General features: G+C 37.0%; 48 protein-coding genes (1 of these 48 running past the window's edge). 38 read left to right on the top strand and 10 right to left on the bottom strand.

Annotation, left to right across the window (positions count from 1 at the left end; genetic code table 11):
* From JZO69_RS10410 to JZO69_RS10370, 9 genes are all read left to right on the top strand, one after another.
* Window positions 1–1,275, top strand: partial view of a bacterial Ig-like domain-containing protein gene (locus JZO69_RS10410; RefSeq protein WP_207112811.1) — the end only. It extends 2,982 nt beyond the left edge of the window; 1,275 of the gene's 4,257 nt are visible here — the last part of the coding sequence; its start codon lies beyond the left edge, outside the window; the stop codon is at window positions 1,273–1,275.
* A 106-nt stretch (window positions 1,276–1,381) separates the two neighbouring features.
* On the top strand, window positions 1,382–1,987 hold the full coding sequence (locus tag JZO69_RS10405) for a bacterial Ig-like domain-containing protein (RefSeq protein ID WP_207112810.1): 606 nt from the start codon (window positions 1,382–1,384) through the stop codon (window positions 1,985–1,987).
* Window positions 1,988–3,415 (top strand): helix-turn-helix domain-containing protein, encoded by a 1,428-nt coding sequence (locus JZO69_RS10400; protein ID WP_207112809.1) that lies wholly within the window; start codon window positions 1,988–1,990, stop codon window positions 3,413–3,415.
* Window positions 3,416–3,889: 474 nt separating this feature from the next.
* Window positions 3,890–4,213, top strand: a complete 324-nt coding sequence (locus tag JZO69_RS10395) for a nitrous oxide-stimulated promoter family protein (RefSeq protein ID WP_207112808.1) — start codon at window positions 3,890–3,892, stop codon at window positions 4,211–4,213.
* Between the two features lie 524 nt (window positions 4,214–4,737).
* Window positions 4,738–6,285, top strand: coding sequence for an ABC-F family ATP-binding cassette domain-containing protein (locus JZO69_RS10390; protein WP_207112807.1), 1,548 nt, complete (start codon window positions 4,738–4,740; stop codon window positions 6,283–6,285).
* A gap of 11 nt (window positions 6,286–6,296) precedes the next feature.
* Complete coding sequence (locus JZO69_RS10385) at window positions 6,297–6,668, top strand: FAD-dependent oxidoreductase (protein WP_207112806.1); 372 nt, start codon at window positions 6,297–6,299, stop codon at window positions 6,666–6,668.
* 61 nt (window positions 6,669–6,729) lie between these two features.
* Window positions 6,730–7,554, top strand: a complete 825-nt coding sequence (locus JZO69_RS10380; protein ID WP_207112805.1) for a GNAT family N-acetyltransferase — start codon at window positions 6,730–6,732, stop codon at window positions 7,552–7,554.
* Between the two features lie 212 nt (window positions 7,555–7,766).
* Window positions 7,767–8,570, top strand: coding sequence for a helix-turn-helix domain-containing protein (locus JZO69_RS10375; protein ID WP_207112804.1), 804 nt, complete (start codon window positions 7,767–7,769; stop codon window positions 8,568–8,570).
* 231 nt (window positions 8,571–8,801) lie between these two features.
* On the top strand, window positions 8,802–9,881 hold the full coding sequence (locus JZO69_RS10370; RefSeq protein WP_207112803.1) for an acyltransferase family protein: 1,080 nt from the start codon (window positions 8,802–8,804) through the stop codon (window positions 9,879–9,881).
* A 64-nt stretch (window positions 9,882–9,945) separates the two neighbouring features.
* Here JZO69_RS10370 and fabI read toward each other — a convergent pair whose 3' ends face one another.
* Window positions 9,946–10,698, bottom strand: a complete 753-nt coding sequence (gene fabI, locus JZO69_RS10365) for an enoyl-ACP reductase FabI (protein WP_207112802.1) — start codon at window positions 10,696–10,698, stop codon at window positions 9,946–9,948.
* A 304-nt stretch (window positions 10,699–11,002) separates the two neighbouring features.
* Between fabI and fabF the strand changes: the two genes are divergently transcribed.
* Window positions 11,003–12,241: a beta-ketoacyl-ACP synthase II gene (gene fabF, locus JZO69_RS10360; protein WP_207112801.1), complete on the top strand. Its 1,239-nt coding sequence runs from the start codon at window positions 11,003–11,005 to the stop codon at window positions 12,239–12,241.
* Between the two features lie 2 nt (window positions 12,242–12,243).
* The gene (gene fabZ, locus JZO69_RS10355) at window positions 12,244–12,678 is read left to right on the top strand and encodes a 3-hydroxyacyl-ACP dehydratase FabZ (protein WP_010762460.1); all 435 of its coding nucleotides are present in this window, start codon (window positions 12,244–12,246) and stop codon (window positions 12,676–12,678) included.
* A gap of 54 nt (window positions 12,679–12,732) precedes the next feature.
* Here fabZ and JZO69_RS10350 read toward each other — a convergent pair whose 3' ends face one another.
* On the bottom strand, window positions 12,733–14,409 hold the full coding sequence (locus tag JZO69_RS10350) for a PucR family transcriptional regulator (protein ID WP_207112800.1): 1,677 nt from the start codon (window positions 14,407–14,409) through the stop codon (window positions 12,733–12,735).
* 171 nt (window positions 14,410–14,580) lie between these two features.
* On the opposite strand from JZO69_RS10350, the gene JZO69_RS10345 reads away from it, so the two are divergent.
* The 8 genes from JZO69_RS10345 (at window position 14,581) to JZO69_RS10310 (ending at window position 23,981) form a co-directional block, all read left to right on the top strand.
* On the top strand, window positions 14,581–15,468 hold the full coding sequence (locus JZO69_RS10345; protein WP_207112799.1) for an oxamate carbamoyltransferase subunit AllH family protein: 888 nt from the start codon (window positions 14,581–14,583) through the stop codon (window positions 15,466–15,468).
* A 296-nt stretch (window positions 15,469–15,764) separates the two neighbouring features.
* Complete coding sequence (fdrA, locus tag JZO69_RS10340) at window positions 15,765–17,315, top strand: acyl-CoA synthetase FdrA (protein ID WP_207112798.1); 1,551 nt, start codon at window positions 15,765–15,767, stop codon at window positions 17,313–17,315.
* Window positions 17,312–18,736, top strand: a complete 1,425-nt coding sequence (locus JZO69_RS10335) for a YlbE family protein (RefSeq protein WP_207112797.1) — start codon at window positions 17,312–17,314, stop codon at window positions 18,734–18,736. The genes fdrA and JZO69_RS10335 overlap by 4 nt, the downstream gene beginning before the upstream one ends.
* A gap of 22 nt (window positions 18,737–18,758) precedes the next feature.
* Window positions 18,759–19,901: an ankyrin repeat domain-containing protein gene (locus tag JZO69_RS10330; RefSeq protein ID WP_207112796.1), complete on the top strand. Its 1,143-nt coding sequence runs from the start codon at window positions 18,759–18,761 to the stop codon at window positions 19,899–19,901.
* 24 nt (window positions 19,902–19,925) lie between these two features.
* The gene (locus JZO69_RS10325; protein WP_207112795.1) at window positions 19,926–21,368 is read left to right on the top strand and encodes a cytosine permease; all 1,443 of its coding nucleotides are present in this window, start codon (window positions 19,926–19,928) and stop codon (window positions 21,366–21,368) included.
* The gene (locus tag JZO69_RS10320) at window positions 21,365–21,823 is read left to right on the top strand and encodes a nucleoside deaminase (protein ID WP_207112794.1); all 459 of its coding nucleotides are present in this window, start codon (window positions 21,365–21,367) and stop codon (window positions 21,821–21,823) included. The genes JZO69_RS10325 and JZO69_RS10320 overlap by 4 nt, the downstream gene beginning before the upstream one ends.
* A 286-nt stretch (window positions 21,824–22,109) precedes the next feature.
* Window positions 22,110–22,673: an elongation factor P gene (gene efp, locus JZO69_RS10315; protein ID WP_010762469.1), complete on the top strand. Its 564-nt coding sequence runs from the start codon at window positions 22,110–22,112 to the stop codon at window positions 22,671–22,673.
* Between the two features lie 144 nt (window positions 22,674–22,817).
* Entirely contained in the window at window positions 22,818–23,981 is a 1,164-nt protein-coding gene (locus JZO69_RS10310; RefSeq protein ID WP_207112793.1) for a cation:proton antiporter, read from the top strand.
* Window positions 23,982–24,041: 60 nt separating this feature from the next.
* Here the strand turns inward: JZO69_RS10310 and JZO69_RS10305 are convergent, their stop codons facing one another.
* Entirely contained in the window at window positions 24,042–25,511 is a 1,470-nt protein-coding gene (locus JZO69_RS10305) for a peptide MFS transporter (protein ID WP_207112792.1), read from the bottom strand.
* A gap of 222 nt (window positions 25,512–25,733) precedes the next feature.
* Here JZO69_RS10305 and JZO69_RS10300 point away from each other — a divergent pair, with 222 nt between their 5' ends.
* Entirely contained in the window at window positions 25,734–26,123 is a 390-nt protein-coding gene (locus JZO69_RS10300; RefSeq protein WP_207112791.1) for a YbgA family protein, read from the top strand.
* A gap of 67 nt (window positions 26,124–26,190) precedes the next feature.
* On the opposite strand, the gene JZO69_RS10295 is transcribed toward JZO69_RS10300, so the two are convergent.
* From JZO69_RS10295 to JZO69_RS10280, 4 genes are all read right to left on the bottom strand, one after another.
* Window positions 26,191–27,291, bottom strand: a complete 1,101-nt coding sequence (locus JZO69_RS10295) for an NAD(P)/FAD-dependent oxidoreductase (RefSeq protein ID WP_207112790.1) — start codon at window positions 27,289–27,291, stop codon at window positions 26,191–26,193.
* Window positions 27,292–27,369: 78 nt separating this feature from the next.
* The gene (locus tag JZO69_RS10290; protein ID WP_207112789.1) at window positions 27,370–29,544 is read right to left on the bottom strand and encodes a DUF4129 domain-containing transglutaminase family protein; all 2,175 of its coding nucleotides are present in this window, start codon (window positions 29,542–29,544) and stop codon (window positions 27,370–27,372) included.
* The gene (locus tag JZO69_RS10285) at window positions 29,534–30,610 is read right to left on the bottom strand and encodes a DUF58 domain-containing protein (RefSeq protein ID WP_207112788.1); all 1,077 of its coding nucleotides are present in this window, start codon (window positions 30,608–30,610) and stop codon (window positions 29,534–29,536) included. Before JZO69_RS10285 ends, JZO69_RS10290 begins: the two co-directional genes overlap by 11 nt.
* Window positions 30,611–30,612: 2 nt before the next feature.
* On the bottom strand, window positions 30,613–31,554 hold the full coding sequence (locus tag JZO69_RS10280; RefSeq protein WP_207112787.1) for an AAA family ATPase: 942 nt from the start codon (window positions 31,552–31,554) through the stop codon (window positions 30,613–30,615).
* A 315-nt stretch (window positions 31,555–31,869) separates the two neighbouring features.
* Here JZO69_RS10280 and JZO69_RS10275 point away from each other — a divergent pair, with 315 nt between their 5' ends.
* A complete protein-coding gene (locus JZO69_RS10275) occupies window positions 31,870–32,916 on the top strand; it encodes a zinc-binding alcohol dehydrogenase family protein (RefSeq protein WP_207112786.1) in 1,047 nt (348 codons plus the stop codon).
* Between the two features lie 107 nt (window positions 32,917–33,023).
* Here the strand turns inward: JZO69_RS10275 and JZO69_RS10270 are convergent, their stop codons facing one another.
* Window positions 33,024–34,964, bottom strand: coding sequence for a MucBP domain-containing protein (locus JZO69_RS10270; RefSeq protein WP_207112785.1), 1,941 nt, complete (start codon window positions 34,962–34,964; stop codon window positions 33,024–33,026).
* A gap of 343 nt (window positions 34,965–35,307) precedes the next feature.
* On the opposite strand from JZO69_RS10270, the gene queG reads away from it, so the two are divergent.
* The gene (gene queG / locus JZO69_RS10265; protein ID WP_207112784.1) at window positions 35,308–36,453 is read left to right on the top strand and encodes a tRNA epoxyqueuosine(34) reductase QueG; all 1,146 of its coding nucleotides are present in this window, start codon (window positions 35,308–35,310) and stop codon (window positions 36,451–36,453) included.
* A 52-nt stretch (window positions 36,454–36,505) separates the two neighbouring features.
* Here queG and JZO69_RS10260 read toward each other — a convergent pair whose 3' ends face one another.
* Window positions 36,506–36,805: a hypothetical protein gene (locus JZO69_RS10260; RefSeq protein ID WP_206846711.1), complete on the bottom strand. Its 300-nt coding sequence runs from the start codon at window positions 36,803–36,805 to the stop codon at window positions 36,506–36,508.
* 230 nt (window positions 36,806–37,035) lie between these two features.
* On the opposite strand from JZO69_RS10260, the gene JZO69_RS10255 reads away from it, so the two are divergent.
* The 4 genes from JZO69_RS10255 (at window position 37,036) to JZO69_RS10240 (ending at window position 39,621) form a co-directional block, all read left to right on the top strand.
* The gene (locus tag JZO69_RS10255) at window positions 37,036–37,752 is read left to right on the top strand and encodes an NAD-dependent protein deacylase (protein WP_207112783.1); all 717 of its coding nucleotides are present in this window, start codon (window positions 37,036–37,038) and stop codon (window positions 37,750–37,752) included.
* Window position 37,753: 1 nt separating this feature from the next.
* On the top strand, window positions 37,754–38,593 hold the full coding sequence (locus tag JZO69_RS10250) for a chorismate mutase (protein WP_207112782.1): 840 nt from the start codon (window positions 37,754–37,756) through the stop codon (window positions 38,591–38,593).
* Between the two features lie 19 nt (window positions 38,594–38,612).
* Entirely contained in the window at window positions 38,613–39,131 is a 519-nt protein-coding gene (locus JZO69_RS10245; protein ID WP_207112781.1) for a transcription repressor NadR, read from the top strand.
* Window positions 39,132–39,411: 280 nt separating this feature from the next.
* Window positions 39,412–39,621: a hypothetical protein gene (locus JZO69_RS10240; protein WP_207112780.1), complete on the top strand. Its 210-nt coding sequence runs from the start codon at window positions 39,412–39,414 to the stop codon at window positions 39,619–39,621.
* A gap of 259 nt (window positions 39,622–39,880) precedes the next feature.
* Here the strand turns inward: JZO69_RS10240 and JZO69_RS10235 are convergent, their stop codons facing one another.
* A complete protein-coding gene (locus JZO69_RS10235; RefSeq protein ID WP_207112779.1) occupies window positions 39,881–40,861 on the bottom strand; it encodes an L-lactate dehydrogenase in 981 nt (326 codons plus the stop codon).
* 326 nt (window positions 40,862–41,187) lie between these two features.
* On the opposite strand from JZO69_RS10235, the gene pth reads away from it, so the two are divergent.
* From pth to lysS, 12 genes are all read left to right on the top strand, one after another.
* On the top strand, window positions 41,188–41,754 hold the full coding sequence (gene pth / locus JZO69_RS10230; RefSeq protein WP_207112778.1) for an aminoacyl-tRNA hydrolase: 567 nt from the start codon (window positions 41,188–41,190) through the stop codon (window positions 41,752–41,754).
* Window positions 41,755–42,238: 484 nt separating this feature from the next.
* Window positions 42,239–45,772 carry a transcription-repair coupling factor gene (gene mfd / locus JZO69_RS10225; protein ID WP_207112777.1) on the top strand — a complete coding sequence of 1,178 codons (3,534 nt, stop codon included), beginning with the start codon at window positions 42,239–42,241 and terminating at the stop codon, window positions 45,770–45,772.
* 383 nt (window positions 45,773–46,155) lie between these two features.
* Window positions 46,156–47,739 carry a putative polysaccharide biosynthesis protein gene (locus tag JZO69_RS10220; protein ID WP_207112776.1) on the top strand — a complete coding sequence of 528 codons (1,584 nt, stop codon included), beginning with the start codon at window positions 46,156–46,158 and terminating at the stop codon, window positions 47,737–47,739.
* Window positions 47,740–47,744: 5 nt separating this feature from the next.
* Window positions 47,745–48,020, top strand: coding sequence for an RNA-binding S4 domain-containing protein (locus JZO69_RS10215; protein ID WP_207112775.1), 276 nt, complete (start codon window positions 47,745–47,747; stop codon window positions 48,018–48,020).
* 62 nt (window positions 48,021–48,082) lie between these two features.
* On the top strand, window positions 48,083–48,550 hold the full coding sequence (locus tag JZO69_RS10210) for an FtsB family cell division protein (RefSeq protein WP_207112774.1): 468 nt from the start codon (window positions 48,083–48,085) through the stop codon (window positions 48,548–48,550).
* Between the two features lie 43 nt (window positions 48,551–48,593).
* Window positions 48,594–49,067, top strand: coding sequence for a S1 domain-containing RNA-binding protein (locus tag JZO69_RS10205; protein WP_207112773.1), 474 nt, complete (start codon window positions 48,594–48,596; stop codon window positions 49,065–49,067).
* Between the two features lie 98 nt (window positions 49,068–49,165).
* On the top strand, window positions 49,166–50,548 hold the full coding sequence (tilS, locus tag JZO69_RS10200; RefSeq protein ID WP_207112772.1) for a tRNA lysidine(34) synthetase TilS: 1,383 nt from the start codon (window positions 49,166–49,168) through the stop codon (window positions 50,546–50,548).
* 89 nt (window positions 50,549–50,637) lie between these two features.
* On the top strand, window positions 50,638–51,183 hold the full coding sequence (hpt, locus tag JZO69_RS10195) for a hypoxanthine phosphoribosyltransferase (protein ID WP_207112771.1): 546 nt from the start codon (window positions 50,638–50,640) through the stop codon (window positions 51,181–51,183).
* A gap of 100 nt (window positions 51,184–51,283) precedes the next feature.
* Entirely contained in the window at window positions 51,284–53,446 is a 2,163-nt protein-coding gene (gene ftsH, locus JZO69_RS10190) for an ATP-dependent zinc metalloprotease FtsH (protein WP_207112770.1), read from the top strand.
* Between the two features lie 133 nt (window positions 53,447–53,579).
* On the top strand, window positions 53,580–54,476 hold the full coding sequence (hslO, locus tag JZO69_RS10185) for an Hsp33 family molecular chaperone HslO (RefSeq protein ID WP_207112769.1): 897 nt from the start codon (window positions 53,580–53,582) through the stop codon (window positions 54,474–54,476).
* A 12-nt stretch (window positions 54,477–54,488) separates the two neighbouring features.
* Window positions 54,489–55,493, top strand: a complete 1,005-nt coding sequence (gene dusB, locus JZO69_RS10180) for a tRNA dihydrouridine synthase DusB (protein ID WP_207112768.1) — start codon at window positions 54,489–54,491, stop codon at window positions 55,491–55,493.
* 94 nt (window positions 55,494–55,587) lie between these two features.
* On the top strand, window positions 55,588–57,084 hold the full coding sequence (lysS, locus tag JZO69_RS10175; protein WP_207112767.1) for a lysine--tRNA ligase: 1,497 nt from the start codon (window positions 55,588–55,590) through the stop codon (window positions 57,082–57,084).
* Window positions 57,085–57,671: the final 587 nt, after the last annotated feature.

The raw sequence follows: 57,671 nt of genomic DNA, 5'->3' as shown, positions 1-57,671 counted from the left end.
GGCGACTATAATTTTGATGCGATCATGTCTGGAGCCTACACACTAAGAGTAACGGATCTCCCAGCAGGTTATGCGATCGCTAAAGAATATATTAATGGAAAAAACATTCAATTGACCAAAGGTATGAATCAAATCGAGGTTCCTCTAGTAGAAAGCAAAGTAGACCGTACGAGTGTAACTGTCAAAGATTCTACGATATATGAAGGAGATTCGTGGCAAGCAGCTGATAATTTTGTATCAGCAACAGATGAAAGTGGAAAAATGGTACCATTTGAAGATGTAACTTTTTCTGGCGCTGTTGATACAACAAAAGTTGGTGACTATAAAGTGATTTATACTTTCCATGAACAAAGAGAAGTAGCTACAATCACTGTGTTACCAAATCAAACAGAGGTTAAAGGTAAAAATTCAACCATCTCAGTTGGTACGAATTGGAAACCAGAAGATAATTTTGTCTCAGCAACAGATAAAACAGGAAAACCTGTTGCCTTCGATCAAATCACTGTAACTGGTACAGTGGATTCATCCAAAATTGGAGAGAATAGAGTCACATATGAAAATCAAGGAAAAAAAGATGTCGTTATCATCAAGGTTGTAGACGAACAAGAAACGCTCGCTGTGAAAGACTCGACGATTTATGTTGGAGATTCATGGCAGGCAGCCGATAATTTTGTTTCAGCGACAGATAAAATTGGGCAAACTATTCCAATTCAACAAATCACTGTAACAGGTTCTGTCGATACAACCAAAGCTGGGATTTATGAAGTTGTTTACGGAAATGGAAAAATAAAAGAAACTGCTAAAATAACAGTGAAAGCAGATCAATCAACGTTAGTCGTAAAAGATTCTACCATTTATGTCGGCGATGATTGGAAGAGTGCAGATAACTTTGTGTCAGCGACTGATCGTGACGGTAATGCCATTTCATTTGAAGAAGTAGAAGTGACTGGCACTGTGGACACCAAGGAAAAAGGCGAGAATAAGGTATCTTACACCGTTCAAACCACTAGACAATCTGAGCCAAGTAAAGCTAAAAAAACTGTACAGTCTGAAAAACAGTTGACTGCGACAGCAAAAATCACAGTGCTGGAAAAAAATTCTCCAAAACCAAATGAAACCAATAAGAATCAAACGCATAGTGTAAAACCAGACAAACAAGGGATTTACCCTAAAACAGGTGAAAAGACCAATCATTATTTTAGTTTAATCGGACTAGCAGCCGTGTCGATCGCAATAGTTGGCAGGATTCGATTAAGAAAAAGACGAACAGATTAACTAAACGATACGGAGAAATGAGGCTGGGATAAAAGGCAGAGTTGACGCTGCCTTTTATTCAAGCCTTTATTCAATTGAAGCGAAATCTGGAAAGGCGGAAAAATAGGTGAAAAAAAAACCTTTGATACTAGGCACAGCCTTACTATTTTCATCAGCACTTTTTGTTCATTTTGACACTTTTTACGGAGAAGAAATGACAACTCCTGGAAAATATAAAATGACCTATGAAGTAGATGGAAAAGTAGAAACAGCGACAGTTGAAGTGAAAAAAAATCAGACGGAGCTTCTCTTAAAAGACATCATCATCAAACAAAACGAGCACTGGTCACCCTTAGACAATGTTGTTTCACTAAAAGATCGAGATGGCGAGCCGTTGGATTTAAACCAAGTGACGATCAAACATAATATAAATACACAAGAAACAGGGCTATATTTTGTGAAATTTTCATATAAAACTTATGTTTCTATAGCTAAAGTATCAGTGAACCAATTTACCAGTTCTGCTCACAAAAAAAGAGTACCAAAGCACTATTCCCAAAATGATTCTCAAACAAAAATCATGCTGAATGACGAACTGTTAAAAAATGATCCTGCTAAACAAAAGATCAACATCAACACTTCAGGAGGCGCCAATCCACTAGGGTCTGCGAGTTTTGGAAATATGTTGGGGTTTCTATCAGGGACACTTCTGTATGGAACAAGGAGAGTATAAATGGATTTCTTGTTATTAGACGATCGAGCAAATTTAAAATTATCAATTATTCGAAAATTAGAGCAGCAATACTCGTTTTCAGAGCGTAAGGATATGTTGTGTGAACAATTGAATATCTCCCAATATCTTTTGGAACGCAGTGTTCTGGAAATAAATGAGGACTTGAAAAGGTTTGAACTGATCGATGAGATGGAATTGATTGAACAAAACAATGAGATCATACTATTTCAAGGTTCTCAAATGTCATCTAGTATTGTTGAGGAAAGGTATTTAAAATATTCACTGGAATTCACATTATTGCAAACGATATTTTTCAACCAATTTACATCGATCAAAAAATACGGGGAAAAAGAAGGGATGAGTCGGACTGTTGTTTATAAAATCATTGATAGAATTCGTAAAGAGTTGGAGCAATATGATATAAAATTATCCAAAACGTTTCAATTAATCGGCAATGAAATGCAGATTCGCCAATATTTCAATATGCTCTATTATCGGATTTACAAAGATTCAGACGAGTTATACAACCAATCAGATATCTTAGCAGTCAATGAACTACTTTCTGCTATTAAGTTGCATTGTGAAGAAATCAACACTTTTTATCTGTTCAAGCATTATATGTTTGTTATGCTAGAAAGAGTAAAGAGAAAGCATAACTATTTTTTGTCTACTAATGCCGAGTCGACTAAGTTAGATGAAGAAAACGTACTGTATCAAACGATCAAACACTGGAGTAGCCGTACTTTACAAGGAACAAACCGGGAAATTGAAGTTGAAGTAAGAGGGATTGTTAGTCAGTTGTCAGTTTATCGAAGCGAATTTTGTGACTTTGAAGATGAGGCTGTTGAAGCATATAGTTTGCAGTTAAAGCAGCAAATTCTTAACTATCCACAATTAACGATGATGGGGCCTGAATTTAGTGATAGTGTGAATATGGCGATTTATCAGCACCGATATATTACTCCTTTAATCGACCTGACATTACGAGTGATGGATTTAGAATTTTTTCATGAGCGTTACCCGATTGTATTTGAGATCTGTTATACTTTCATTTATCAATTGAAAAAGGATGAATTTCAATTTAGTAAGAAGTCTCTTTTTTTTAATTTATTGATTATTCTTTCTCAACAATATGACCAGGAAAACGAGAAAAATACGATCAATATCCATGTGAATTTCACACAAGGGGAAAAATATAACCAATTTATCAAAACACAAATCAAGATTTTCGATTCTTTTAGCATAAATTTCCAGCCAGCTATACGTCCAGATACAGATTTGATTATCTCCGATTACATCCCAAAAACAACTTTTTCAGCTCGAAGCCTGATCTGGCTGGCACCTCCTAGAGCAAGCGACTGGCGTAATTTTGGAAATGAGATTATACAAATCAATAAGAATTTACAATTGAATAAGAATCGGATTTAGGGTGAGGTTGGGACCGAAGGGATTAGTCCCGAGAAATAAGAAGGAATTCACGAAAATTGTTTTTCAAATTTTTGTGAATTTCAGCTTATTTCCGAAGCCTTCAAATCTTAGTGCTTTAGCACTTAGAATTTGATGTGATCGAGGCGTAGCGTTGTGATTGCTTCTGCTCCCACCGTTTATGCGGATTCTATGTAAGCGGGCTATGACTCGAAGAGTTATGGCCCACTTACATAGAATCCGCTTTTTTATTACATAAATCAAGGAGAAAAATAAATAAAAATGCTACGGATAATCATCCTTAATTATTTTTCCATATGTTATACTGAACAAGATGTAACTAGGAACGATTAGCTAGTGTAATAGTATTATTTATCGGAAAAACATAAGGCTAGCATGAGACGAAATGTGTTACAGTTAATTTTTTATTGGAGACTGAATGAGCTCATTTGCTTTAATTTTGGGAGGGGATGTAAAGTGAGACAGAAAAATTCCGGACCGATCATTATGGAAGAGATTCGTTTAATGGAAGTCATGATTCAAGTTTATTACCATAAGCAAGAAGATAGCTTGATTCCAGAAGAGAGAATGTTGAACTATGCTAGAACTCGTTTAGAATTCTGTCAATTTGGAGAAGAAAAAACGACCTGCCAGAAATGTCCCGTTCATTGTTACCAGCCTAAGTATCGGGAACAAATGAAAAAAATCATGCGTTATTCAGGTCCGCGCATGTTATTTAAGCATCCTATTTTAACGTTTAAACATGCGTATCGTGGATTGACAAGAAATGTAGAAAAATGAAAAAATAGTTATTTATTTTATTAGGGTCAATCACATTTAATCGGGGAACAGTGGGGATTTTTCTGGTTAAGAAGTTTTAAAAAACTATATCAAAAAATTTGTCCAAGATGGCCTGAACAATAAAAAGCTTCGTTGCTTTTCTTAATGTATAGTGTTCTCAAATAAATAGCGACAATGATAATTCAGACTTATTTTATCTGGATTTGACTATTTATTTTCAAAATGATAAAGTAACACCTGAGGAAGGTGTTTCAAATGTACGTATTATATATTTCAACTCTTAGCTCCCTACAACTTATTTTTGATGAAGTGTTGTACGGAGCTTAATCGGAAAGCTTATGAGCTTTTCTTATTCATCAGTAAATTTAGTATAGTAAAAAAATAGCATCTGTTTGCTATGTTTTTGTTGTACTCATTTACTGAAGGATATATAGATTAAAAAGGCCCTAGACATTTTGTCTATGGGTCTTTTTTGTATGTTCTTTAGTAAAAATCAGGGAAACCACATGAAAGAGGAAAATAGAATGGAATTATTACAAGTCAAAGATTTAACCTATGCAGTACCAGATAAACAGCTTTACGAAGATAGCTCATTTACCTTAAGAAGTAAGGAACATATGGGAATCGTTGGTAAAAATGGTGCAGGGAAAAGTACCTTATTGAAAATACTTTTAGGGAATGTATTGCCAGATGACGGTGCGATCACTTGGAATCCAGCAGCTACTTTAGGCTATTTAGACCAATATGTAGACATGGATCAGTCACTTACGATCAATGAATTTTTAAGATCCGCTTACCAAGAATTATTTAACACAGAAAAAGAAATGCTTAAACTCTATGAAACATATGGCGAAACAGGCGACGACCAATTATTAACAAGAGCCGCAACGTATCAAGAACAATTAGAAATAAAAGGATTTTATCAAGTCGAAAATGACATCAGCAAAGCTGTCACAGGGCTTGGAATTAGCGATGGCGATGCCGAGCAAACCTTGAGTGCGTTAAACCGTGGCGATCAAATCAAAGTTATTTTAGCTAAGCTTTTATTAGAAAAACCGTCTGTCTTAATCTTAGATGAGCCGACGAACTACTTAGATCAAGAACATATCGAATGGTTGACTGATTATTTAAATGCCTTTGAAAATGCATTTATTATCGTTTCTCATGATACTACCTTTTTAAGCAACATTGCTACGTGTATCTGTGATATTGATTTTGGTTCAATTAAAAAATACCATAGCAACTACACAGATTTCTTAAAACAAAAAGCACATTTAGCCGAAGCTTATCAAAGCCAATTTGATGCTCAACAACGAAAAATCAAAGAAACAGAAGCTTTTATTCAAAAAAATATTGCTGGTATCAAAACGAAAATGGCTCAAGGTAGAAGAAAACATTTGGAAAAAATGGACAGACTGAAAGAACCTGAAAAGAACGTCAAATCGAATTTTTCATTTAAACTAATGCCACAAAGTTCACCTAACGTCATGACCATCGATACGCTGACTGTAGGCTACAAAGAGCCATTACTAACGGTGCGTGATCTACAAGTGAAAAAAGGTGAAAAAATAGTGATTACAGGCGCAGATGGTTTAGGTAAATCTACCTTAGTGAAAACACTGCTTTCAATGGTACCTGCGATTTCTGGAACAAGCCATTTTTCACCACAAGTTGCTGTTGGTTACCACTCACAAGAAATCGAATGGGAAAATACTGAATGGACACCAATTGAAGCGTTGGCTAACAAATATACAAAACTTACTTATGAAGATGTTCGTCGTGAACTAGCGAAATGCGGTTTGAAACGAGAAATTGCTTCAAAAAATCTTTATATGTTAAGTGGTGGAGAACAATCAAAAGTGAAGTTGTGTGATTTAACGATGCAGCCAAGTAATTTACTGATCTTAGATGAGCCAACCAATCATTTAGATGTCGACTCAAGAAAAGCCCTTCAAGATGCGTTAAAAGCGTTTAGAGGCAGTGTGTTATTGATTTCAAATGATGATGAGTTTTACTCAACAGTTGCAGATCATGTGTACACGGTTGCTGATAAACATCTTATTAGACAATGAGGTGAGTAGGAATGAGTTTTACAGGATATAAAGATTGTCATTTGTACCAACTGCCAGTTGTGAAACGAGAAGTGACAGAAACGCAGTTGGCTCAACGGATTTTAGTCATCGGCAGCGGTGTTTCAGAATGCATGCTGGCCATTGATTTAGCTAAGCAAGGAAAAGAAGTGACGATAATAGAACGTTCAGATGAAATTCTTTCAGATTGTTTAGCAGCCTCAAAAAGAGCTGAATTGATGCGCCAGCTAGAGAATTTGGTCGTAACGATTTTTTTAGAAACCTTTTGTATTGATGTAGAAGCGAACCATGTCTGCTTATCTAATCAAGAAGGATTTAAGACATTTCTTAATATTGATAACATCATTGTTTCTAAAAAACTATGAATATTTTTAAATTCGTTTATAGTGTAAATAGACAGAGTCAAAAAATGAAGGGAGAACCATCATGTTTATACCTATAAACGAAGCAGATTTTCAACAAGTAGTGGAAACATGGAACCAAGGCTTCAGCGATTATCTATTGCCAATCCATGTTGATCAAGCAGCTTTAGAACAAAGAATTCAGTCACTAAAACTTTCGAAAAAGCTCTCAGTTATTTTTTCTATGGACGGAGAATTTGCCGGCATCATTTTATTAGGCATGGAAACATTCCAGCAAACGAAAGTGATGTGGGTGGGCGGTATGGCTGTAGTTCCCAAATATCGCAGAAGTAAAGTCGCTTCTAAATTGATTGATTATGCAGAAAATCTAGCAAAAGAAAATCAATGTGAGCAGCTGATTCTTGAAGTGATTGCAACTAATGAACGTGCTAAACGTCTTTATGAAGCAAAAGGATTTCAGCTTATAAATGAGTTGGCTGTCGGTTCAGTTAATTTACCAGCTACACCTAAGAAACAAAGCAGCATAGACTTTAAACCAGCAGTATCAAAGGAGCTCGCTTTGATTGGAAATAAATGGACTCCATGGCAAAATCGCTTTATTTTTTCAGATAAAAATTATGATACCTATCAGGGCGAACATAAGCTTGGTTCAACTAGTTTTAATGTAATCGGAGAAGAATTGATCATTAAGCAATTGAATGTGTTGGAATCGAAAGATATCCCCTTAATAACGGATATCTTGCTTAGGTTAAAAGAACGAGAAAATATTGATACTGTCAAGGTAACAAACTTTGATATGGAAACACCTGTTTATACTGAGTTAGAAAAAATAGGTATTAAACTACAACTTACCCAATTTCAATTAGCCAAAAAGTTGATGGAGGAATAATAAATCCATTTTTTCGGAATAAAATATCTTTGCTGCATTTGTTGATTAAAATGAATGTGGTGAGGATATTTTTTTTGAGTGTATCAAATTGCGGATAACCGACATTAAATCATGGGGCAATGCATCGTTGCGTGCGTCTTTATTGTATAATCAAGTAGAGCAACGCATTTGTGCAACAAAAATGATGGACGCTAAGAAAGGAGTGGCTTATAGTGACTGTAGAAATTGGTAAGCAAATCAAAAAATTCCGTCAAGAACGACAAATCTCACAACAGGAACTAGCGGACTACTTGAACATTTCACGTCAAACGATTTCTAAATGGGAGCTAGGAAAAAGTCTTCCTGACTTGGAAAATGTCGTTAGACTTTCGGAATATTTTAATATCAGTGTAGATGTTTTATTAGGACATAAAAAGCTTGGTTTCTTTAGGGAATTGTTCGGAGGGAAAGAAAGAAGGCAAATCTACATGGATCAAAATAAGAAAGAAAATAATAACGCAGCATTTTACAGTGCTTATGCACAAGATATACAACCGTTGTTTGTAGAAGGGAAGCGAGTGAATACCTTTGTAAAAATTGAAGAAGAAATTTTTCCTCAAGCAACATTTTCGAAATTAATTGGTTATGCAAATTGTTTATGCGACTTTAGTGGCGAACAAGTTTCAATCAAGCAAATCGGAAAAGCAAAACTCGCTGTAAAGGTTTCTGTAGAACAAACTATAGCTATGTTTTCTCTTCATGATATCTTAGAAATAAACCTGCAATTTGGTAAATATATTCGAAATGTGGGTGGTAATTTTGTGACATTGATTGATATTGTTACGAAAGATCAAAACTATTATCTTTGGGTGGAATCTTTAAAAGTTGCCCACGAGATTTGGCATCATGAAAAGTTTACTCCTATAAAAATCAATATAGATAAATCATTTAAAACAGCACTGGATCTATTGAGTGAAGAAGATGCAGTCGCAGCAATTCGCAGCAATGCAAAGGATATCCAGCTGATCTATAGATAAGAAAGTAGAATATTTGAATGATTATTTGTTTATGTTGCAGATATTTGATTTGTGGTAATACCTTCTTTTCCTCGGATTGTTGCATTGATCCTTTCATATCAAACTAGTCCTAAAGCAGTGAGGAAATCTCAGACTTAAAGCCGATAAAATGAAGTATGTGTTTTGCTACAATTAAAAGTAACAGAAGTAGAACATGTTCGTTTGATCAACAGCTTTCTATGACAGTCAGGGGTGAATGGTATAAATAAGCAAGTCAGCAAACAAACTATCGGTAATAACGGGATCGATGTAATAAAATATGCAGCAGCGGTTTTGATTATCTGTTTTCATTGCGAACGGGTGATTCAAGATCCAGTCGTTCATCATTTGTTTAAAAATGTGCTATGTCGAATCGCTGTTCCATATTTTTTGATTTCCACCAGTTATTTTGTCAGAAGAGGGCAAAATAGCTCACCAGGTTATTTGAAACGTTACCTAAAATCAATGATCAATTCGTATTTATTTTGGAGTTTGATTTATTTGCCAATTGGGTTTATGTGGATTCAGGAGAATTATACATTGGGACCACAACTCTATCCAGTAGCATTGTTTGCAGGTTTAGTTTATACAGGAACGTATTACCATCTTTGGTATATTCCGGCCATGATTTTTGGTATTATATTTGCGCACTGGCTGATTAAGAAAAAAGGCTATATTCCGTTGTTTTGCCTGACATTTGTGTTATGTCTTTTTGGGTCATTAGAAACGTATTATGGCTATATCGAAAATGAACAGTTGAAATCATTTTTTGATCAGTATTTGAATGTATTTGTGACTACTCGCAATGGTTTATTCTTTGCTTTGGTGTTTGTGGCTGTTGGTTATTTTTTATGGGACTATCGTGAAAAAATAGCTGGGTATCAGAAATATTTTGGTTTAATGGTCGTGGTATTTGGAGGTCTTTTAGTAAGTGAAGGTTTGATGATTTATGCTAAGACGGGGATCGATAAAAACTTTATGTGGTCATTGATTCCATTTACTGCTGTCTTTTTTTGTTGGAGTTTGACATGGAATTTGAAGATAGCTATTGATTATAAACATTTGAGGAACTTAGGAAAATATTATTTTTTCATCCATCCATTGTGTATCTTGTGGGCTGCTAGTTTAGTGAATAGCTATGATTTTTTTGCGAATAGCTGGCTGCAACTGGTTGTAACACTGATCGCGACACATTTATTAAGCTCCTTAGTGATAGTTATCAATAATCAACTGCCATATTATTATTTTGATTTACAGCTGATGTTGAGAGTGAATAAAGGGTATCGGATTTAGTAAGAAGGATGAAGTAAAGTTGAGACAAAACGCTGCTGGTTTTGTCTCAGCTTATTTTTTTCTCTTAAGTTAAATGAACACCTTTATCCACATAAATAATATCGCCAACAATACCAGCAGCTAACTCACTAACAAGGAAGGCACAAGTATTACCAACTTCTTCAATCGTAACACCTGCTTTATCTGGCGTACGGCCTTCTGAAATTTTAATCAGTTGATCATAATCTTTTACGCCTGTTACAGCTAATGTTTTGATAGCGCCAGCTGAAATTCCGTTAACACGGATTTTGTCTGCTGCGAATTCGTACGCTAGATATTTTACAGCTGTTTCTAAAGAAGCTTTGGCGATTCCCATCATGTTGTAGTTTGGGATAGCTCTTTCAGAACCTAGATAAGTCATTGTAACAATTCCAGAACCAGGATTTAACAAAGGTTTAGCATAATGTGCCACAGCTAAAAGTGAGTAGCTGCTGATATCTTGAGCCAATAAAAAACCTGAACGGCTGATATCACTAACATTCCCATCTAGCTCTTCTTTGTTAGCAAAAGCAATGGCATGTACTAATCCGTCGATTTTGTCGTATTTTTCTTGGATTGTTTGAAAAGCTTGAGCAATCGACTCATCAGAGGCAACATCACATTCAACGAGTAGATCTGTTGGTTCAGCTAATTTTAGCAATTGTTTTTTCATGCGGTCGTTTTGATATGTATAGATAATATCAGCCCCTTGCTCTTTCAATGCTTTAGCACATCCCCAAGCAATACTTCTTTTGTTGGCTACGCCCATTACGACGATTTTTTTATTTTTTAGAAACATATGGTTTTTTCCCCTTTTAAAATTATTTTTAGTGTGTGAAAAAGGTCTCACATCTTAACAAAATCTAAATATCTGATTTTATTTAAGTTGACGGATAAAATTGCAACTGGTATTATCTGTGTTGAGAATGATAAAAAAATTCTCTAACGAATAAGCAACACCCGTACAGACATTTTATCGGATGTCTGAATTATTAACTAAAATACTTTGAAAGTCAAACTATTTTACTTAAATTTAAACAAAAAAGTGTTGTTTAAGCAAGTTTTTTTTAATTTGATAGTCAAAACAATAGTGGAGGTGCACGATGAAACGAGTTGTAATAACAGGAATGGGAGCAGTGACTCCTTTAGGAAATACGGTAAAAGAGTATTGGCAAAATCTAGTCAATGGAAAATTAGGAATCGCTAAAATTACTAAGTTTGATTCTGAAGATACAGGTGTGGCACTTGCAGGTGAAGTGAAAGACTTCGATCCAAGTGAGGTTCTTGATCGTAAAGAACAAAAGCGGATGGATTTATTTTCGCAATATGGTGTAGTGGCTGCGATGGAAGCGTGGAATATGAGTGGTTTAACTCAAGAAACAATCGATCCCAAGCGTTTTGGTGTAATCGTCGGCAGTGGTATCGGCGGTATGACAACATTACAAGATCAAGTCAGAGTCATGGATAAAAAAGGGGCTAAACGAGTGACACCTTTCTTTGTACCGATGGTGATCGCAAATATGGCTTCTGGAAATATCTCTATCAAATTAGGTGCAAAAGGGCCTTCTCAAACAATCGTCACAGCTTGTGCATCAGCGACAAATGCAATCGGTGAAGCGTTCCGAACCATCAAATACGGCTTAGCTGATATCATGATCACAGGTGGAACGGAAGCGACGATTTGTGAAATCGGAATTGCTGGATTTGCGGCATTAAGTGCGTTGAATACGACAGAAGATCCAACAAGAGCATCAATTCCGTTTGATAAAGAAAGACATGGTTTTGTGATGGGCGAAGGTGCTGGCATGTTGATGTTGGAAGAACTGGAGCACGCTCAAAAACGTGGTGCGACGATTTTAGGTGAAATCGTAGGTTATGGTAGTAATTGTGATGCGAGTCATATGACAGCGCCGTTAAAAGATGGTAGTGGTGCAGCAGATGCGATCGAATTAGCGTTAGCAGAAGCATCAATTGATGCCTCAGCTGTTGGGTATGTCAATGCGCATGGCACCTCAACACCAGCTAACGATGCAGCTGAAACGGCAGCTTTAAAACGTGTATTTGGTGAACGTGCCTACAATATTCCAATCTCTAGCACGAAAAGTATGACAGGACATCTTTTAGGAGCCGCTGGAGGCATAGAAGCCATCGCTTGTGTAAAAACATTACAAGAAGGCGTTGCTCATCCGACAGTCGGTTATGAAGTGGCCGATCCAGAATGTGATTTAGATTATGTAACAGATGGCTCACGCCCCGTAGAAGCAGAATATGCGATTAGTAATTCGTTTGGCTTTGGCGGTCACAATGGCGTTATTTGTATGAAAAAATGGGAGGAAAAATAACAATGACAAGACTAATGAATGCAACAGAAATTATGGAAATGATTCCAAATAGATACCCAATTTGCTTTATCGACTATGTGGATGAAATTATCACGGATAAAAAAATCATCGCAACAAAAAACGTAACGATCAATGAAGAATTCTTCCAAGGACATTTCCCTGGAAACCCAACAATGCCTGGTGTTTTGATTATTGAAGCATTAGCTCAAGTTGGTTCGATCTTGATTTTAAAAATGGATCAATTTAAAGGTGAAACAGCTTATATCGGAGGAATCAACAAAGCGAAATTCCGTCAAAAAGTTGTTCCAGGTGATGTGTTAAAATTACACTTTGAAATCGTGAAAATCAGAGATTATGTAGGAATCGGAAAAGCAACTGCTTTTGTTGAAGATAAAAAAGTTTGTGAATGCGAATTGACGTTTATTGTAGGTAGATAATCAAGAAAATAGTAAAAAGCCGAAAAGGATGCTGTTCTTTTCGGCTTTTTTGTTTTAGTGATGCAGCTCATATAACTTCAAAGCTAATTGTAATGCAAACGTATTTTTTTCCTCTTCTAAATCTACTGGCAATAAGCCCTTAATTTTTTCAATCCGATACAGCAGCGTATTTCGATGAATAAACAACGCTCTGGATGTAGTTGCAATATTGAGGTGATGAGCGAGATAAGCTTTTAATGTTGGTGTAAAGCTGGTGTTATTTTTTTTATCATACGTCAGTAATGTATTTAAATAATGAGTGTAGAATTTTTTTCCTTGCTCTTTTGAAATAGAATCTACTAAAAAAGAATCAAAGTAAAAATCATTAAAAAAGTAAATCTTCTCTTCTTTATCGTCATCTTCAAGTAACTGAATGACTTTTTTTGCTTCTTCAAAGCTTTGAGATAACTCAAGAATCGGCAAGGTCGAGCCAATCGTGCAGAAAATCTTTCGTTCGGCTTGTCCTTGATTTTCTAAATACATGCGGATTCGTTCAGCCGTATCGGATAGTTCATTGTGTATTTTTAAGGAGCTTAACTTGGCATCAGTCCCTAACAGCATCACCAATTGATTTTTGCGACTGAACAAATGAAGATGAGGGAAACGATTAGTTGTATAAGTCGTTAGTGAAGACAGCAAACTCTTCATTAAGCGATCTTCCATTTGTTTTTTCTTCATCAAAGAATCAGCTGGATTTCCTAAGGTCTGAATGGAAAGAATCAACACCGTATAATTTAAGCTTGGGTCAAGGGTTGTATCGTAAGTTGCTAAAGTTTCTAAGTCTTTGATTTGCCCTGATAATAATTGATCGAAAAAATCACGGCGAATTCTATTTTCTGTCCGTTCAATTTCAAACAACCGCATTTGTTCTAGCGCAAAGGCCATCGATCCATTCTCTAAAGCGACATAATCAAGATCCGTTAAGGGGCGTTCAACTTGATAAACCAGAATAAAACCGTAGTGGATCGTATCAAAATAAACGGGCATGATCACACAAGGATATTCTCTTTCTTCAAATAAAAGTGAGCGTGTAATAGGTTTTTGAATTCGTTCAAAGTTTGCTGGTAAATCAGTAAACGTTTGAATAGGGAAAGTAAAGGTGTCCCCTGTTTTTTTGATTGTTTCTTGAATTAGCGGCTGTTCTTGGTCGCTTACAGCTGTCACTGACCAGTCTGTATCAACTAAAACAACAGGATTTTGGACCATATGAGCTAAGCCAGCAGCGATTTTTTTCATTCCGCCACCATGTAGTGAAATCTCGAAAAATTGTGAATGAATATCTAGAGAAGCTTGGTTTAATTTATCCATTTGCCCTGAAATTTCTGCCATAACGATATTCATGATCTTTGAAAAGGCAATGCCATAAGGAATCTCTATGATTGGTAAAGCCAATTCATCAGCTAACTGACGCATAGATTCGGGAATTCCTTTTAAGTAAATATGTGGTTTGATACAAATCGCAGAACAATTTATTTCTTTAAAACGTTGAATGAAGCGTTTTTGGATCTCTGAATTTTCACTGAAAAAATAGCCCGAAGTAATCAACAATTCTCCAGCGGATAACCAATCTGATGCATCAGGATTATCTAAAATATTGACCCCAGTGATTTCATTTTCAAGTCCTTTTTGTCCAGCAACCAATTGAAATGCTTTGAAAGGGGAGAGTTGCAGGAAGTTTTTTACTGTTAACATGTGGAGACCCTCTTTCTAATACCTGATTTAGTTACTTTAACTATACGGCAGTTGGTTAAAGTATACAACTGGAAATAAAAATATTCGGGTACTCTATCTGTATTTGAAAAGGCTTTCTTGGTGTAAAGTTTAAAGTGTAAAGAAGAGACAGCAACTAAGGAAGTGAGTGACATGCGCACCTATCAATCCCTGTCAGGTGAACAAACATTCTTATCTAAGATTAGAAATGAACAGTGGAAAGGAGAAGTTCATAGTACATTTAATCGAACGATAAATATTATTTGTGCTTCTGGAGAATTATATACGCTAGCGGCAGAGGAATTGGATAATGCGCCCAATACCTTGCGAGTATCAGAATTTTTTAATGACCGACTTGAACTGGCTATAGGAACACCTATTTTTACTCGAAAAGACCAGCTAATGATCAGTGATATTGCTGAAATTCAACTTCAAAATGTGAATGAATGGCAGTATCCTCAAATCGAATTCCCCAAAACACAGGAATATTCAAGGCTTAGTGATCGAGTAAATTTAGTGAATGAATGGCTTAAGCAAATAAATGAAAATGGTGGTTATTTATTAAATAAGGTGAGCGTAACGACCTACGAGAAAATGATTTACACGATGCTTTGGAAGGAGTCCAATCAATTATTGACTTACTTAAAAGAAAAGCAATTGTTTCAAGCCATGAAACAATTAAATCGAGTAATTGGCTTGGGGCCTGGTTTGACTCCATCAGGTGATGATTTTTTAGTTGGTTTAGCGCTTATTTTTACCACCGAAAATTATCCGTATCATTCATTGAAACAGTGGCTAGTCAACAGTCGGAATGAGCTGAAGAAACGAACGAATGTTATTAGCTTTTCAACATTAGACTGGGCGATAAAAGGAGCTGCTCGTGAGCGAATCGGTTTATTCTTGGAGGAATTATTTTACGGAGAAAAAGAAGAGCTGCTGAAAGAAAAAATGATGGCAGTCTTAACAATAGGCTCAACTTCTGGCGGCGATATGCTGACAGGCATGTTGGCAGGGATTAAATTGACGTTGGATTTGCATTGAAACAAGGTAAGACTGGAAGAGCTAGCTATGCTTTTATATTGTCTAGCTTCACGAGCTAGCACCTCGGAAAAAAGATAAAAATGGAGAGAGACAAAGAGCATCTCAATCAATTTTTCCTATTTTTCAGTCGATGCTAAACGAGCTCGTTCAGCTTTTATATTATCTAGCTTCACGAGCTAGCACCTCGGAAAAAAGATAAAAATGGAGAGAGACAAAGAGCGTCTCAATCAATTTTTCCTATTTTTCAGTCGATGCTAAATGAGCTCGTTCAGCTTTTAAATTAGGAGGAACCCACTATGACAATCAGCATCAAAATTCAACCTAACACTTATATCGACTCTGTTTCACTGATGGCTTTATCAACCAAAGCCAATCAATTAGCAGGTGTTGATCAAGCAATCATTGCTATGGCAACAGAAATGAACAAGGAAGTCATGAAAAATGTTGGCTTATTCACGAATGAAATCGCCGAAGCGCAAACGAGTGATTTGATTATTGCGTTAGAGGCTAAAGAAAAGCAAGATTCAGCCGATTTGATCAAAAAAATCGAAACACTTATGACAGAGAAAAAAGAAAAAAGTACCAGTCAAACAGTAGAAAATTACACAACGATCGAAACAGCTAAAAAATCTATCCCAGAAGCGAATTTGGCAGTAATTTCTGTTAATGGTCAGTATGCCGCTCGTGAAGCTAGAAAATCGTTGAACAACGACTTACATGTCATGATGTTTAGTGATAACGTCAGCGTAGAAGAAGAAATTCAATTAAAAGCGTTGGCACATGAAAAAGGTTTGCTAATGATGGGACCTGATTGCGGCACAGCTATTATTAATAATATTGGATTATGTTTTGCTAACAAGGTCCGTAAAGGAAGTATCGGGATTGTAGGCGCTTCTGGAACGGGTAGTCAAGAAATCAGTGTTCGTATTCATGAATTCGGCGAAGGCGTTTCTCAATTGATTGGTACCGGCGGACGTGATCTAAGTGAGGCAGTTGGCGGACGAATGATGTTGGATGCTATTGATGCTTTAGAAGCAGATGAAAATACAAAAGTGATCGTCTTGATTTCTAAACCACCAGCAAAAGCTGTAGAAGAAAAAATTCTTGCTAGAGTAAGAAAAGCTGAGAAACCTGTTGTTATCTGGTTTATTGGTAGTGGAAGTCGTGAAAATGAAGAAGGCATTTACTTTGAGAAAATGTCTAAAGCTGCGGCTTTAAAAGCAGTAACACTTGCAGGGATCGATGAAAACAGCTTAGATGTTCATCCGTTGAACCTGCCGTTGATTGATGAAGTTCGCGAAAAATTGACTTCAGAGCAAAAATACATTCGCGGTTTATTTACTGGTGGAACGCTTTGTGATGAAGCGATGTTCACAGCAAAAGAAAGATTTTCTGATGTTTACAGTAATATTGCAACAGATCAAGAGCATCTTTTACATTTTGGTGATACGAGTAAAGCACACACATTTATAGATTTCGGTGCAGATGAATTTACCAATGGCAAACCTCATCCAATGATCGATCCATCTAATCGAATCGCCCGATTTAAAGAAGAAGCTGCAGATCCAACCGTTGGAGTGATTTTGATGGATTTTGTCCTCGGATATGGTGCGCATCCAGATCCAGTCGGCGTAATGGTGCCAGCAATGAAAGCCGCTAAGGAGCAAGCTTTAAAAGAAGGACGTCATCTAGAAATCATCGGGTATGTTTTAGGAACTGATTTAGATAAACAAAATATTGATGAACAAGTAGAAAAGTTGACCTCGATTGGTGCAACGTATGCTAGCAGCAGTCAAAATGCTGGTTTATTGGCAAGAGAATTTGTTGTGAAAGGAGCAGAACAATGAGCAAAATCAACGAGTTATTCAAAGAACAACCTGTAATTATCGACCTTGGGATCGAATCTTTTCAAGAAGAATTGATCGAGCAACAAGTAAAAGCAACTTATCTAAATTGGGCACCGCCAGGGCGAGGAAAAGCGAGTATCTTAGCTGCTTTAGAAAAAATAGAAACACCAGAAAATTTAGAAAAGATCCAAAAAGCTAATGAAGAAGCTGTCAACCGAATCATTTCTTCTCAAATCTCGTTGATCGGCTATGATCAGGCAATCAATGTTGTACCAGGAATGACTAAAAATACCATTTTACATGCAGGACCGCCGATTACTTGGGATAAGATGAATGGTCCAATGAAAGGAGCAGTTAAAGGGGCTTTAGTTTTTGAAGGCTTAGCGAAAGACTTGGATGATGCTGAAAATGTTGCAGCATCTGGGGAAATCATTTTCTCTCCGTGTCACGAACATCAATGTGTTGGTTCAATGGCAGGTGTGACCTCTGCATCAATGTATATGCATATCGTGGAAAATAAAACATATGGAAACTCGGCTTTCACGAATCTAAGTGAACAAATGTCAAAAATTTTACGAATGGGTGCTAACGATGAAAGTGTGATTGAACGCTTGATTTGGATGAGAGATGTTTTTGGTCCAATTTTAAGAGATGCAATGAAACTATGCCCAGAAGGAATTGATTTAAAACATATGCTGGCTCAAGCGCTGCATATGGGAGACGAATGTCATAACCGCAATAATGCTGGCACAACACTTTTGATCCAAGCATTGACGCCTTATATTATCCAAACGGATCATTCAATCGAAGAAATGAAAGAAGTGTTTGATTTTGTGGCTAGCAGTGACTATTTTTCAGGACCTACTTGGATGGCGATGTGTAAAGCTGCTCTTGATTCAGCAGTTGGTATTCCTTACAGCACAGTTGTTACAACAATGGCTAGAAACGGTACTGAATTTGGGATTCATATCAGTGGAATCAAAGGGAATCCTTGGTTCGTAGGCCCTTCTCAAAAAGTTATTGGGCCAATGTTTGCTGGCTACAAACCAGAAGATGCCGGACTTGATATCGGCGATAGTGCCATCACAGAAACTTATGGAATCGGTGGCTTTGCGATGGCAGCAGCTCCAGCAATCGTAGCTTTAGTTGGCGGAACGATTGAAGATGCATTACGTTTCTCTACAGAAATGCAAGGAATCACAACAGCAGAAAATCCCAATATCACGATCCCAACGCTAGATTTTATGGGTATTCCATCAGGGATCGACAGCTTAAAAGTTATCCAAACGAATACATTACCGATCATCAATACAGCCATTGCGCATAAAGAAGCAGGAATCGGGATGATTGGTGCTGGAATCACTCACCCGCCGATGGAAGCTTTTGAAAAAGCCATCATTGCCTTTAGCGAACAACTATAAAGGAATAGAAAGGAGTAAAACTATGGATGCTGTAAAAGAAAACCAACGATTAGTTCAGGCAGTAAAGCATAAACAAATTGAAAAAGTTACACATTTATTAAACGAAGGCAGTGATGTTTCGTTGACAGATGAAGCAGGTAGATCGCCGTTAATGCTGGCGGTACAGCAAAATAATTTGCCAATCGTCAAAGAATTGCTTACTTTTGGCGCAGACGTAAATCAACGAGACCATACATTGCTTACACCGTTCATTTGCGCTGCGGCTAATGGCTTTGACGAAATCGTTAAAGAGCTTCTTCGGTCAGGGCAAGCTGATTTAGCTTCAGTCAATCGCTTTGGAGGCACTGCGTTACTACCTTCCAGCGAAAAAGGTTATTTAAGAACCGTTCAGTTGTGTTTAGCTGCTGGTGTACCAGTCAATCACGTCAATCGTTTAAGCTGGTCTGCATTATTAGAAGCAACGATTTTAGGCAATGGCGGATTCTTATATCGAGATGTGATTCGTGAACTTGTTCAGCATCAAGCTGATGTTGAACAAGTAGATGATACTGGTGAAAATGCGCTAGATTACGCAAAAGAAACAGGGAATAAGGAACTGATCGCTATTTTAGAAAAACAAGAAGTAGAAGAAGTGGTTTTCCATGAGATACGGACTTATTTGCGTAAAGATGAATTACTTTTAGCACTTAAAGTATTAGAGGAACAAGATCAAACAGATTTAGCGGTTCTTTATTATCTAGGCTATACGTATCAACGACTAAAAGAGTACCAAAGGGCTATTGAGTACTACGAAAAAGGATTGCGCCTAGACAATGAATTTGCTTTTTATGTCGGAAATAGTTACCGTATGATGGGAGAAGTAGATAAAGCACTTCAAACATATGATCAAGCGATCAAAACAGATCAAAGTTTCTTTTACCGCTATCATAAATCAAATTTTTTAAGAGAACTTGGTCGACATGAAGAAGCGATTCAACTGATGGATCGTTTGATAAAAGATTACCCAAATAGAGTTGATTTCTATTTTCATAAAGCAAATAGTCTCCGTAGCTTGAATCGCCATCAAGAAGCGATCGAAGCAATGGAACAAGCAATAAAGATCAATCCAGAAAATCCATTATTTTCAGAACACCTTGAACAATCACTTCAATTAGTAAAAAACTAAAGAAATGTATTGGAGGAAAATACGATGGAATCAGTAGAAAAACAAATTATTGATACAGCACCGACATATTCCGCAGAACTTTTACCGAAAACAGGCGCAGACAAAAATTGGGGCATCTTTAACTATGTGACTTTATGGATGGGTGCAGTGCACAATATTCTTTCTTATATGACGGTGGCAGGCTTTTTCTTACTAGGATTAAATACGAAGCAAGTCTTGGCAGCTGTCATGTTATCTGCGGTGATTGTTTCGACGTTTTATGTCTTAAATGGCGTGGCATCTGCAAAGTATGGCTTGCCGTTTCCCATGTTGTTGCGTTCTGTTTTTGGAGTGAAAGGAGCAATTATTCCGTCCTTATGTCGAGGCTTGATTGCTGGTGTGGTTTTCTTTGGAACCCAAAGTGTGGTAAGTGCGCAATCTTTAGATGTTTTGTTTAGCCGGATTTTTCCTAGTTATATGAGTATTGGTGGTGGAATGACGATCTTAGGGATGCCTGCTCCTACGATGTTAAGTTATTTGATCGTTTGGTGTGTGACTGTTGCTTTGTTTTTAGGTGGAACAAAAGTGTTGGATAAATTTGGTAACTGGTCTTCACCAATCGTATATGTATTTATTATTGGCGCAGCGGTGTGGACGATTCAAATTGCTGGAGGATTTGGTCCGATTTTAGCTTATTCACCTGCAAATGCAACGAGTAGTCCAATTGTTTTTATCGCTTGTGTGAGTGCACTGGTGTCAAACTGGGCGGGACCAATCGTTAATATTGGCGACTTTACTCAAAAAGCAAAAACCCCCAAAGCTATGATCATTGGATTGCCATTAGGCTTTATTCTTTCTTATATCCTATTTGCTATTACATGTGTTGGGTTGATTGCAGGGACTCAAATTGCTTTTGGCGAACCGATTTTTAATATCGTCAATTCATTTGATAAAATTGATAATACCTTTGCTGTCTTTGTTTTGATACTAGCTTTGAATATGGGTGCTTTAGCCTTTGTAGTGTTCGGTAATTTATTCCCGGCAGGTTTGCAAATGTCTTCCTTGTTTCCAAAAGTGTTAGATGTGAAAAAAGCAGGCGTTTTGACGGCTATCATTGGTACGATGATTTTACCTTGGAAATTAGTAGAAAACGCCTCAACGTTATTTTACTTCTACAGTTTTATCGGCTCAATGTTTGGACCAATTGCTGGAATCATGTTAGCTAGCTTTTATATCGAACACAAACAAGTGATCAATTTGGACAATATTTATGTTGAAAATGGGGCGCTTGGCGAGTTTAAATCAGGCTACAACAAAAAAGCCATGATCACTTTAGCGACAAGCTTTGTGATCACTATGTCGGGTGCATTTTTACAATCCGTATCGTTGTTAAAAACAATCAATGACTTTGCTTTCTTTTCAGGTTTGATCTTTTCATTTGTTGTATATAGTGTTCTGAGTAAAGTAAGGAAGGGAGAAAAAGCATGAACTATATGAAAATGGCAGCAGATGCCACAGTTGCTGGAATGGAACAGAAATTTGGTAGACCATTTGGAGCAACCCTAGTTAGAAATGGTGAGGTGATTGTTTCTGTCAGTAATACAATGATGAGAGATACAGATCCCTCTGCTCATGCAGAAATGGTCGCGGTGAGAGAAGCGTGTAAAAAGTTAAATACGATGGATTTATCTGATTGCGAAATTTATGCGACGTGTGAACCTTGTCCGATGTGTGTAGGAGCTATTTTATGGGCAGGCATCAAAACGGTTTATTATTCAAATACCAGAGAAGATGCTGCGAAACACGGCTTTTCGGATATGCATTTACGGAGCTATTTAGATGGCTCAGATCAGTCTTCGTTAGCGATGATTCATACGGAGGGATGTCCAGAGTGTGATTCTTTGTGGCAAAAATTTGAGGAGATTAATTCGAACGACGTGTAGAAAGAAGTTTAGGCTACTTTTGTTATCTCTATTTATTTAAATTTTGTGTGATTGGGATATGACTCAAAGAGTTATCACTCAATCACTTTTTTCTTTGCAAATAAGATTTTACAAGGCTTTACTACAAAAAAATGAATCCAAATAACGTATTCTCTAGAATATCCGCTAGTAATCTGCTACAATGGTTGAGAAGAATTTTTTAAGAAGGATCTCTAGCCTAGAGGCACTACACTAACGTTTCGATCAGTTTTTTACGTCGAAACTTAAAGAAAGAGGAGAAAATAACATGATAGCAGTAAGCGATCTTAAAGCAGGTATGACTTTTGAACAAGACGGTAAATTAATCCGCGTAATGGATGCTAGCCACCACAAACCTGGTAAAGGAAATACCGTTATGCGTATGAAACTAAAAGACGTTCGTACAGGAGCTACAACAGATACAACAATGCGTCCTGATGATAAAGTGAAAAAAGCCTTCATCGAAAGCAAACCAGTTCAATATCTTTATAGCCAAGATGATACAGCCAACTTCATGGATTTAGAAACATATGAACAATATGAAATTCCAACTTCTGTGATTGAATATGAATTAAAGTATCTTCTAGAAAATATGGAAGTAAAAATCCAATTTTACGGATCAGAAGTAATTGGGATCACACTTCCAACAACAGTTGTCTTAAAAGTAAAAGAAACACAACCATCAATCAAAGGGGCAACTGTCTCAGGTTCTGGTAAACCAGCAATCATGGAAACAGGCTTAGTAGTCAATGTGCCTGATTTTATCGAAGCGGATGAATCATTAGAAATCAATACACAAGAAGGTACGTATCTAAAACGTGCATCAAAATAAGTTGAATGAAATAGCTGACAGGTGAGAAATCAATCTGTCAGTTTTTTATTGTACTTGTAGTGTAATAATCCTTTCGTAACTACTAAATTCAGTTGGCATGGTACAATAAGTTATATATTTTTATAAGTAGAAAGGGAGAGAAATATGGGTTTTCTATTAACATTGTGTCTGGTCTTATTATTCACAAAACTTGCTGGGCATTTTTGTAATCGAGTGGGGGTTCCTTCTGTCATTGGGGAATTGTTAGTCGGTATTTTGATTGGGCCAGCATTATTAGGCTGGATCAAACCAGATGATTTTATGCATTATTTTTCAGAAATCGGTGTTATTATTTTAATGTTTATTGCAGGTTTGGAAAGTGATTTGGAATTATTGAAAAAATATTGGCGGCCAGCCTTATCAGTCGCGCTTTTAGGGATTGTGTTTCCTGCGGCGATGGGGTTTGGCGTTGGAGAAATGTTTCAGTTTTCCGTTCAGAATTCGATTTTTCTAGGGGTTCTTTTTAGTGCAACATCTGTTAGTATTTCGGTTCAAGTGCTAAAAGACTTAAAAAAAATAGACAGCGAAGAAGGTGCGACGATCCTTGGTGCAGCAGTTGTCGATGATATAGTTGTGGTTTTGATCTTAGGGATCATGCTGAGCTTGATGAATCGCTCTACGCCAGGGGCTAGTTTGCCGATGTGGGAAGTTTTATTGTTGAAAGTCTTCTTCTTTGTTGTGATTTTTGCAGCGAGTAAGTGGCTTGTACCGTGGTTATTGAATTTAAGTAAAAAGTTGATTGCCATCGAAGCTGTTTCTGCTATTTCTTTAGTTATTTGTTTAGGCTTTGCTTATTTTGCAGAAATGTTGGATATGGGAGCGATCATTGGCGCATTTTTTGCAGGTGTTGCGATTGCTCAAACAGATTACCGTAAACAAGTTGATGAAAAATTAGAGACGATTGGCTATGCCGTATTTATTCCGATGTTTTTTGTTTCTATCGGGTTAAATATGACATTTGCTGGAATGTCTAAGCATTTTCTTTTTATTGTTATTCTCACACTCGTAGCTGTATTATCAAAATTAGTGGGCGGAGCATTGGGTGCTAGAGTTACTGGATTTAAAGGTGTTTCAACATTGATTATCGGTTCAGGAATGGTATCTAGAGGGGAAATGGCGCTGATTATTGCCCAAGTAGGATTGACCTCAAGTTTCCTTTCAGAAGAGTATTATTCTTCTGTGATCATTGTTATTATTGCTACGACGATCATTGCACCATTGTTGTTAAAAGCGACGATCATGAAACAAGAAAAGCAACTTAATTACTAGGATAAAAAACAGTTTCCACCAAAGCCGAATGAAACAGGCTTTGGTAGAAACTGTTTTATTTTAGTGGATAGAACCCATTAATTTTTTGATTGGATTCTTAGAAAGAATCAGTAATATACCAGCAATAACAGCTACGATTCCGACAATACCGAAATACGCTGATTCAGTTTGAGGTGTGTAAAAACGCGCGATTTGAGCATTGATAGCTTGTGAAGCGGCATCTGCCAATAGCCAAATTGCGACTGTTTGTGATTCAAAGGCTTTAGGTGCAAGTTTTGTTGTAATCGACAGACCAACAGGTGAAATGCACATTTCCCCTACAATCATAATGAAGAAACTAAAGAATAACCATAAAGGGCTAACTCTTGTATCAGTACCATAAAGTAAGCCTGGCAACATCAAAAGTACAAAAGACAGACCAGCAAAAACTAAACCTAATGAGAATTTAACAACTGTGGAAGGCTGTCTTTTTCCTAATCGTGTCCATAAAGTTACAAATATTGGTGTTAAAACAACGACAAAAATTGGATTTAACGATTGGAACCAACTAGGTGCAATTGAAAAACCAAACAATGTATCATTTGTCCGTTCATTAGCAAACAGTGCTAAAATAGAAGAACCTTGTTCTTCCAATGACCAAAAAACGATTCCAGCTAGAAATAATGGAATATAACCAAGTACTCGTGGTTTTTCTTCATCAGTTACGTTTTTAGAAGTCAGCATTTTAATAAAATAGTAGACGGGTAATAAAATCCCCAAAAGACTGACACAGTTGATAAAGAAAGCAATTGTTAAACGATTTAAAATAAATGCACCACCGAAAAGAACAACAGCTACAAGAACCGCTAGCAATAACGAGCGCGTAAATTTCTTGCGTTCTTTAGTATCCATGGGATTGGTAGGTTTTAAACCAATTCCTGCTAATGATTTTTTACCTTGTAAATAATACTGAATTAAGCCAAAAAACATACCGAAAGCTGCAACAGAGAACCCAACGTGATAATTATATGTTTGACCTAATGTTCCAACGACAAACGGTGCCAACAATGCGCCGATATTGATCCCCATATAAAAAATTGAGAAACCAGCATCACGACGTGTGTCTGTTTTTGAATAGAGATGACCAACCATGCCGGAGACATTTGGTTTTAACATCCCGGTACCTATCACAATCAAAAGAATGGAAAGAAAGAGTGCTGCAATGCCAAACGGTGTAGCCAGAACAATGTGGCCGACCATAATAAACACGCCGCCATAAAAAACAGTTTTCCTAGCACCTAACACTCGGTCAGAAATCCAACCGCCAATAATACTGGACATAAAAACCAATGAACCATAGATCGACATGATGGCTAAAGCTGTTTCTTTCGGTAAGCCTAAACCGCCATTTGATACTGTATCATAGATATAATAGAGTAAAATTGCCCGCATACCATAATAACTAAATCTTTCCCACATCTCAGTAAAGAAGAGTGTAGACAATCCTTTGGGCTGTCCCAAAAATGATTTGTCTAACTGCTGCTCGTCCATAAGTAATAACCTCAATTCTTTTTTAATATTCAGAAAATTTATTTAACCTAGCGTTTCTGAAAAAAATACATGGAATAATTGTAAACTGTTACTCTTGTAAAATACATAAAATTTAATGATTAGACTATAAGAAAAAATGGATATTTATTCATTTGTTTTTCATATTAAGAAATAAAATTCAAAGGATAAATGGTTTAATCCTTTAAGAGAGGGGAGATTTTTTTGACCGTAATAGCAAAAAGGCAACAAGAATGGGCAACATTAAAGTATTTGATTTTATCGAAATCCCAACAGGATTATCGCGCAATCAGAAAACTATTTGCAGATGATAGATGGAATGAAGAAAAAGAGCAGGCTTTTCGCTTTTATCTTCAGCATGCATTAGCTGCACCACTTAAAAAAGGAAATGTGTTGAACGCGTATCAGCATATCTGGGGATATTTTAAAACGAAAGCCACCGAAGCTGAACGGAAAAAATACAACGCATTGATTGCATCGTTTTCTGTAGAACAAGATGAATTGTTGCCTTTTTTAAAAGAATTAGCTATAAAATATCAAGAGCAATACTTGCTACATTCGAAAATCCTGTTTAATGAAGCGCAATACAAATAAAAAAACTGGAACATAACTCTATGAATTATGTCCCAGTTTTTTTGAAGTTAGTTGCTTTTATTTTGATTTACTTCAAATAATGATCGATCGTTTTTTGATAGTTGTGCCAATCATTTTTCCCTGAATTAAAATAAGTTGCTAGTAGGTAACCGATGTAAGGACCTGTTGTTAAACCAGAAGAACCTAATCCGCTAGCAACAATGACCGTGGGATCATTCGGTAAGCAGTTGAAAAATGGCGCAAAGTCTGATGTATAAGCGCGAGTTCCAACGCGATAAGCAGCAGGAAATTCTTCGAAAAATCTCGAGTTAGCCAGGAAGGGTACCGTTTTTTGCTGCAACATAGAAAAAGCCTCTTGCGTTGGAGCTAAATCAAAACCAGCATCATTTTCATGCGTGGCTCCTACTAAAATTTGACCGTTTTCAAAAGGAATCAAATCACTTTCACCATCCAACATCGCTACAGGCCAACTGCTACTCTTTTTGTAAGGTGTATCAAAAGCTAATAATTGACCTTTTTGTGGTCGAATATCAGTTTTATAGCCAAGTGGTTCTAATAAAGAGGGAAGACCAGGACCTGCACAGATTGCAACCATATCAAAATCTTCTGTTTCTATCGGTGTACTGACATGCCAATGATCTTGCACTTGACTTAGCTGGACAGAGCATGTTTTTAAGGTTATATTTTGAAGTATTGCCCGCTTTCTCAATGTTTTTAAGTAGCTAGCGCCGTCTAATTTTCCACCGCCAGTGATAAATAGTGCAGGCTGTGCATTTAATAAAGGCAGTTTTTCTTGTACCTGTTGTGCAGTTAATAACTGGATATCACCAATTTCAGGAGCTGCTTGTTTTCTTTCTAGGGCTAAATCCATTAAAGACTCAAGTTCACCATCTTTTCTAAGAATTAAGGTGCCAGTTTTTTGATAAACACTTTCTGACAGAGCAAAATCTTGGACTAGTTTTGGGTAAAACGCGGCACCATCTTTTGCTAATTGATACCATTTTTTATTTCGGCGTTTAGAAAGCCAAGGAGAGATAATCCCAGCGCTAGCTTTAGTCGCTTGTCCGACAGGATTATCATACAAGGTTACGTTATATTTTTTTAAATCGATATAGTTGGCTAAAGTCAGGCCAATGATCCCGCCACCGATGATTGCTAATTTTTTCATAAGTAACTCCTTTTTTATAAATCTGAATTAAGTAATTCATTTTTACATAAGTTTGTAGACGATGCAAGTGTTCTTGAATTACCCTCTAGCCTCTTTCTTTAAGTCAGCTACCGATTTTGCCACATCCTTCAATAAAACGGTATATTCATTTTCCTTGGGTTTGGCACCGGCATAAAGTGTCTGTTCATATACTTCTGTCAACTGGATAAAACGACCTTCAAAGTGCGGATGTTTTTGTTCAAAACGTTTCGCATAATGCGTTAATGGTTCATTTGCCTGACGATACAAAATTTGCTCTGCTTTGTGCAGAACGATCATGTAAGCCCCAGTGAATTGTTTAGGTTGAACTTTGCGATAAAGACTAAAATAAAGTAAGAAAAAGTACTTGTGCAAAAAGAAACCGCCGATAGCTGCTAAAAGGATCAATAAACCAAGCAAAATCCAATGTAAGTTTGAGCGCCAATTAGCGAAACCGGTTTTTTGTGAGGTTTTTTCAGATACTTTGTCTACGCTACTTGAAATTGTTGTCGTTGTTTTTGGTGCTTCTTTAGATGATGAAGACTCCGTGCTAGTTTCTGTATATTTACTATCAACTGTAGAGTTTTTAGTAACAGCACTTGGGCTTGCATTATTCGTAAAACTTGGTGTCGGTTCAAATGGCAGCCAACCATACCCTTCAAAATAAACTTCTGTCCAAGAATGAGCATCATTATTTCTAATGGTATATTCTGAATACTCGCCGTCTTTGTTACTGGTCATGGTTCCTGAACTAAAGCCTTTTGCCCAACGACTAGAAATGCCCAGTGAGCGAAGCATAATCGTCATTGCACTGGAAAAATTATCACAATATCCAACCTTGGATTCAAAAAGAAAATAATCAACATAATCTTCATTTTCCGGTGTAAAAGGTGTATCTACTTTTGAATAGCGGTAGCCGCCGCCTATTTTTAAATAGTGTTCAATGGCTTTGACTTTCCCATAAAGAGTATCTTGATTTTCAGTCAATGAAATAGCTAATTCTTGAATTTGTTTAGGCATCTTTGTTGGTATTTGTACGGTTTGAGTTTCTTTGGAAAGCTGATAAGGAACTTGTTCTAACGCATCTAGTGAGAATTCAGGTTCTTGCCAAGTAAGTTGTACGGTTTTAGGCTTAGTTAAAAGATTGATGCGCTGTTTCTCTTTGAATTGTTCTGTTTGACCTATGTTATCCAAAGATGCTGAAATATTTCCATAAGGATAAGGCAAATAGTCTATAGGGTTGTTAAATGACAAGGTAATCGTCATTTCTGGTCCAAATGCACCTTGGTATTCTGGCTTTTCCAACACGCTTAAAGGATTTACAGTATCTGAAATAGCGGATTCTGAGGTATCGTTCCATCCTTTTCCAGTATAATTATATTTAGTTTCAACGCGCCAATAATGTTCTTTTTTCTGCTTAGCGGTGAAAACGACGGTTTGATCGTCATTTAGCGGACCGCCTAGCTGAGTGTCATTATTACTAAAACCAGAGCTGGAAATGCCCTCGGAACCATATTGAGCGATGTGCTGATAAACACCTTGCTGGCTCATATATGTGCGAACTGCAGCAGTCTGGGTAAAAATAACATTTTTAGTTTGAGGGAATACAAGTAAAAAAATATAGGCGCTTCCTGCAATTAAAAACAAAATAAATCCACTTAAAAGAATCAAAGCTCTTTTTTCTTTTCCAATGCCTATTATTTTAGAACGCTTAAATCGATAAAAAAGGACGGCAGCGCTAGTGATTATCATTACCTCAATGCCAAAATTTAGTTGGTTAAAGACAGCCAACATAAACAGGTAGCTAATGAGCAATAAATAGCCGAGTGTCCAGCGTTCATACTGAATAAACAAAACAGACAAAAGAATCAATAAAAATAAAATAATAGACAAAGCAATGACGTCAGGTAAATAATTAACTTCTCCCGTAAGCATTTTGCCATAGATTTGAAGATTCTTTTGAAGAAAAGTTCCCAGCCAAGTAAAGCCGAAAGATTGGTGTAAAGGAAAATAGCAATACAAAGTAAACAGATAGCTCAATAGATAAAGAGGAAACCGTATCAGATTACGCTTAATAATTAGTGTAATAAAGCAAATCAGTGCCAGTATTCCAATAAAAAAAGAGGAATTAATTTGCTTTAAATGATAAACGTTTAAAAAAGGTAAACTTGCCGCTGCCAACATAACAAAACTAAGAATAGCAAAAGGCCATTTTTGTTTGATTCTAGTCTTCAAAAGGCTGACCTCCTTTATCGATGAAGAAAACTTGATCTTTCCAATACAAACAAAGATCCGCTCCTTCAAAGGTGACTAAATAGAGATCATTGTTTCGATTTAATACATAAAGTTGTTCATCTAGCCAGTTTGTTTTTGTTGGACTGAAAACAACTAGTTTTTTATTAGAAACAGTCGGTAAACTCATTTCTTCAAGTAAAGGATCGATTGCTGCTAATACGTGATCTTTTGGTGTAGAATTAGGAAAATCAGCCATGATCGTTTGTTGAAAGGAAAGCTTATTTTCAACTACCTGAATAAACGAATAGTAAACAGAAAGCAGCTGTTCAAAGTTCTCATGAGATAATCCATAAAATAAAAAATGAGTCCCAGTCTCGGTTTCCTGTTCATATTCTTTAACGATCAATTCATTTCTTTTTCCAGATTGTTTCCAATCAATCGAATGAAAGGAATCACCAATTTGGTAGTCACGAAAATTTCTAATCGAAAAAGAGGGACAACCAAAATCTTTAGAAAAGGTAGGTTGAGCAACTAACAATTGTTGGTATAACCGCTCTGCCAAATCCAGCTGTAAAATGGGCATAACCACAAAAGGACCAGCTAAATTCAATATGGATCTTTTAGAGAAAAGACCAAATAAATCAGAACAAATGAAAACAAGAGGTAGCTGTTGAAAAACGCCTCTTTGCGTTGGCTGCCAGTCCAACGTCAGTTCTTTTTTTCGCCCAGAATATAAGGTTAAAAACTGTTTTTTAGCTTGCGTAGTATCCTTGATCCAAAGCGTTAGTATAGGTAGTCGAAGCAGTGTTGGCCGATAACGAAAGAGAACTACTTTGATTTGATTCGGCTGATTGACTGCGTAAAACTTACTCTCAGTTGATTGAACCTGAATTTTTTTTAATGATAGAAATAAAGTAAAAAGGTCACATAATAATAAAAACGTTAAAAAGAATAACAGTAGCCAGCCGGTGGAATTATTAAAAATTATCGCATAAAGAAAAACAGCAATATAAAAACAAAAAATGCCGATTGTTCTTATAAAAATAGTGATCATATTTTGTTTCATCGTTATTTCCTAACAGGAACAGGGACATGTCCAAGTATTTGGTCAAAAATCTCCTGTAACTGCTCTCTAGAAGCTGTTTGTCCGTTTTTCAATAATAAGCGATGACCAAAGGTGGCTGGTAAAATGTGTTGAAGATCGCTTGGCGTAACATAAGAACGTCCTTCAGTTAAAGCAAATGCTTTGGCTGCCCTTACAAAAGAAATCGACCCACGAGGACTGATTCCAAGGGCGATATGTTTATGAGTACGAGTAGCCTGAACTAATTGAAGGGCATATCTGGCGACGTTTGGATCAATGTAAATTTCTTCCACTAATCTTTTTAAGTGACTAATTTCAGCAGTATCAAGAATTTGCTGTACATGATTTAACTCGGCGCCCGATTGATTCAAGATTAAATCAAGTTCATCCGTAAATTCAGGATAACCAATATGAAGCTTAAATAAAAAACGATCTAACTGAGCTTCAGGTAAAGGATAAGTTCCTTCATAGTCTAATGGATTTTGAGTAGCTAACACGAAGAAATGATCATCTAGTGGATACGTGTAATTATCAATGGTTATATGTTTTTCAGACATTGCTTCCAATAAAGCAGCCTGAGTTCTTGGTGTCGTACGATTGATCTCATCGGCTAGTAAAACTGTTGTAAAGACAGGACCTTTATGAAATTCAAATGTTTGAGAAGAATTATTATAAACAGAAACTCCTAAAATATCGCTAGGCAGTAAATCTGGCGTGAACTGAACCCTATTGTAGTTACCGTGAGTTGCTTTGGCTAATATTTTAACCATCATGGTTTTCCCAACACCAGGAACATCTTCAAATAAAACATGTCCGCCCGATAAGAAAGCGGTAACAGTCAATTGAAGCACATCCCGTTTTCCCAGAATAACTTTTTCCATTTCATCAATCAATAAGGTGATTTTGTTATGTGCTGATTCAAGCATAAGTAATTATTGCCTCCTTAGTTTAAACGTGTAAGTGAAATAAGAGAAGATAAACGTGTAGTCAGTTTATGCAACTCTAATTGAAAATAAAGTGTGTTCTTTTATTGTATAGATAACACTAGTTCAGTTCAAGGTGTTATAAGAATTTCTTAAAGGAGCAGTTGAAAATTTTGGTGAAATGTAAAACCATAAGTGGTTTTGTTGTAGCTAAAGCAAAACAAGCATAGAAAATTATATCGCCATAAAGCAGATAAATATCAATCGTAACAGATTGGGTTCATACTAATTAGTATGAACCCAAAAGGAGGACAACTGATGGATACGAATGAACAAATGAATGCTGTCGGTTTTTATGAAGGACTGCCAATTGGAAATGAAGCAAGCTTTATCAATGAACGCCAACCGATTCCAAGCTCGAACGAGCGCGATATTCTTGTAAAGGTAAAAGCCGTTTCTGTCAATCCTATAGATACTAAATTAAGGCAAACAGCAAAGCACCAAAGTCAGTTACATGTACTTGGTTTTGATGGCGTAGGAGAGGTTGTTTCTGTCGGTAAAAATGTTGAGAAATTTACTATTGGCGATCGTGTGTTTTATGCAGGTACAACCAAGCGAGCGGGCAGCAATCAAGAGTATCAATTAGTAGATGAACGAATCGCAGCTTTGGCACCTAAAAATCTAAGCAAGGAAGAAGCTGCTGCCTTGCCATTAACTTCGTTGACATCCTATGAGTTATTATTTGATAAATTTGGTCTAATTCCAAAAGAAAATGCCAATCAGGACAAGTCGATTTTAGTAATCAATGGAGCTGGCGGTGTGGGATCGATTTTAACTCAGCTTGCTCATTGGGCTGGATTAACTGTTTATGCTACAGCAAGTCCTGCAAATTTTGACTGGCTAAAAGAAAATGGAGTAGTTCATCCTGTTGATTATCATGAAAATATCAAGGATAGTTTAGAAAATTTGGGAGTTACTTCTGTCGATTATGCTGCCGTATTATTTAATATCAGTTTTTATTTTGAGAGGGTAGCGGAATTGATTCGCCCGTTCGGGCATATCGGCACAATCGTTGGTTTAGATACCGCATTAGATATTAGCTTATTAAAAAATAAGTCAGTCAGCTTTGATTGGGAGTATATGTTTGCCAAAACTGATTTTAATTATCAAATCGAAACACAAGGTGAAATACTAGCTTTAATCGCCAAGTTGGCTGATGAAAAGAAACTAAAGACGACACTAAAAAGAACGTACGCAACAGGTATCAATGCTGAAAATATTAAAAAAGCAACAGCCGACGTTGAAACAGGTCATATGAATGGGAAAGTTGTGATCAGTGGTCCGTTTAATGGAGGAAGTTTATAGAAATCTGTTGATTTTTTTGAGAAATAAAAAAGAGAGCATGAAATTAACTGTGTTTTAGTTAATTTCATGCTCAAAATCAGTTTCTTTAGATTTAATCTGTGGATAGTTTATTTTGTTTGTCTTACTTTTTTTAAAACATACTGATAATTAACAAATCCGATGAAGACCAGACCGAGTATCAACCAAGTGTGATTTGAACGTTCGCCTGTCGCTGGAAATTTCTTTTCAGTTGAGGCAGTAGCACTTGTTTTTGATAATGGTTTGTCATTTGTGGAAGGACTTTTAATCGCTGAATCGTTTGCTGCTGGCTTGTTTGGCGTTGTGTCATTGGTTTTAGAAGAATCAGTAGTGGGTTCTGTCTTTGTTTCATCTTTAGCGTAAATGTATGTCACTTCTTGATCTTCTTCAGTAAATAGACCAGTTGTCGCGCCTTTGACATCTTTCAATGTGAAGCCATTTATTGCTACTTTTTCAGTTTTAAAAGGATCACCAATAGTTCCAGTCTGTACAAATTCATCTTGAATTGTTTCATTATTGATATCTACATAATAAACAGTCACTTTACCCATTTTTTCAATGATTGGCGCTGAGATTTTTTTGTAAATAAAGGTAATAGATTGTTCTTGATCGGTGAATGTACCGAATGTGTCTCCCTTTGTTTCGATTAACTCATAATATGGAATTTCCTGTACAGGAATATCAAACGATTGTCCAACTAAACCTGAACGTGTTTCACTAGGCAGTAATAATTTTCCATCAGTATCCTGATAATGTATCGTTACAGGTTTCCCATCATCAAGAACGTTAAATTGGTGCAAATACGTTCCCCCTGATATCGCATAAAAAGCGAAGCCTGGTGGTTGAGCATAAGAGCCTGCTAGATTGTTTAAACGAGCATTGTACTCAATGGTAGAAAGATTCGCAAATTCATCTTCTGTTACGCCAGAAATCGTGATACCTTCATCAGTAATCTGTAAACGATTGGCAGGTAATTGCATACCATTAAAATCTAGATACGTATTGCTGGCTGAATTAGACGTTGTGAATGGCGGAACATAACCATCAAAGTTTGTCATTCTGTTAGGCATCATTGAAAATGGTAGGAATAAAGTTTCTTGATCAAAATCATAGGCTAAAGAAGAACGTCCAATTGTTGTTGGTAGATCATTACGACCTGTATTTTGTCCAAAGGCTGCTAAATCGTTAAGCGCAGGAAACTCATTAATTACTGTAAAATCAGTGATACCACAAAACTGAACAGAAAGTGACTTTAGATTAGGAAGTGCTTTAAATGGTGCAATAGTCGTAATGTTCATATTTGAATCCATGTAAATACGTGTTAATGACGTTAACTGAGCAATTTTAGGCAAAATATCATCATCGATACTTGTAGAACCTAAACCAAGATTTGTAAGTCCAGAATTGTTGCTTAAATCAGGAAAGTTAGCGCTAGTTAAACTTTTCGTTTGTAGCGTGACAAAGGTTAAAGAAGATAGCTGTTCTAACGGGCTAAAATCAGTTATATTATTCGTTGTATTCATATAAATAGAACTTAAATTTGTTGCATGTTCTATTCCGGAAAGACTGCTGATTTGAGCTGAATTAAGAGAAAGATTGGTTAGACGGTCCATATCTGCTTGGGTCAATTCACTGCCAGCAGGTAAACCTAGAGTCGATAAAATCGCTTGTTTTAAAATTGGATCAGCAATAGTGATGACATCAGCTCTAGGAATAGCCAAAGTAGCGGCTGTCTCCTCAGTAGTTGTAGAATCTGCCGTTGAAATTGTCGTATCGTTCTCAACTGTAGTCGTTGATACAGTTGGTTCTTCAAAAGTAGAACTTTCCAATGGTGTAGAAGATTCAGGCGTTGATTCTGTCGTTGCTGTGTTTTCTTGTGTTTGAGATACATCAGTTTGCTTGTCAGCAGGTGTAAGGTCTTCAGCGAAAACAAAAGATGGTGTTAGAAAGATCGGAGCTAATAAAGCGAGAATCATAATTGTCGGGATCGTCTTTTTCTTATGTACTGGTGTTCTGTACCTGTTTTTCATATGTTTTTCCTCCATAGTTCATAATAAAGTGTGTAATTTATGATAAAAGAATATTATCACAAATCATTTTATCATAAAAATGTGAATAAAATGCACAAATTATTTAAAAAAGTAAATATTTTTGTTATAAAACTCTTTTTATGCTTGTACTTACGCCCTTTTTGTAGTTCGTGATAATTAAATTAAAATTAGATTTTTTTTATTTATGAAAAAAATGCTGAATTGAGTACTAGATTAAAAAGATGACAAGATTTCGCCAGGTAGCTTATAATATAGTGAACTGATATTGAAAAGTACAAGGTACAGTGGTTCCATTCAGTTTTTAGAATAAGGGGTACATAAAATGACATTAAAACAAAAAATTATAGCGGAAAGTAAACGTCTAGGAATCGATAAAATCGGTTTTGCTTCAGCTGAACCGTTTTATGAATTAGAGGATTCATTAATAGAACAAAAAGAACGTGGCTTTAATTCGGGCTTTGAGCATCAAGTGATCGAGGAACGAATCTATTTGGAAAAAACATTTGAAAATCCCAAAACAATTATTTCCATTGCCTTGGCTTACCCGACCAAAATCGAAGGGAAAGTGCCTCGAGATGAAAAAAGAGGTATGTTTGCCAGAGCGTCATGGGGGATCGATTACCACGATGTTTTACGGGATCGTTTGACAAAATTGATTGATTTTATTCAAACACAGGCTCAAACGTTAGAAGAGTCTGAATCTTGGCGTTTTGCACCACAAGTTGATACTGGAGAATTAGTAGATGTAGCCGTTGCACAGCGTGCCGGGTTGGGATTTATTGGGAGAAATGGCTTGTTGATCACAGAAGAATTTGGCTCTTTTGTTTATTTGGGAGAGATTGTAACCAATATTGATTTTGAAGTAGATAAACCTGTCCCGTTTGGCTGTGGCGACTGTACTCGATGTGTGACGGCATGTCCTACACAAGCATTATTAGGTAATGGTAGTATGAATGCTAAAAAATGCTTATCTTACCAAACGCAAACAAAAGGAATGATGCCGGAAGAATATCGCAAAAAAATGCACAATGTGATTTATGGTTGTGATATTTGTCAGTTGGTTTGTCCATATAATAGAGGGAAAGATTTTCATTTTCATAAAGAAATGGAACCAGAAGTCGATACTGTATACCCAAAATTGAAACCAATGCTGAGTATTTCAAATAAAGAGTTCAAAGAGCAATTTGGGCATCTTTCAGGTTCTTGGCGTGGGAAAAAGCCGCTACAAAGAAATGCTTTGATTGCCTTAGCGAACTTAGGCGATCGTAGCGCCTTACCAGAAATTTTAACGTGTGCAAAAGAAGATGTTCGACCTGTAATCAGAGGAACAGCTGCTTGGGCGATCGGTAAATTAGGAAATAAGGAAGCGGAAAAATGGATCGATGTTTTAACTGAATTACTAGAGGTAGAGCCAGAACCAGAAGTGCTTGTGGAGATACAAAATGCAATCACGCAACTGGAAAAATAATAGAGAAAAAGCACTGAAAAGAACATCTCTTCAGTGCTTTTTGATATTAAAATTAAGCTTTTGCAGCTTCTTTTGGTTCGCGGCCTAAAATAGCTTGTAAGACTGTTAAGACACCATATGAAGCCAAAATTGTGTAAATTAAGCTAGAATATGTTGAAATATCAAAATCCCACGTTTTGTAAATAACTAAAACAATTGCTAAAACAATAGCTGCAAGAACGTTTAAGAATGCAAATGCCCATAGATTTCCGTTTTCTTTGCGTGAAAGGTAATAAATCGAAAACCATAAGCTTAATACGCCCCAAGCGATACAGACTAAAATTGCTGCCCAATAAATAATAAATGCTACCACGAAGTTTCACCTCACTTTTATACATTAAGTATTCTATCACGTTCTCTTTTGTTTGTCATGAAAAGACAGTGAAAATCCCGACATTCTTAAAAGCTTCTCACTTGCCCTTAACACCTGGATTTTCATAGTAGTAAGTTATCAAGTAAAACAGTTCTTTTTTCAATTTATGCGATTATTTTTTCTATCTGACTCGCATTTAAGCTATAATAAAACTATTAGGAGATGAAGTTATGCAAATGATCGATGGACAAAAAGCGGTAACTCTGATCAAACAAGAAGAAAAAATAGTTTTTTTAACTGGTGCAGGCGTTTCAACCGCATCTGGGGTACCTGATTACCGTTCTTTATCTGGAATTTATCAAGGGATCGAGCGTCCTGAATATTTATTAAGTCAGACCTGTTTGCTTGAAGAGCCGAAAAAATTTTATTCATTTGTGCAGACCTTGTATCATCCTAATGCCCAACCTAATAGTATCCACTTAAAAATGGCGGAATTAGAAAAAACAAAAGATACCTGGGTTATTTCTCAAAATATAGATGGTCTTCATGCGGCAGCTGGAACACAACATTTAGTGAATTTTCACGGAGATTTATACGATTGCTACTGCAGAAAATGTGGGCAAAAGGTTTCCGCAAAAACGTATGCATTGTCTGATCGACATGAACAATGCGGCGGCCAAATTCGGCCTAATATCGTATTATATGAAGAAGGCTTAGATGAACAAGCGATTACTACAGCAATAAAGGTGATTGAAGCTGCAACATTGATCGTCATAGTTGGAACCAGTTTTCAAGTACATCCTTTTTGTGACTTGATTCATTATGCAGCAGATTCCGCAAAGATTTTAGTGATCAATCAAACGCCGGTTCCATTAAATAGAAATGCTTATTTTTTAAAAGCAGATGCAACGAAGGTCTTTAAAAATATCACGACAGAGGAGCTTTAATATGGAAGAAATAAAATCAGAACGACAAAAAATGATTGACGGGGAACTTTATTTTGCAGCAGATCCAGAATTAGCAACGGCTCGGAAATTTGCTAGAGAACAAATGAAATTGATCAATAAAGAAGAAGATAGCTTAATTCGTCGACAGTTAGTTGAAGAGACCTTTGGCACAACTGGTACAGGAAGCTACATTGAACCTTCGATCAGTTTTGATTATGGTTTTAATATTCATGTAGGGAAAAATTTTTATGCCAACTTTAACAGTATTTTCTTGGATATTTGTCCGATCACAATTGGTGATAATTGCATGTTTGGACCAAATGCACAACTATATACAGCAACGCATCCCTTACATCCAGTGAAACGAAATAGCGGATTAGAATATGGCAAACCAATCACTTTGGGAAATAACGTGTGGCTTGGTGGCGGTGTTGTGATTACGCCTGGTGTGACGCTAGGTGATAATGTTGTTGTTGCAGCAGGAGCTGTAGTAACAAAATCATTTCCAGATAATTGCGTGATCGGTGGAAACCCTGCGAAAGTCATTAAAGAAATCGAATTAGATGAAAAACGTTCACCTCTAACGATTCAACGGGAAAAAATCAATGCATTAGATAAACAAATCGTTGCTTTATTAGAGGAACGGATGAATGTCGTTGAAGCAATTGCTTCTATTAAAAAGACATCTGAAACACCTATTTTAGATAGTTCAAGAGAACAAGAAGTCTTAACGAAAATCGAGACATACGTCAAAAATGATGCATATAAAGAAACGATCAAAGAGACGTATCAAGGAATTATGGATGCGTCAAAACAGTTTCAACAAAAGCACATGGATTAAGAGTTCAGGAGGGAATTGAATGGATGGCGTAAAAAGACGGGAAACGATTTTACTTGAATTAGAAGCAACAAAAAAACCAATCAGTGCCAGTCGTTTTGCAAAAGAGTTCAAGGTCAGCCGCCAAATTGTTGTTGGAGATGTTGCGCTGTTAAGAGCAGCAGGTTATGAAATAATCGCAACGGCCAGAGGCTATTTGCTTGAATCAGAAAAAGACAAACAAGGAATCATTCGAAAAATTGCTTGTCAGCACACACCAGATCAAACAGAAGCTGAATTATTGACGATCGTGTCGTTAGGTGGAGAAATAATTGATGTTGTAGTAGAACATCCAATTTATGGCGAATTGACAGGCGGCTTGCATATCCGCACAGAAAAAGACGTAAAAGAATTTGTAAAAGCGTATGAAAAAAGCCGCGCTTCGTTATTATCTGAGTTGACAAGCGGTATTCATTTACACACGATTCGGTGTGAAAATGAAGAGATACTCAAGAAAATAAAAATAGAGTTAGCACAAAAAAAACTTTTATATCAAGAGTAAAATCAAAGGTGATATTAACAAAAATCAGAATAAACAGTGTGAGAAAGTCAGGCCTTTCGGCAATTTCCTAATGACCTTTGTTGATCATACTTTTTTGAATACGGAGTAATTTAAAGAAATTTTTTAAAATTAACGATGTTGAATGAGATGGAGCAGGGAATGTCAGTTTTTCTGGCCAAAGATGTTTTCCATAAAAAATCTTTTCACTAAGTATTGAAGGTTCGGTGAAATCGGTAACCACCAAGTCTACGTTTGACAGTTCATCTGGGTATTGATTGTCTTGGTTATCACGTTTGCTCCTTCTTCAAATGTTGTTTATGCAGATGAAGCAAATAAAGCAATATCAGGAGCTGGAATTAAATTTATTGATCGAAGACCGCCTAAAAATACTGACTCTAGTTCTAACTCGATGATTGAGGAACAAAGAAGCCCAGCAGATAAAGCCCGAAAAGCTCTTCCTATGACCAACAAAAAAACAGAATCTACTTAGTAGTCATTGGAGTCATTATCATTGGATTCGTAGTTGTTTTTATACAGCGTGAAAAAGCAAGGAGAAAAAGCTGACTGTTTCGCTGTTTTTAAATAATTGGGAAACTCCATTGGTCTAAAGAAGGCGAATAATTAATTTTTCCTAAGCCACCTTGTTTAATCGATTCATAGTAAATAGTGAAAATTTACATTATAAATGAACGTAAAAGAAAAGGATAAAGTCATCGATCGATGACTCTATCCTTTTTTAGTAGTGTCTATTAATCATTTTCAGCTTCAAATTTTTCAAAAGCCGATTTAATTACTTCTTTTAACGCATTGGCAGAAGCATTCATACGATCTTTTTCTGAATCAGTCAACGGAATTTCAATGACTTGTTTGATACCCTGACGATTGATTACAGCTGGTGCACCGATAAAGATATCATTTTGTCCGTACTCCCCATCTAAATAAACAGATAGTGGGAAAACAGAATCTTCATCATCTAAAATCGCTTTAGTGATTCGAGCCAGGGCAGCTGCGATTCCGTAGAATGTTGCCCCTTTTTTCTCAATGATCGAATAAGCCGCATCTCTTACATTGAAGAATAGATTAACCATCGCTTCTTCATCTACATCTGGATTATTTTTGACCCATTCATAAATTTGTAGCCCAGCAACATTCGCATGAGACCAAACAGGAAATTCTGTATCACCGTGTTCGCCTAAGATGTAGGCGTGAACGTTACGAGCATCCACATCAACTAATTCAGCGATTGCTTGACGGAAACGAGCAGAATCTAATGACGTTCCAGAACCGATAACGCGTTCCTTTGGAAATCCTGAGAATTTCCATGTAGAATAGGTTAAAATATCAACTGGATTAGCAGCGACTAAGAAAATTCCGTTAAAACCAGAATCTACAACTGCATCAACGATTTGTTTATTGATTTTCAAGTTTTTATGAACCAAATCGATTCTTGTTTCACCAGGTTTTTGTGCGGCACCTGCTGTTAAAACAACAAGATCAGCATCATGACAATCGTCATAAGTGGCTGCATAAATCTTTTTAGGAGAAGTAAAAGCCAGCGCATGTGATAAATCAGCGGCATCTCCTTCGGTTTTCTTTGTATCTATATCAATAATACCAACTTCTTGAGCAATATTTTGAGTGACTAAGGCAAAAGCATAACTAGATCCGACAGCGCCATCTCCCACTAAAATTACTTTTTGGTGATCTTTATTCCCAACTGCTGCAGTCATGTGTATCATTCCTTTCAGGTGATTGTTTTATCACAATGATAATACCACCGTTTATGAGGTTTGTCACTATTTTTGTTTATTAAATTAATACAGTTTTTGAAGCTGTTTCACAAGAGGGAACTTTCATGTGCGGCAGTTCACTATTTGTGAGTTTGCTGATTTTTTTCTCTTTAAACAATTAAAAGAAGCTTATGGCTTTTTTAAGAATTTAAATGAGCCGGCAGTTACTTGTTTTATGGTATAATTAGAAAAAACTGGGCAGAGGATTTTCCTGCTCGGGTATTTTGTGGTGGAAAATGGAATAGCTAAATTAAGGGGAAATATAGATGAAAATGATTGTCGGATTAGGTAATCCAGGAAGTAAATATCAAGAAACAAAACATAATATCGGTTTTATTACTGTAGATGAAATCGCTCACCGATACAATGCAACATTTAATAGAAGTCAGTTTGAAGCAGATATTGCTGAATTTTTCATTGGAACTGAAAAAATCATGTTAGTTAAACCGCTCACATTTATGAATGAGTCAGGTCGTTCTGTAGGACCTTTGATGACTTATTATGGTGTAGAAGATGAAGAACTGATCGTGATTTATGATGACTTAGATTTAGAAACTGGCAAGATTCGTTTGCGAGAAAAAGGCGGAGCAGGAGGACATAATGGAATGAAGAGCTTAATTGCGCATCTAGGTACAAATGTCTTCCCAAGAATCAAAATCGGTATCGGTCGTCCAATTGGTAGTAATACAGTTGTTCACCATGTATTGACTGGCTTTCCTAAAGAAAAGCACGAAGAGATTTTACTTGCAGTAAAAAGTGCAGCAGATGCAGCGATTTATGCCTGTGAAGGTCATACGTTTGTTGATACAATGAATCAATTTAATGGGAAATAAATAAGATTTAAGGATCGTTTAGCTTTGTGGGCTAGCTTTACAGGCTAGTCTTTCGGAAAAAAGATAAAATATGAATGTGGCGAAGAACGCCACCCCCATATTTTCCTATTTTTCATTCAAGACTGAACGAGCCTGTTCAGCTTTTGCTTTGAAACACAGTGAATAAAATGAACTGATGTTGAAAAGTACAAGGTGTAGTGAAACGGAACGTTGTTACCATACGTTATCTAGTTTTGCGGGCTAGCCCCTCGGAAAAAAGATAAATTATAAATGAGGTAAAAAGCACTTCAGTTATAATTTCCTATTTTTCAGCCGGAGCTGAACGAGCCCGCTACGCTTTTAATGCTATCTAGCTTCACAGGCTAGTCTTTCGGAAAAAAGATAAAATATGAATGTGGCAAAGAACACCACCCCCATATTTTCCTATTTTTCATTCAAGACTGAACGAGCCTGTTCAGCTTTTAAATTTTAGGAGGAGTCTAACGTGAACATCATTGAACAAATTGGTGCAAGTGAACTAGCTCGTGATTGGCGTGAGCAATTAACAGGAAATACCCGCCAGCTGATCACAGGCTTAGCCGGCTCAGCCAAAACACTAGTTATGACCAGTGGATTTAAACAAAAAAATAAGAAAATCGTTGTTGCTGTTCCTAATCTTTATTATGGAAACCAACTAGTTGAAGATTTTCGGAATGTTTTATCAGATGAAGAAGTATATTTATTCCCTGTAGATGAAGTGCTTTCAGCAGAAATGGCTTTTTCTTCACCAGAAGCAAGAGCAGAAAGAGTAGCAGCGCTTAATTTTCTTTTAACTGATCAAGCGGGAATTGTCGTTGTTCCAGTGGCAGGGTTAAGAAAATATTTACCAAGTAAACAGACTTGGGCAAATGCGCAATTGCATTGGGAAATTGGTGGAGAAATCGAATTAGATGACTTAGCACAACAACTAGTATTGATGGGCTATGAACGTCAATCTTTAGTAGGTAAGCCTGGTGATTTCAGTATTCGAGGCAGTATCGTCGATGTCTATCCGTTGAATTCCGAATATCCAGTTCGAGCAGAATTATTTGATATTGAGATCGATTCTTTACGTTACTTCGAAGCAGATACTCAACGGTCGGTTAATAACATTGAATCTGTGACTCTTTCACCAATGAGCGATCTCGTTTTCTCTAAAGAAGATTTAGCGCATGGGGAAAAACAATTAAACAAAGAGCTGGAAAAAAGAATAGCGATTGCTAAAGAGGATACTGAAAAAGAGTTCCTTCAAGATTATTTTGGGCAATTAGCAACTTCTTGGGTACAAGGGATTCCAACCGACACCGCGCATTACTATACAGATCTTTTATATGAAACAAAAACGACTTTACTGGATTATCTATCAGAAGATAGTCTTGTTTTTGTAGACGATTATGCACGGATTTTAGAAGCTGAGCGTGAAATCGTTCGTGAGGAAAATGAATGGCATGTTCTAAAATTAGAAGAAATGCGTGTTTTCCCAGAGCAGACATTCGGCTTAGAATTCCATGAACAAGTGCGAAAAATGACGTTTGCAACTACGTTCTTTTCACTATTCCAAAAAGGAATGGGAAATCTGCGGTTTCAGGCGATTCACAATTTTCAATATCGTTCTATGCAACAGTTCTTTGGTCAAATGCCTCTATTAAAAACGGAAATGGATCGCTGGCAAAAACAAGATCAGACAGTTGTGGTTTTTGTACCAACGAAAGAACGCAGTCAAAAAGTAGAAGAATTGTTTCGGGATTTTGATATTTCTAGTGTGACCGCTTCATCCGATAAATTAATAGCAGGAAAAATTCAAATTGTTGAAGGTTCTTTGCAGTCAGGGTTTGAATTACCAGTTGAAAAAATTGTTGCGATCACTGAAAAAGAAATTTTTCATACGACAACGAAAAAAAGAGCAAGACGCCAAACAGTTTCTAATGCGGAACGTTTGAAAAGCTATAGTGATCTCAAAACAGGTGACTATGTGGTTCATGCCAATCATGGGATTGGTAAATATATCGGCATGCAGACATTAGAAGTTGACGGTGTTCACCAAGATTACATCACGATTTTATACCAAAACGATGACAAGCTATTTATTCCAGTTACTCAGTTGAATCTGATCCAAAAATTCGTTGCATCTGAAGCGAAATCACCGAAGGTCAACAAATTAGGTGGTAGCGAATGGAGCAAAACTAAACGTAAAGTGTCTTCAAAAATCGAAGATATCGCAGATGATTTGATTCAACTCTATGCTTCAAGAGAATCGGAACAAGGCTATGCTTTTCCACCTGATGATGCTTACCAAAAAGAATTTGAAGATGCCTTTCCTTATAGCGAAACTGACGATCAACTACGCAGTACCGCTGAAATCAAACACGATATGGAAAAAACACGGCCGATGGATCGGTTACTCGTCGGAGATGTGGGATATGGGAAAACAGAAGTGGCCTTACGCGCAGCGTTTAAAGCAATCAACAACAACAAACAAGTGGCCTTTTTAGTGCCTACAACCATCTTAGCGCAGCAGCATTATGAAACGATGTTGGATCGTTTTGAAGGTTTTCCAGTAGAAGTTGGTTTGCTGAGCCGTTTTAGAACGAAAAAACAACAAGCTGAAACAATCGAAAAAATCAAACATGGTCAAGTTGATATTGTGGTTGGAACGCATCGTTTACTTTCTCAAGATGTAACCTTTAGTGACTTGGGATTATTGGTGATCGATGAAGAGCAACGTTTTGGTGTAAAACACAAAGAACGATTGAAACAGCTTCGGGCACAGGTTGATGTGTTAACACTAACAGCCACGCCGATTCCAAGAACTTTACACATGTCAATGCTTGGTGTACGAGATCTTTCAGTCATCGAAACACCACCAGAAAATCGTTATCCGATTCAAACTTATGTCATGGAGCATAATCCTGGAGCGATTAGAGAAGCCATTGAAAGAGAAATGGCTCGTGATGGACAAGTCTTTTATCTATATAATCGTGTCGATACCATCGAGCAAAAAGTTGAAGAAATCCAAGCGTTAGTTCCAGATGCTAGAATCGCTTATGCACATGGTCAGATGACAGAAGTTCAATTGGAAAATACGCTATTTGATTTTATTGAACGCCAATATGATGTTTTGGTGACGACGACGATTATCGAAACAGGTGTGGATATTCCTAATGCCAATACATTGTTTGTTGAAAATGCCGATTATATGGGCTTATCTACGTTGTATCAATTACGAGGTAGGGTTGGTCGGAGTAATCGTGTCGCTTACGCTTATTTTATGTATGAACAGCAGAAGATTTTAAATGAAGTCAGTGAAAAACGTTTAGAAGCTATCAAAGACTTTACGGAACTGGGTTCAGGTTTTAAAATTGCGATGCGAGATTTATCCATTCGTGGTGCAGGAAATTTGTTAGGCGCCCAACAGCATGGCTTTATTGATTCAGTTGGTTTCGATATGTACTCACAAATGCTTTCAGAAGCTGTGGCTCGTAAACAAGGTAAAAATATTCAAGACCAAAAAACTTCTGTTGAAATTGATTTGGGTATCGATGCCTATCTACCAACAAGTTATATCTCTGATGAACGTCAGAAAATCGAAATCTATAAACGCATCCGTCAACTGGAAAATATGGATATGTATGATGAATTAGAAGCAGATCTACTTGACCGTTTTGGGGAATACCCAGACGAAGTTGCTCATTTATTAACCACAGGGAAAATCAAAATGGATGGCGATCGTGCCTTAGTTGAAACGATTCGCAAGAGACAGCAAGAGATCACGTTTACCCTAAGCAAAATTGGGACGAAAACATATAATGTAGAACAGATTTTTGAAGCATTGTCTCATACGCAATTAAAAGCAGATCTTGCTGTAGATAATGAAAAAATGGCTGTTCGTTTGAAAGTACCTAAAGATATGAAAGAAGCCGCTTGGCTGCAAGAAATCGCGCTGTTTACAACAGCTTTGAGACAGGAAAAATATAAAACTGCGGCTGTTGAGACGGAATGAACAATGACCAGCTTTACAGGCTAACCTCTCGGAAAAAAGATAAACTAAGATAGTGACAAAAAGCGTCACTTTCTTAGTTTCCTATTTTTCAGTCGAGGTTAAACGAGCCCGTTATGCTTTTGAACTTATCTAGCTTCATGAGCTAGTCTCTCGGGAAAAAGATAAAAATAGAGTGAGGCAAAAAGCACCTCAATCGATTTTTCCTATTTTCCAGTCGAGACTAACCGGGCTCATTCAGCTTTTGAACTTATCTAGCTTCATGAGCTAGCTCTTCGGAAAAAAGATAAAATATGAATGAGGCAAAAAGCACCACAGTCATATTTTCCTATTTTTCTGTCAGAGCTGAACGAGCTCATTCAGCTTTTAAAATAGGAGGTAAACCAATGGCGCATAAGGAAATGCGGACGATGATGCAAGGTGCTGTTGTTTTGACTGTTGCATCGTTTATTGCCAAGGTGCTAAGTGCAGTTTATCGTGTGCCTTTTCAAAATTTGGTTGGTGATGAAGGATTCTATGTATACCAACAAGTTTATCCAATCTATGGAATTGCCATGACACTAGCCTTATCTGGCTTGCCGCAGTTTATTTCGAAAGTCGTAGCTGAACAATCAGAAATTAGTGGACAGAAAAAAGTGCTGCAGCAACTGTTTCCTTTTGTTTTTAGTATAGCCAGTTTGTGTTGGGGATTTTTCTTTTTCGGAAGTCATGAAATTGCCGTGATGATGGGAGATCAGCGGTTAGCATCATTGATTCAAGTGGTGTCTTTTACGTTTTTATTGGTTCCTATATTGTCCTTTTACCGTGGAAATTTCCAGGGACATTTACTAATGATCCCAAGTGCTGTTTCTCAAGTAGTAGAGCAAATTGTTCGAGTAGGTGTGATTTTGATTGCTGCTTATTCCTTTAGCCAGTTTGGCTGGACAGTCTATCAAACGGGAACGATTGCTATGGGCGGCGCTTTACTAGGTGGCGTAGTTGCCGTTGGAATTCTTTGGTATTATGATCGGAAAATTCGTGTAGGGAGCTCAGCATATCTCACTCAGTGGCAAATGACTAAAGGTTCTGGAAAATTATTTGGACGCTTATTAGTAGAAGGCGGCATTGTATCATTATATAGTGCTTTTCTGATTTTCTTTCAATTGATTGATTCTTTTCTGGTCAAAAATTCTTTGGTTGCATCAGGAATCAGTGATTCTGCTGCTAAAATCGATAAAGGGGTTTATGATCGCGGGCAACCTTTGGTACAATTAGGATTAGTTGTTGCGTTAGCATTAAGCTCAAGCTTTTTACCAGCACTGACTAAATATTTTATGGGTCAGGAGCAAGCTCGTTTTTTACAGGCGGCAAAAATGTTTTTACGTTTAACAACCACGGTGGCATCAGCTGCTTCGTTAGGTTTAGTATTATTGCTTCCTTATATGAATTTTGCGTTATTCAAAGATTATAAAGGAAATGGTGTTTTAGGGATTTATGTGTGCTCAATTGCTTTTATGGCCGTAATTCAAGCATATCAAAGTGTTTTTCAAAGCCGTAATCAATTTACGCCATCGATGTTGTCAGCAGGAATAGGATTGTTGATCAAACTATTCTTAACAGGTCCTTTGACCTATGCTTGGGGAACAATTGGTGCAAGCGGCTCAACGATTGCTGGGTTAATAGCGACACTATTTTGTTTAGTGTTATTTTCAAAAAAAGAAATCAATCGTTTTGCTGCAGAAAATCATTTTTTAAAAAAACTAACGATTAGTTTAGGAACCATGGGAGTTGTGTTACTCTGTTATCAAGGGATCATTGCAATAGTGCTAGGAACCGTTAGTCATCGTGGTCAGGCATTGTTCGTTACGATACTTGGTGTGTTACTCGGTGGGGCAACATTTCTATTCATAATAATCAAAATAAATTTATTTACGATTCGAGAATGGCTGACATTGCCATTTGGTGCGAAAATATTAAGGATGAAGAGGTAAAAGTTATGCGTTTAGATAAATTTTTAAAAGTGTCTCGTATTATCAAAAGACGACCTGTAGCCAAAGAGGTTGCTGATAAAGGTCGAATTCAGATCAATGGAATCTTGGCAAAGTCATCTAGCAATGTAAAAATCGGTGACCAAGTTAAGATCCAATTTGGCAATAAAACTTTAGAAGTAGAAGTCCTTGAACTTCGAGATTCAACGAAAAAAGAAGATGCAGAAAAGATGTATCAGATACTATCAGAAAAAAGAGTCGAAAATAGTGATAATTTAGATTAGACAAGCTTCTTAGATGTTGGTATAATGAAACAGACAAACCAAAAACGAGTGGAGCGGAAAACATGGGAAAAAAGGAAAAAGACGTGGAAAAAGTTGCTGCATTAGATAATGAGTATACCAAAGAACAGTATGCCGAATTTCAAAAACAGCAAAAGCAGTTGATTTTCAGACGCCGACGTTTAGCGGTTGTTTTTCTCGTGGCGTTTGTGATTTTTATCGTTTCTGGTCTTCAGCTGATGAAAGATTATCAACAATTGAACGCTTTTAAAGCACAACATGCGGACGCCGTTGCCGAATCAGCAGAAGCGGACAAGAAGCTGAAACGTTTGGAACAAGACGTTGCTCTTTTAAGAGATGATGATTACGTGGCAAAATTAGCTCGCAGTCGTTATTATGTTTCAAAAGAAGGCGAACAAATCTATAACATTCCAGAGTTAGGCGGAACGACTAGCTCCAGTAATGAGCAAAAACAGTCATCAGAAGGAAGTCAATCACAGTCTCGTTCATCTGATCAAGAATCAGGCGAATAACTGCAGATATAATAGGGTAAATAATAGGAGGAACATTTTTTTTATGTCAATTGAAGTAGGAGCGAAATTGCCAGGAAAAGTATCAGGTATCACTAATTTTGGTGCCTTCATCGATTTAGGTGAAGGAAAAACAGGGTTGGTTCACATTAGTGAAGTATCCAATGGATTCGTAAAAGATATCCATGATGTATTGACCGTAGGGGATGAAGTAACAGTAAAAGTTACCTCAGTCGGTGATGATGGTAAAGTGGGTCTGTCGATTCGTAAAGCACAGGAACAACCAGCAGAGCCAAAACGTGAGTTTCAACGTCGTGATAACCATGAACATCAAGGGAATCGTGATCGCGGGCAACGTCCAGCACCTAAAAAACAATTTACAAGAGCACAACCTATGAACTCAAAACAAGATTTTGATTCATTGATGAGCTCATTTTTGAAAGATAGTGATGATCGTCTAACTTCTTTAAAACGTAATACAGAAGGTAAACGCGGTGGACGTGGCGGACGTCGTAACTAGTAAATAAATAATTGAAGCTGAGCGGAAGCTCGGCTTTTCTGTTTTATGCATTTTTCTTATGAAGGCGTATAGAAACGATGGAACAAAGAGGTGAGTAGATGTTTCAAGAATTTTACAATCATTGTAAAAGAAATGAATACTGGCAATTGAAACAAAACATACTTTTGGCGATATCTGGTGGCGTCGATTCAATGGTTTTATTAGAATTGATGCAAAAAGCTGCCGAAAAAGATGATTTAAGAGTAGCAGTCGCCCATATTGATCATCGCTTGCGAGTAGAATCGATAGATGAAGCAGCTTATTTAAAAAACTATTGTGAAGAACGATCCATTCCTTACTATAGTAGAGAGTGGGATGCTCCAAATAAGGAAAAAAATACAGAAGCACGTGCGCGTAAATTCCGTTATGATTTTTTTTCTGAGATAATGGAACAAGAAGATTATCAGGTGCTTTTAACTGCTCACCATAGTGATGATCAAGCGGAAACAGTATTAATGAAGCTAACTAGAGGAACTACGTTAACAAATCTAGTTGGGATAAGAGCAAAACGGTCGTTTGGCATTGGAAAATTGATTCGCCCATTCTTAATTTTTTCCAAAGAACGATTAGAACAGTTCGCAAAGCAGACGGGAATTGTGTATTTTGAAGATAGCTCAAATCAAGGCAATAACTATATGCGCAATCGAATAAGGCATCAAGTTGTTCCTGTCTTAAAAAAAGAAAACCAGCAATTCTTGCAGCATATCACTAATTTTAGTGAGCAGATGGAGTTAGCTGACGAACTCATTCAATCCGTTATTGAGCCTAAATATGATCGTTGGGTGAAAAAAACAACAGAAGGATGGCAGATTCAATTATCTGAGTTAGCAAAAGAAAAAAGAAGTGTTCAAACTTTTTTCCTAATGACGTTGTTTCAACGAACGTTAGTGCCAAAGAATATAACCATCAGTCAATTACATATCCAGCAATTTTTGATGTTGCTTAATCAACCAGCGCCTCAGCGGTCAATGGATATTGAGCAAGGCTGGCAAATTATTAAAGAATATGACGTTGCGTACTTAAAAAAAAGAACTGCTGCTGACGATGAAAAACTATTCTATCTGAACGAAAACGAACAGCTTTTTCTTTCTGACAATGAATGGCTGGGTCTGGAATGTGTTGGGAAACAATTTGAGCTGCCTGATTCAGTTAAAAATTGGCAAGAATTTTCTTTACCGATAAGTGGGGAAATACCACGCCCGTTAAAGATTCGCCATCGAAAAAATGGTGATAGGATCGCTTTGACCCCGGATTTAACAAAACGATTAAATCGAATATTTATTGATCAGAAAACACCCAATCTGATTCGAGAACGAGCATGGGTCATCCTTTCTGCGCAAGAGAACATTATTTGGGTACCTAAATTCGCAAATTCATATTTGAGTATTCCTAAAGAAACTGATAAAATACTCTACAGGCTCCTTTATAAAATAAAAGAGTAAAAGCTACACTGAATACTTTTATTCAAAGAAGCAAAACAATATAAAATCAAGGAACACTACACTGGATCTATAAAGAAAAGGAGAGCAATATGTTAGAGAAAGATATTAAACAAATGTTGATCACAAAAGAACAGATTCTCGAAAAATCGGCTGAACTTGGAAAACAGTTAACCGAAGATTATAAGGACAAAAACCCATTAGTGATTGGTATTTTAAAAGGAGCGATTCCTTTTATGGCGGATATTACTCGATCTATTGATACTTATTTAGAAATGGATTTTATGGATGTATCTAGCTATGGAAATGCAACAGTGTCTTCTGGCGAAGTGAAAATCGTCAAAGATTTGGATACAAATGTAGAAGGGCGCGATATCTTGATCGTAGAAGATATTATTGACAGCGGCCGTACGTTGGCTTATCTAGTTGATTTATTTAAATATAGAAAAGCGGCATCTGTGAAGATCGTCACGTTGTTAGATAAACCAGAAGGCCGTGTCGTTGATATTGTTGCAGATTATGTTGGCTTCAATGTGCCAAATGAGTTTGTCGTAGGTTACGGTTTAGACTATGCAGAAAGATACCGAAACCTCCCTTATGTAGGCGTATTGAAACCAGAAATCTACGAATCAAATTAATATCTCTCTGGGATTTAGTTATGTTACAATGTAATGGTCAGAATTGATAAAAAATAAACCGTAAAATAAACTTACGAGCAGTAACCAAAGGAGGACAGGCATGAATAAAAAGAATAGCGGCATGAAAAATGGCTTATATTATGTATTGCTTATCTTGGCGATGGTCATGGTTGTTTATTTCATTTTTGGAAATAACAATCCTCAATCACCAGATATTGAATACTCAACCTTCAGTACCCAATTAGAAGAAGGTAAAGTGAAAGAACTGACAATCCAACCAACTAATGGTGTTTTTAAAATCACAGGTCAGTACAAAGAAAAACAAGAAATCAAAAACACTGGCGGTCTTTCTTTATGGGGATCAACAGAAGTTTCTACAAAAGCATTTACCACAATTGTCTTACCAAGTGATATCACATTATCAGGTATCCAAGATATGGCTCAAGACAAGAATGTGAAACTTACAGTGAAAGAACAATCATCAAGTGGTGCTTGGCTTTCTATCTTATTTAGTTTCTTACCGATCGTATTGTTCATCTTCTTATTCTATATGATGATGGGACAACAAGGCGGCGGTGGAGGTGGCGGCGGCCGTGTCATGAACTTTGGTAAATCAAAAGCCAAAGAAGCAGACAAAAAAGCGAACCGCGTACGCTTCTCTGATGTAGCAGGAGCAGAAGAAGAGAAACAAGAATTAGTCGAAGTGGTTGAGTTCTTAAAAGATCCTCGACGTTTCGTTGAATTAGGTGCCCGTATTCCAGCAGGTGTTCTATTAGAAGGACCTCCAGGAACAGGTAAAACATTACTTGCAAAAGCCGTTGCCGGTGAAGCAGGCGTACCGTTCTACTCTATCTCAGGTTCAGACTTCGTTGAAATGTTTGTCGGTGTCGGTGCAAGCCGTGTCCGTGATTTATTTGAAACAGCGAAGAAAAATGCACCAGCAATCATCTTCATCGATGAAATCGATGCAGTTGGTCGTCAACGTGGTGCTGGTATGGGCGGCGGACACGATGAACGTGAACAAACCCTTAACCAATTACTAGTTGAAATGGATGGATTTGATGGCAACGAAGGCGTTATTGTCGTAGCTGCAACAAACCGTTCAGATGTGTTAGACCCAGCGTTATTACGTCCAGGTCGTTTTGACCGTCAAATTTTAGTTGGTCGTCCTGATGTGAAAGGCCGTGAAGCGATTCTTAAAGTTCACGCCCGTAACAAACCGTTGGCTGATGACGTTGATTTAAAAGTTGTTGCACAACAAACACCAGGTTTTGCTGGTGCTGATTTAGAAAACGTCTTGAACGAAGCAGCCCTAGTTGCCGCTCGTCGTAATAAGAAGAAAATCGATGCATCCGATGTGGATGAAGCAGAAGACCGCGTCATTGCAGGACCTGCTAAAAAAGATCGTGTGATCAACAAAAAAGAACGCGAAATGGTTGCTTACCACGAAGCTGGACATACAATTGTTGGTTTAGTCTTAAGCCGTGCTCGTATCGTTCATAAAGTAACGATCATTCCACGTGGACGCGCTGGCGGTTACATGATCGCATTACCAAAAGAAGATCAATTCTTGATGACTAAAGAAGATATGTTTGAACAAATCGTAGGATTGCTTGGTGGACGTACAGCGGAAGAAATTATTTTCGATGTTCAATCAACAGGTGCTTCAAATGACTTTGAACAAGCAACAGGCATTGCCCGTAGTATGGTAACTGAATATGGAATGAGCGACAAATTAGGACCTGTTCAATATGAAGGGAACCACCAAGTCTTTGTAGGCCGCGACTATGGTCAAACAAAAGCATATTCTGAGCAAGTAGCCTTTGAAATCGATCAAGAAGTACGTCGTATCTTGATGGAAGCTCATGATAAAGCACGTGAAATCATTGAATCTCACCGTGCTCAACACAAACTAATTGCTGAAAAACTGTTAGAGTATGAAACATTAGATGCCCGCAGTATCAAATCATTGTTTGAAGAAGGCGTTATGCCTCAAGACGTTATTGATAGCCAATTCCCTAGTGAAAAAGCACAAACGTTTGAAGAAGCAAAACGTGCATTAGAAGAAAAAGATGCACAAAGACAAGCTGAAGAAAAACAAGATTTTGAAGAAGCGAAAAAAGAATTACATGACGAAGCTGAAGAAGTAAAAGCGGACAGCGAAAAAACAGAAGAAAAAGTTCAATCAGAAGTTAAATCTGATGATGAAACTAAAAATGATTCTGAATATGACCGTAATAACTTTGATGATCGTTACAAATAAAAGACTTAGAGCATTCCGTTTGCGGGATGCTCTTTTCTTAAAGATGAAATTATTTAGTTGAAAAAATAGTCAAACCCTAGTATTATCTGATAATGAATCAGAAAAAGTCCCAAGTGAGAAGAGGAAAATAAAAATGGAAGATTACTTAGTTAAAGCATTATGCTATGAAGGATCGATTCGCGCTTATGCAGTTTGCGCAACAAATACAATTTCAGAAGCTCAAAAACGCCATGACACATGGAGCTCATCGACTGCCGCATTAGGTAGAACAATGGTAGGGGCAATATTGCTTGGTGCAACATTAAAAGGCGAAGATAAATTAACTGTAAAGGTCCAAGGAAATGGACCAGCCGGAAGCATCGTTGTTGATAGTGACGGAAGTGGGAATACTAAAGGGTATATAAAAAATCCACATGTGAGTTTAACGCTAAACGAAAGCGGTAAAATTGATGTTCGAGGAGCAGTTGGAACAGAAGGGATTTTCACTGTAATCAAGGATTTAGGCTTGAAAGAAACATTCTCAGGACAAACACCGATCGTTTCTGGTGAAATTGGCGAAGACTTCACTTATTTCATGGCGGTTTCAGAACAAATCCCATCTGCAATCGGTTTAAGTGTTTTAGTCGATACAGATGAAAGTGTCAAAGCGGCAGGTGGCTTTATGATTCAAGTGATGCCAGGAGCAGATGAAAAGACCATTGATTTTATTGAACAACGTTTACAAGAAGTACCGATGATCTCTCGTTTGATCGATGAAGGCGAATCACCTGAAGGGATTTTAGAGCGTTTGCTTGGTAAAGATGAAATCGAAATTTTAGAAAAAATGCCTGTTCAATTCAAATGTAACTGTTCAAAAGAAAAATTTGGTACAGCGATCATCGCTGTTGGTTTAGATGAAATCAATGCAATGATCGAAGAAGATCATGGAGCTGAAGCCGTTTGTCAATTCTGCGGAAATAAATACCATTATAGCGAAGCTGATTTAATCGAATTAAGAGATGAAGCAATTAAAAACACCCGTGAAAAATAGGAGGGAATCTATATGTGGAAAATAGGAAACATTGAAATTCCCAACCGTGTCGTTGTAGCTCCAATGGCCGGTATTAGTAACGCTGCATTTCGTGTAACCGTCAAAGAATTTGGCGCAGGCCTTGTTGTTTGCGAAATGATCAGTGATAAAGGAATCCAACAAAGAAATAAAAAGACCTTAGATATGCTTTATATAGATGATCGCGAATACCCACTAAGTGTGCAAATTTTCGGTGGTGATAAAGAAACCCTAGTTGAAGCGGCAAAATTCGTAGAAGAAAATACCAAAGCTGCGATCATCGACATTAATATGGGTTGCCCTGTAAGTAAAGTTATCAAGGCAGAAGCGGGCGCAAAATGGCTTTTAGATCCGAATAAAGTCTATGAAATGGTAGATGCCGTATCCTCTGCTATAGATTTGCCAGTCACAGTTAAAATGAGAACTGGGTGGGATGAAGATCACCTATTCGCAGTTGAAAATGCACTAGCAGCAGAAAAAGCAGGAGCATCCGCCATCGCTATGCATGGTCGTACGAGAGTTCAAATGTATGAAGGTCAAGCAAATTGGGATGTTTTAAAAGAAGTCAAAAAACATTTAACGATACCTTTTATGGGAAATGGCGATGTACGTACACCAGAAGATGCTAAACGCATGTTAGAATATGTTGGTGCAGACGGTGTAATGATCGGTAGAGCGGCGTTGGGAAATCCTTGGATGATTCAACGCACCAAACATTATCTAGAAACAGGAGAATTACAGCCTGAACCAACACCACGTGAAAAAATCGAAACAGCTAAAGTCCATCTACAACGTTTAGTCGATTTAAAAGGTGAAAAAATTGCGACTAGAGAATTCCGTCAACATGCTGCATACTATCTAAAAGGAATTCCACGCGCAGCTAAAGTAAAAGTAGCAATCAATCAAGCTGAGACTCAGCAAGTGATGGTGGATTTGCTAGAAGCATTCGAAGAAAAAGCAGAAAAACATGCAGAAAAAGAAGCAATCGAAACAATCTAACAAAAAAAGCAGGTTGAATCAAAAGTTCGACTTGCTTTTTTTTGTTTTACTGTGGCATTATAGGGGTATGTGATTTCAGAATGGAGGAAATAAAGTGGCAGATGAACAACAAGCGCACTTAGAAGATCTAAATGATCAAATGCTTGTGCGTCGTGAAAAAATGGAAAACTTACGTGAAGAAGGGATTGATCCTTTCGGGAAGCGTTTTGACCGTACACATAATTCAAAAGAATTACATGAACAATTTGACCAACATTCAAAAGAAGAATTAAATGAAATGGACCAATCAGCAAGTGTTGCTGGTCGTATGATGACCAAACGTGGCAAAGGAAAAGCAGGATTTGCTCATTTACAAGACCGTGAAGGCCAAATTCAAATTTATGTACGTAAAGATCAAGTAGGCGATGAAGCGTATGAACTATTTAAACATGCGGATCTGGGTGATTTCTTTGGCGTCACAGGACAAATTATGAAAACAGACACAGGCGAAGTGACAGTTAAAGCGAAAACAATCGTTTTACTAACAAAAGCATTGCGTCCATTACCAGATAAATACCATGGTTTAACAAATATTGAACAACGTTACCGCCAACGCTACTTAGATTTGATCAGTAATAAAGATAGTTTTGATCGTTTTATGAAACGCAGCCAAATCATAAGTGAAATTCGTCGCTATCTTGATAGTAATGGCTATGTAGAAGTAGAGACACCTGTCTTGCATAACGATGCTGGTGGAGCAGCTGCTCGTCCGTTTATTACCCATCACAATGCGTTGGACATGGATTTGTACTTGAGAATTGCTTTGGAATTACATTTGAAACGATTGATTGTCGGCGGTATGGAAAAAGTCTACGAAATCGGACGTGTATTCCGTAACGAAGGAATCGATACAACCCACAACCCAGAATTTACAATGCTAGAAGCTTATACTGCATATACAGATTATAAAGATGTGATGGATCTGACAGAAGGAATCATCCGTAATGCTGCAGAAAAAGTTTTAGGAACAACAACGATCACCTATGATGGGCAAGCAGTTGACCTAGGCTCTGAATTTAGACGTGTGCACATGGCAGATGCTATTAAGGAACAAACAGGCGTTGATTTCTGGCAAGAAATGACAATTGAAGAAGCGCGTGAAGCTGCGAAGAAACATAATGTAGAAATTAACGATAACATGACAGTTGGACATATTCTAAATGAATTTTTCGAAACACATGTTGAAGAAACGCTACAACAACCAACCTTTGTCTATGGACATCCAGTAGAGGTGTCTCCTTTAGCGAAGAAAAATCCAGACGATGCTCGTTTTACAGACCGCTTTGAACTATTTATAGTAGGAAAAGAATTTGCGAATGCATTTACTGAATTAAATGATCCTATCGATCAGCGTGAACGTTTTGAAGATCAAGAAAAAGAACGTGAACAAGGAAATGATGAAGCTCATGGTGTAGATGAAGACTTTATCGAGGCTTTAGAGTATGGATTACCGCCAACCGGTGGATTAGGAATAGGGATCGATCGCTTAGTTATGCTCTTAACAGATGCACAATCTATTCGTGATGTATTATTATTCCCAACAATGAGATAAAAATAAAAAAGAGTAGATTATCTACGGATAATTTACTCTTTTTTATTTTCTGAAATATATTAGAAAAACAGCGTGTTTCATCATGCGAATCGCGTTAAAAGCGAACGATAAAGAACAAAAATAATAAAACAATCGGTAACGAAAAAAAGTTTAAAAAAAGTGCAAATTTTAGTTGACCGGAAGCCGGAAACTTGGTATATTATATCTTGTCGCAAGGCACGGATGAAACACGCTAAACGACACAGATAATATAACATTCCAAGTTTGAAAAAAACTTTGGAAATCAGCAAAATTGTTGTTGACAAACAATGATTAATCTGATAAACTAGTGAAGTTGTCGCAAAAGAAACGACAACGAAGCGAGAAATTAAATAACATTTCAAGTTTGAAAAAAACTTGAGAAATCAGGAAAAAAGTTGTTGACAAATAACAAACAACCTGATAAACTAAAGAAGTTGTCACGAAAGAAACGACAACGCCGAGCAGAAAAAAACTTTTAAAACTTTTGAAAAAAAGTGTTGACATCAAATCGGAGATTTGATATTATATAAAAGTTGCTGCGAGGTGACACAGTAGACCTTTGAAAA

The organism is Candidatus Enterococcus ikei, assembly GCF_017316105.1.
GTDB classification, from domain to species: Bacteria; Bacillota; Bacilli; order Lactobacillales; family Enterococcaceae; genus Enterococcus_L; species Enterococcus_L ikei.
Note: the sequence above shows the minus strand (reverse complement) of the source record. Positions and strands in the feature narration are given on the sequence as shown.

What these genes read in the sequence shown, in the direction of transcription:
- hpt (WP_207112771.1), top strand. Translation starts at nt 50,638, where the DNA reads ATGTTAGAGAAAGATATTAAACAAATGTTGATCACAAAAGAACAGATT.
- JZO69_RS10390 (WP_207112807.1), top strand. Translation starts at nt 4,738, where the DNA reads ATGGAATTATTACAAGTCAAAGATTTAACCTATGCAGTACCAGATAAA.
- JZO69_RS10335 (WP_207112797.1), top strand. Translation starts at nt 17,312, where the DNA reads ATGAGCAAAATCAACGAGTTATTCAAAGAACAACCTGTAATTATCGAC.
- fabF (WP_207112801.1), top strand. Translation starts at nt 11,003, where the DNA reads ATGAAACGAGTTGTAATAACAGGAATGGGAGCAGTGACTCCTTTAGGA.
- JZO69_RS10280 (WP_207112787.1), bottom strand. Translation starts at nt 31,554, where the DNA reads ATGCTTGAATCAGCACATAACAAAATCACCTTATTGATTGATGAAATG.
- fabZ (WP_010762460.1), top strand. Translation starts at nt 12,244, where the DNA reads ATGACAAGACTAATGAATGCAACAGAAATTATGGAAATGATTCCAAAT.
- pth (WP_207112778.1), top strand. Translation starts at nt 41,188, where the DNA reads ATGAAAATGATTGTCGGATTAGGTAATCCAGGAAGTAAATATCAAGAA.
- JZO69_RS10330 (WP_207112796.1), top strand. Translation starts at nt 18,759, where the DNA reads ATGGATGCTGTAAAAGAAAACCAACGATTAGTTCAGGCAGTAAAGCAT.
- fdrA (WP_207112798.1), top strand. Translation starts at nt 15,765, where the DNA reads ATGACAATCAGCATCAAAATTCAACCTAACACTTATATCGACTCTGTT.
- JZO69_RS10205 (WP_207112773.1), top strand. Translation starts at nt 48,594, where the DNA reads ATGTCAATTGAAGTAGGAGCGAAATTGCCAGGAAAAGTATCAGGTATC.
- JZO69_RS10245 (WP_207112781.1), top strand. Translation starts at nt 38,613, where the DNA reads ATGGATGGCGTAAAAAGACGGGAAACGATTTTACTTGAATTAGAAGCA.
- ftsH (WP_207112770.1), top strand. Translation starts at nt 51,284, where the DNA reads ATGAATAAAAAGAATAGCGGCATGAAAAATGGCTTATATTATGTATTG.
- JZO69_RS10235 (WP_207112779.1), bottom strand. Translation starts at nt 40,861, where the DNA reads ATGACTGCAGCAGTTGGGAATAAAGATCACCAAAAAGTAATTTTAGTG.
- JZO69_RS10210 (WP_207112774.1), top strand. Translation starts at nt 48,083, where the DNA reads ATGGGAAAAAAGGAAAAAGACGTGGAAAAAGTTGCTGCATTAGATAAT.
- JZO69_RS10400 (WP_207112809.1), top strand. Translation starts at nt 1,988, where the DNA reads ATGGATTTCTTGTTATTAGACGATCGAGCAAATTTAAAATTATCAATT.
- JZO69_RS10295 (WP_207112790.1), bottom strand. Translation starts at nt 27,291, where the DNA reads ATGAAAAAATTAGCAATCATCGGTGGCGGGATCATTGGCCTGACTTTA.
- JZO69_RS10250 (WP_207112782.1), top strand. Translation starts at nt 37,754, where the DNA reads ATGGAAGAAATAAAATCAGAACGACAAAAAATGATTGACGGGGAACTT.
- JZO69_RS10285 (WP_207112788.1), bottom strand. Translation starts at nt 30,610, where the DNA reads ATGAAACAAAATATGATCACTATTTTTATAAGAACAATCGGCATTTTT.
- JZO69_RS10215 (WP_207112775.1), top strand. Translation starts at nt 47,745, where the DNA reads ATGCGTTTAGATAAATTTTTAAAAGTGTCTCGTATTATCAAAAGACGA.
- JZO69_RS10270 (WP_207112785.1), bottom strand. Translation starts at nt 34,964, where the DNA reads ATGAAAAACAGGTACAGAACACCAGTACATAAGAAAAAGACGATCCCG.
- tilS (WP_207112772.1), top strand. Translation starts at nt 49,166, where the DNA reads ATGTTTCAAGAATTTTACAATCATTGTAAAAGAAATGAATACTGGCAA.
- JZO69_RS10380 (WP_207112805.1), top strand. Translation starts at nt 6,730, where the DNA reads ATGTTTATACCTATAAACGAAGCAGATTTTCAACAAGTAGTGGAAACA.
- JZO69_RS10385 (WP_207112806.1), top strand. Translation starts at nt 6,297, where the DNA reads ATGAGTTTTACAGGATATAAAGATTGTCATTTGTACCAACTGCCAGTT.
- JZO69_RS10275 (WP_207112786.1), top strand. Translation starts at nt 31,870, where the DNA reads ATGGATACGAATGAACAAATGAATGCTGTCGGTTTTTATGAAGGACTG.
- dusB (WP_207112768.1), top strand. Translation starts at nt 54,489, where the DNA reads ATGTGGAAAATAGGAAACATTGAAATTCCCAACCGTGTCGTTGTAGCT.
- JZO69_RS10320 (WP_207112794.1), top strand. Translation starts at nt 21,365, where the DNA reads ATGAACTATATGAAAATGGCAGCAGATGCCACAGTTGCTGGAATGGAA.
- JZO69_RS10310 (WP_207112793.1), top strand. Translation starts at nt 22,818, where the DNA reads ATGGGTTTTCTATTAACATTGTGTCTGGTCTTATTATTCACAAAACTT.
- hslO (WP_207112769.1), top strand. Translation starts at nt 53,580, where the DNA reads ATGGAAGATTACTTAGTTAAAGCATTATGCTATGAAGGATCGATTCGC.
- queG (WP_207112784.1), top strand. Translation starts at nt 35,308, where the DNA reads ATGACATTAAAACAAAAAATTATAGCGGAAAGTAAACGTCTAGGAATC.
- JZO69_RS10345 (WP_207112799.1), top strand. Translation starts at nt 14,581, where the DNA reads ATGCGCACCTATCAATCCCTGTCAGGTGAACAAACATTCTTATCTAAG.
- JZO69_RS10325 (WP_207112795.1), top strand. Translation starts at nt 19,926, where the DNA reads ATGGAATCAGTAGAAAAACAAATTATTGATACAGCACCGACATATTCC.
- fabI (WP_207112802.1), bottom strand. Translation starts at nt 10,698, where the DNA reads ATGTTTCTAAAAAATAAAAAAATCGTCGTAATGGGCGTAGCCAACAAA.
- JZO69_RS10255 (WP_207112783.1), top strand. Translation starts at nt 37,036, where the DNA reads ATGCAAATGATCGATGGACAAAAAGCGGTAACTCTGATCAAACAAGAA.
- JZO69_RS10350 (WP_207112800.1), bottom strand. Translation starts at nt 14,409, where the DNA reads ATGTTAACAGTAAAAAACTTCCTGCAACTCTCCCCTTTCAAAGCATTT.
- efp (WP_010762469.1), top strand. Translation starts at nt 22,110, where the DNA reads ATGATAGCAGTAAGCGATCTTAAAGCAGGTATGACTTTTGAACAAGAC.
- JZO69_RS10305 (WP_207112792.1), bottom strand. Translation starts at nt 25,511, where the DNA reads ATGGACGAGCAGCAGTTAGACAAATCATTTTTGGGACAGCCCAAAGGA.
- JZO69_RS10220 (WP_207112776.1), top strand. Translation starts at nt 46,156, where the DNA reads ATGGCGCATAAGGAAATGCGGACGATGATGCAAGGTGCTGTTGTTTTG.